Origin of the sequence: Brevibacterium iodinum ATCC 49514 (genome assembly GCF_900169265.1) — a bacterium.
Taxonomy (GTDB): domain Bacteria; phylum Actinomycetota; class Actinomycetes; order Actinomycetales; family Brevibacteriaceae; genus Brevibacterium; species Brevibacterium iodinum.
The window spans coordinates 1-57,671 of sequence record NZ_FXYX01000007.1 but is presented as its reverse complement, the minus strand read 5'-3'; the positions used below and the strand labels follow the sequence as shown (position 1 = coordinate 57,671).

Here is a 57,671-nt window from a genome sequence, read left to right as displayed (position 1 = left end):
ATGGACATCATCGGCACCATCCTCAGCCGGCTGGTCAACGTGGCGCTTTTCCTCGTCATCGGGTTGCTCAGCCTCGTGGCGTTCATGGGACGCACGGATCTGCATGTGGCGGTCTGCGGGCTGTTGGCAGTCGTATGTGGAGTCATCGGTACGATTCTCGTCCGTCTGCTGTTCAGAGGGATCGCGAACCTCGGCGGACTAACCCGCCGCTCAGAGGACTGACTCTTCTCCTCATTCGGTCGAGGCTTCGGGCCGGCTCGTTTTGGACGGTCCGCCAGCGGACGCAGCGCACGTCTCCCGCCGATTCTGTGCGGGCGCGTTCATCGTCCACCTGTTCCGCACGGATAGAGTGATGCCCCGGTCTCTATGACTGGGGCATCACTGTATCCAAAAGATGCGAAAGAAGAGTCGGAACCGGTTCGGCTCAGACCGAACTGAGCTCAGTCTCGGGTGAGACGACGGTGGGTGACTCGGTGCGGGCGGGCCGCATCTTCGCCGAGTCGCTCGACCTTGTTCTTCTCATAGGCTTCGAAGTTGCCTTCGAACCAGTACCAGTTCGCAGGGTTCTCCTCTGTGCCTTCCCACGCGAGGATGTGCGTGGCCACACGGTCGAGGAACCAGCGATCGTGCGAGACGACCACGGCGCAGCCGGGGAACTCGAGCAGGGCGTTCTCCAGCGAGCCGAGGGTTTCGACATCGAGGTCGTTCGTCGGCTCATCAAGCAGGAGCAGGTTTCCGCCCTGTTTGAGGGTGAGTGCGAGGTTGAGGCGGTTGCGCTCACCGCCGGAGAGGACTCCGGCCTTCTTCTGCTGGTCCGGGCCTTTGAATCCGAACGCGGAGACATAGGCACGGGAGGGCATCTCCACCTTGCCCACCTGGATGAAGTCGAGTCCGTCGGAGACGACCTCCCACAGGTTCTTGTCCGGATCGATTCCGCCGCGGGACTGGTCGACATAGGAGATCTTCACGGTCTCTCCGACCTTGAGATCTCCGCCGTCGAGCTCTTCCATACCAACGATCGTCTTGAACAGCGTCGACTTTCCGACGCCGTTGGGTCCGATGACGCCGACGATGCCGTTGCGCGGCAGGGAGAAGCTCAGGCCGTCGATGAGTTTGCGCCCATCGAAGCCCTTTTCGATCTTGTCCGCTTCGATGACGACATCACCGAGGCGGGGGCCGGCTGGAATCTGAATCTCTTCGAAGTCGAGCTTCTGCGTCTTCTCCGCCTCGGCCGCCATCTCCTCGTAACGGGCCAGACGTGCCTTCGACTTCGTCTGCTTCGCCTTCGGGTTCGAACGCACCCATTCGAGTTCGTCTTTCAGCCGCTTGGCGAGTTTCGCGTCCTTCTTGCCCTGGACCTGAAGGCGCTCCTGCTTCTTCTCGAGGTAAGTCGAGTAGTTGCCCTCATAGGGGTAGAGATGCCCACGGTCGACTTCGGCGATCCATTCTGCCACGTGGTCGAGGAAATACCTATCGTGGGTGATCGCGATGACAGCGCCCGGGTAGGTCTTCAGGTGCTGCTCGAGCCACAGCACCGATTCCGCATCGAGGTGGTTCGTCGGCTCGTCGAGGAGCAGCAGATCGGGCTTCTCGAGCAGAAGCTTGCACAGTGCCACACGGCGTCGTTCACCACCGGAGAGCACAGAGACGTCCGCGTCCGGCGGCGGGCACCGCAGAGCGTCCATCGCCTGTTCGAGCTGGGAGTCGAGATCCCAAGCGTCAGCGGCGTCGATGGCCTCCTGCAGCTTGCCCATCTCTTCCATGAGGGAGTCGAAGTCCGCATCGGGATCGGCCATCTCCTCGGAGATGGCATTGAAACGGTCGACCTTTGCTTTGATCTCGCCGACGCCTTCTTCGACGTTGCCGAGGACGGTCTTCTCTTCATTCAGGGGCGGCTCCTGCATGAGGATGCCCACCGAGTACCCGGGGCTGAGTCGAGCTTCACCGTTAGAGGGCTGCTCGATACCCGCCATGATCTTCAGAATGGTTGATTTGCCGGCGCCGTTGGGGCCGACCATACCGATCTTCGCTCCGGGGTAGAACGACATCGATACGTCGTCGAGGATGACTTTGTCACCGTGCGCTTTGCGCGCCTTGTGCATGGTGTAGATGAATTCGGCCATAGTGTACTCAGGCTATCGGTTCGGCGCACCCCAGCGCCACTTGACGCTCGGCATCCGCCGAGGATAACCGAACTTCCGCCGAGGCGGTCCGACCTGCGTTGGGGAGTGCTCAGCCTCCGCCGAGAGACGGGGCTTCACCCGAAGTGCCACCGTCGCTCGAGGTCTCCTCGGATCTGCCCTCACCGGAGGACCCATCGGTGCCCTGAGAACCGTCGGTGCCTTGGGCACTGTCGGTGCCTTCTGAGCCCGCAGTCCCTTCCGCTCCCCCGGTGCTTGCCGACGCGGAGTCGTCTTCACTCGGCGCGGGGCTCTCGGTTTCACCGTCCTTGCCGTTGATGTCCTCACCGGGCAGGTGGCCGGCACCGTTCGAGTCACCGTCTTCGTCGCGCTTCTCGCCCTTCGGTGCTTTGACACCTTTCGGCCGTTCCACTTCGCCGAACAGGCAGGAGCCCGTCGATTCGGTGGGCTGGACGAGGTCGGCCGTGGCTTTGCCTTTCCGGATCTCGCCGACGACGCAGCCCTTGTCGGTCTTGACTCCGAACATCTTCGAAGGGACTTCATTGCCGAGCGGCGATTCGTCGATCGTCGCCTCGAGCTGTTCGGGCTCATAGCCGGCGTCGAGCATCGTGGAGAAGAACTTCTTCGTCGACGGCACCGATTCCTTGTTACCCGTCAGCGGTTTGAGTGCCTTGAGCACCTTGTCGACTTCGGCAACGGGCTTCGCCTCGGTCTGTTTCGGCTGCGGCTGCGAATCATCGGCACCGAAGCCGAGAAGCGAACAGCCCGACAATGCCAGAGTCAGTGCCGCAGCACTCAGCACAGGAACAAGACGCATCTGCAACCTCGGCGGGAGGGGACGATTGACAGTCTCACTCTAGCGGATGACACGAGCCGCGAGGCGCATCGATTCGACAAGGCTGCAAGGAATTCGCGCGATCAGAAGGGCGCCGCGGCTTTTGCGGTCTCCTGGGCGATCGGATCATCTTCGGCACCGGTGTCGATGTCGGCATCGTCGCCGCTCGCGGTATCGACGATGTCGCCATGATCGGTGTCGCCGTCGGATTCGGAGTCCGGCGGCGTTTCGGCGCGGCCCAAGGCGCTCCACCCCGAATCGTTCGATCCGGATGGCTCAGAGTTCGACTCTCCGGCCGTCGACTGTGAGCGGTCGGCTGATTTGGCACGCTTGTAATGAGCGGTTCCGTACCTCAGGTCGGGGCCGATATGCTCGGCGACCACCGTCGGCGAGATTCCGCTGCGCTCCTCGGTGGCCCATTCTCGATTCCTCAGGTTGCCCGATACGATCACCGCGGCGCCGGTGTTGAGCGACATCGCGGAATTGCTCGCCAGGTCGCCGTAGCAGTCGACTCCGAACCACGAGGTGCCGTCTGGGACGAACTCACCGGTGTTCTTGTCGACTCTCCAGTGGTTGACGGCCAACCTGAACGAGGCGCAGGCTCGCCCGGACGGCAGCGTTCGTGCGCTCGGCTCGGTGGCGATGGTGCCGGTGACGGTGATCGGGATTGCGGACATCGGTGTCTCCAAATCGGTGTGATGAAACCATACGGTCGTCTGCGTCCGCATGGAACTCCAGTCAGCCCGGTCCTTCGCTCCAGTGTCCAGAATCATGAAATGCCCTGTGGACAGAGGTTCTCCGTCCACAGGGCTTCACTGTCCGAGTCGCCCACGGGGTGTGTTCGAGTCGGAGATGCGCGTCTGCGTCTCAGCCGAGCATCTCGTATGCCCGTCGGTGCTCTCCGATGACGCTCTTCACCGAGTTGAGATACGAGCTCTGCGCGACGCGGCCGACCGCATCTCGCAGCTTGCCGTCGACCTCGGATGCCGCCTCCTTCGCGCCTCTGGCCCGTGCCGACTTCGCCACCAGAGAAGTCACGAATGAACCGATGCAGCCGATCACGAACAGCCCGATGCTGACGATCCAACACCACGTCGGCAGGGCTCCCGAACCGATTACGGCGACGAGGGCGGAGACGATGATGCCGAGGAGACCGATGATCGAAGCGACGAAGAAGATGATCTGCAGGGTGTGTGCCAGCGACCACCAACCGGGGCTCTGGCGAGTGATATCCACAGCCGTGACGGCCGAGTCGAGATTCTCCGACAGCTCGTCGGTGCTCTTCTTCTCTGCTTCCGCGGCCTCGTTCTGCCATGCCTGCGGCATGGTCGACACGGATTCTGCGATGAGTTCGTGCGCCATGAGCCGGACGTGGGAGCTCTGCGCCTTCGTCGTCGCCGGCACCGAAGCGCGGACGAGCTCGTCTCTGTCCTGACCGTGCTTGGCGCCCAGCGGATCGGGCGCATTGCGCTGGGCCCATGCGAGGATGGGATACCCGGTCTTGCGGTAGGAACGGCGGATGTAATCATCGTGCACGGTCTGTGCCACGGCTTCGACACCGGCGGCTTCCGACATCGTCTCGACCAGTCGGGATGCGCCGGCCAATTCGTCCGGCGAGGAGACCGGTTCTCCGAGTTCCTTCCGGATCCGATTGGCCATCGCCTGCATATCGGCCAACAGCCTCTCGGCCGCGGCGTCGTTCGAGTCGACGGTGTCGGCGAGGATGCTGCGGATCTCCGGGATGCCCTCTCGGGTCACGGCCGAGGAGATGCGCACATTCGTCTCGCTCAGCCCATCCTCGTTGAGCAGCTGGCGCAGATGGTCGGTTGCGGCCCTCCGCTCCTCCGGGCTGAGTTTGTCGATCTGGTTGAGGACGACGACCATGTTCCCGCTGTTCTCGGCGAGTTTGGTCAGGTACTCGGAGTGCAGTGAGAAGTCGGCGTATTTCTGTGGGTCGACGACCCAGAACACGACATCGACGAGTCCCACCAGACGATCCGACTCGACACGGTGTTCGACTGCCGTGGAGTCGTGGTCGGGCAGATCCAGCAGGATCAGACCGTGCAGGCGTCTCTGATCGTCGCCATCGAGCGCGGACTCGCGCCAGGTGCGGCTGCGTTCGGGCACATGCAGCCAGTCGAGGACATCGTTTCCGCCCTCGCCCCAGACGCATGCGGTCGGTCGTGAAGTCGTCGGCCTGCGCACACCGACACGGGCGATTTCGAGGCCGGCCACTGCGTTGAACAGTGATGATTTGCCGGAGCCCGTCGACCCGGCGAATGCCACGACGGTGAAGTCCTCTCCCAGGCCCAGACGGTCTTCCGCCCGATCGAGCAGATTCTGCGCATCGGTGCGAACGTCTCCACCGAGCTTGTCCTCACTCAGCGACAGGGCATGTCGGATACCCTCGGCGAGGCGCCGGATCTCGGTCTGTGCGGAACTGTTCACAATGCCACCTCAAGTCGTTCACCGGAGGCGCGCAGGGCGCCCGCTTGCCGCGCCGGTACCGCGGATAGTCTCAATGCGTTGTCGAAAGGAGTACGGCAGCCCGCCACGATGCCCACAGCCGCGTCGAGGAAGCGCTGTCGGATCGATGCGATGAGCCTGGCCGCCTCGTCGGCTCCGAAGATCGTCTCCGCGAGATTGAGTGCGACTCCTGCACCTTGTCGGGTGTTCTGCCCGCCATCGCGGGAGGTCCGCGGATCCCAGAAGGCCGCGTATTCGACGACAGCGCAGACTCCGGCAACGCCGAAGGAGAGGATTCGGGCCTTGGACTTCTTTCCCTGACCGATATCGCGCACAAGCGCGTTGACTTCGTCCGACCAGGTGCTCACCGCCGACTTCACTGAGTCCTCGAGCCCCGCTCCGACCGTGCGCAGTTCAGGCTGATCTTCGATGAGGGCCGCACCGGCAGCGGTGTTTCGCCACTCGGCATTGACTTCATCGAGCACGTCGATGGCCTGTTCGCGCAGGGACACGGCCGCGCTGCGCAGGATGGCGACATGCAATGGTGTGGCCGCGTCATGTTTGCCGGTCACCGCAGCGGAGATGCGATCTCGCATTCGAGCCATCGTCGGCTCCAGTCCGCGGAAGAGCTGGCCTGTGCCCACGAAGTCCTGCCAGCGAGCATTGACCTCGCCGTGCAGGACTCGTCCGTCGGAGAAGACTTCGCCGAGCCCGGATTGAGCTGATCGGAAGCTCTTATCCACTGAGCCGACCAGGGCGATGTGAGCCTGTTCCTGAGTTTCGGCGAAGTCGGCGAGCTCCCTGACCCGTGCGGGCAGCGCAGCGATCGCACCCGTCAGCGTGCGATTGCGAATGCGCTCGAGTGAGGTGCCCTCCGTGCCGACTTGAGAGATCCAGGAGCGAATAGGGTAGATCGCTGCATGAGGCAGCAGACCGTCTTCCAGCTCGAGCTCTGCGACGGAGAAGATCGGTGAGTTCGCAAGTCCTGCATCGGCGAGCAGACTCGACAGGTGATGCCTGACCTCGCGGTTGGCTTCCGGCGGAACCCGATCGAGGACGATGGCCACCGAAGTGCTTCGCGCAGCGGCCGTCTTCAACAGGGCCCACGGTGCGGCATCGGCGTACCGGTTCGCCGTCGTTACGAAGAGCCACAGGTCGGCGCTGAGCAGCACCCTGCGCGAGAGCGCACGGTTCGTCTCCGAGATGGAGTCGATGTCCGGACAATCGAGAATGGCCGTGCCCGCTTCGATGTTCTCATCGGCGATGAGCACGACTCCGGGCATGGCCGACTGAGGGTCGGAGCTGCGCGGCAGGTCAGGCAGGTAATGCTCTGATTCGAAGAACTTCGCATCGGCGGGGTTGAAGATGACGACCGGGTTGCCCGTCGTCGGTCGACGCACGCCGGCAGGACTGACGCTGCGCCCTACGAGGGAGTTGACCAGTGTCGATTTGCCGGCACCTGTCGACCCGCCCACGGCGATGAGGAACGGAGTCCGCGAACGATTGATCCGCGGCAGCACGTAGTCGTTGAGTTCCGCAGTCAGTGTCGAGTGTGCTGTGCGAGCGTCGGCGAAGTCTTCGCTGCGCAGGGTGAAGCGCGTCTCCGAAACTCGCTTGACGATATCGTTCAACGCTTGGCCGACCGGCGGCGTCACGGCGCTCTTGCTCTCAGTCATCACGCCTCCACTCTCTATGTTTTCCCAGCTCGGCACCAACTGCCACGCCGTATCGGCGCGGAATTGCTCAGCGACAGCAGGGATCAGACGGACCTGCCCGTTCAACGGGTGCGGGTATGAGAGCGCCCCCGGCGGGGCTCGAACCCGCGACCTACCGCTTAGAAGGCGGTTGCTCTATCCGACTGAGCTACGGAGGCTCAAATATCGTAACCGATGCCCGGATGAGAACAGAAAGCGGCCCCGGGTCGGTGCGGACTGTCCCATCCGTCGCCTCGAACCGGGGCCAACGCGCTGCCGTGAAAGCACGGCAGGAACATCTCAGTAGTGACGGGCTGCGTTCTCCATCGACTTCATCACCGTCACGAATGACACGGCCACCACTCCCGTCATCGCAAGAATGACTGCCACGGCTTCGATCCCGAAGGCGAAGTCGACGATGATCGGGAAGAATCCTGCGAGCATGAAGCCCAGCAGCGCGACAAGCGTGAGTGCTGTGGCAACTGAGAAGAGCTTTGCACCACTCATTGTCCATCTCCTTCGATCGATGCATCCGATGGAGAAAGACTAACGCCAGACGAGACTCACGTCACTGAGAATTTCAGTAGAATTCGTCTCAGCCTTCGCCTCGAGCGTCGATCGCTTTCTCCAGACGCTCGAGTTTGCCGTCGATCTCGCCGGAGTAACCAGGGCGGATATCGGCCTTGACCACCAGGGACACTCGAGTGCCGAACTCGCCGACAGCCTCGGTGGCCTCTTTGATCACCGCGAAGACCTCGTCCCATTCCCCTTCGATGGTCGTGAACATCGAGTCCGTCCGGTGCGGCAGGCCGGAATTGCGGACGATCTCGACAGCCGCTGCCACGGCATCGTGGACCGAGGCGTCGGTCCCTTCTCCCCCACTGGGAGCGACTGAGAAAGCTGCGAGCATGATGGTGGTCCCTTCTGTCCGGTCCGGTGGGGAGCCGATCGGCTCCCCACCGGTTGAACTGTCTTTCTTGCGGTCGAACGACTCGGCTCAGGCCTGAGCAGGCACTGTCACGATGAGCGAGTCACCCTGGCCGCCGCCTCCGCAGAGTGCGGCGATACCCGTGCCGCCGCCTCGGCGCTGGAGTTCGAGGGCAAGGGTGAGGACGACCCGGGCTCCCGAGGCACCGATCGGGTGGCCCAGTGCGACGGCGCCGCCGTTGACGTTGACCTTGTCCTCGTCGATGCCGAGGTCTTTGGCGCTGGCCAGGCCGACGGCGGCGAAGGCTTCGTTGATCTCATAGAGATCGAAGGAGTCCGCTGCGACGCCTTCACGCTCGGCAGCGACCTTGATCGCCTGTGACGGCTGGTGCTGGAGAGTCGAATCCGGTCCGGCGGTCCAGGCATGCGAGCGGATCTCGGCGAGGATCGGAGCGCCGAGCTCTTCGGCCTTCTCACGCGACATGACGACGACAGCACAGGCTCCGTCGGAGATCTGCGAAGCGTTGCCGGCGGTGATCGTTCCGTCCTTCCGGAAGGACGGGCGCAGCTTGGACAGGGACCCCGCCGTCGTGTCAGGACGCACACCCTCGTCTGCGGAGATGGTGACATCGCCCTTGCGCGAGCTGATGGTCACTGGCACGATCTCATTGTCGAAGGCACCGGACTTCTGTGCCGCCGCAGCGCGCTGGTGCGAACGAGCGGAGAACTCATCCTGATCGGCGCGGGAGAACTCGCGGTCACCGGCATTGGCTTCTTCGGTCAGTCCGCCCATAGCCTGATCGGTGAATGCGTCCCAGAGACCGTCGTAGTCCATATGGTCCTTGGCGACGACATCGCCGTACTTGTACCCCGAACGTGACTTCATGAGCATGTGCGGCGCCTGGCTCATCGATTCCTGACCGCCAGCCACGACGACGTCGTACTCGCCGGCCCGGATCAGCTGGGCTGCCTGGGTGATCGTGTTGATGCCCGACAGGCACAGCTTGTTGACCGACACGGCCGGAACGGACATTGGGATGCCGGCTTTGACCGCCGCCTGACGACCGGGACCCTGACTGTTGCCGGCCTGCAGAACCTGGCCCATGATCACATAGTCGACGTCGGAGCCCTGAATGCCGGCGCGATCGAGTGCACCGGCGATGGCTTCGGCGCCGAGCTCGACGGCACTGAGTTTCGACAACTCTCCCTGCAGTCGCCCGAACGGTGTGCGCGCTCCGGCGACGATCACTGCATCAGCCATATTTCCTCCTCGGATATCCGCGTTGCGGACTCGGGTCCGCAACACGTATGCATTTCGACATCCACCAGCCTAGTCGAGGCCCATGTGGCCTGCATCACGGGGTCCGCGCAGCCATGGATCAACCCCTCGTCCACACTCCCGCATTCGCACCCAACACTCATGGAGTCTCCGTTAGAGTAGGACGAAGACAGCCTAAGAACACCCCCTTTCCAAGATGACAGGAGTTCGTTTCAGTGACGCCCACCGAAGAATTCCGCACAGCGATGCGCGGCTACGAGAAGAGTGAAGTCGATTCGCGACTGCAGCAGCTGCGCACCGAGGTCGAGTCGGTCCGCAAGGCCCTGGCCGATGCACGCAGTCAAGTCATCAATGCAGATCGGGCGAAGCTGCAGATCGCAGGTGAGCTCTCCGAGGCCAAGGCACAGCTGAAGAAGGCTGCCAACGACAACGCAGAGGCGGCAGGGCCTCCCGGAAGCCGCATCGACCATCTTCTCAAGATCGCCGAGTCGCAGGCTCGCGAGACCCTGGCTCAGGCCAATTCCGATGCCGAGACGATCCGGAACAAGGCCCGCGCCGAGGCGGCATCCGCTCGCGCTCGGATGCACACCGAGAGCAACGACACACTGTCCAATGCGCGCTCGGAAGCCGATGCGATCACCTCCTCGGCCGAGCTGCGCGCCGAAGAGACGATCAAAGCCGCTGAGAAGCGCGCAGCCGAGCTCAGCGCAACCACCGAACGCGAGACCAAGCAGGCCAAGGAAGCGAATGCCGCTTCCGCAAAGGAGGCTCGCGAGAGCCTTGATCTCGAGCTCTCCGAACTGCGGGCGACCGCTGAGAAGGAAGCCGCGGATCTGCGTGCCGAGGCCAAGACCGAGGCAGAGGAGACGGTGGCGGCTGCTCAGGCACAGGCCGACGAGCTGCTCAAGTCCGCGAAGGCTCGCGACGAGGCATCGAAGAAGGCCGGAAACGACTTCGACGTCGAGCTCGCAAACAAGCGCAAGGAAGCCGAGACCGAACGCAAGAAGCGCTACGAAGAGGCGCAGGTCGAGAACAAGAAGCTCGTCGAAGAGGCTCAGGCACGTGCGGCGAAGGCCGACACCGAGGCCAAAGAAGCTGCCGAGCGTGCGGAGCAGACTCGCACCGACGCGGTGAAGAAGGCCGACGAGATCATCGCCGACGGAAAGTCCCGCGCACAGACGCTCATTGCGGAAGCTCGCGCCACCGCCGAGGCGACCATCGAGGAATCCGCGGCAGAGGCCAAGCGCAATGTCGCCTCCGCACAGTCGCAGGTCGATCTGCTCACGAAGCAGCGCAAGACGATCACTGCTCAGCTCGACCAGCTCCGTTCGCTGTTCGCTATGCCCGGGGTCATGGGCGGCGACTCAGTTGATCCGGCGAAGGCCGAATCGGCGTCTCACGCCACCGAGCAGATCGCCGACGGACAGGAGCTCGAAGACCTGCTGGCCGGCGATGACTCGTCGGAGGATTCACCGAAGTCCGAGGACTCCGCGAAGTCGACCGATGATGCTGCGTCGAACGACTCCGATGCCGACTCCTCGAAGTCCGGGTCCGCCTCGGGCGGGGGTTCGAAGTCGACCGGGCCAGCCAAGAGCGATAGTGCCGGAGCCAAGGGCAAAAGCCCGGCGAAGGCATCCGACGAGTCGGCCGAAAGCTCGAAGTCGGCTCCGGCTTCGAAGAACGATGCGCAGTCGACCGCTGACTCTGCCGCTGATGAGAAGGACACGGCAGGCGAAGATCTGCCCAACGGCGCCACCGACGAGGACACGATCTCGATCAACGCTCAGGTCTCCGGCTCGAAGGACAACTCGAAGACCTCGCGCTCGCGCAACTCGCTGCGCTGAGACCGATTGAGTCGAGTCCGGCTGGGTCGAGACCGATTGATCTGAGACCGCCCGAATCGACTATGACGAAGGGACCTGCTGATGCGGGTCCCTTCGTCATTGTGAGGCACGTTGGCTAACTTCAGTCGACTCCAGCCCAGTTGACGACAGCCTGGAGATCATCTGATCTCCCCCGTCCCTCACCGGAAGCGGTCGAAGCAGTGCTGGTGCCAGTGCCGCCTGCTCTCGACCCCGATCTCGATTCCGTGGGGAGCATCCTGACGCCACGCAACGACATGGCTCGTGGCGGCACTGACATCGCGGCCACATCCAGGGCAGACATAGACCTTGCCGGATTCGTTTCCCTTCACGGTCTGCACGGACCAGGTTCCGTCCGGCAATGAACGGCTTGTCCGAATGCCGGCCACAGAGTCGGACAGATCTCGGGGAGCCTGCTGCCATTTGTTCTTTCGACGCGAGGATGAAGATCGTGGCATTGAGTCATTGTCTCACGTAGGCTGAAGCGCGTGCGTCTAGTCATTGCCCAATGCTCCGTTGATTATGCCGGTCGTCTGACCGCCCACCTTCCGATGGCCACCCGCCTCATTATGCTCAAGTCTGACGGCTCGGTGCTCATCCATTCCGACGGCGGTTCCTATAAGCCGCTGAACTGGATGACTCCCCCGTGCACGGTTCGGCATATCGAGCCCGACACCGAGCAGGAAGAGGCCGGTCTGACGGAGCTGTGGGAGGTTTCGCAGACGAAGACCGGAGACCGTCTCGTCATCTCCATCGCCGAGGTTCTCGCTGACGACTCCTATGAGTTCGGTGTCGATCCCGGGCTGGTCAAGGACGGGGTCGAAGCGCATCTGCAGGAACTGCTCGCCGAACATATCGAGACCCTCGGCGAGGGCTACAGTCTGGTGCGCCGCGAGTACATGACCGCGATCGGTCCGGTGGACATCTTGGCTCGTGACGACGGACAGAAGTCTGTGGCAGTGGAGATCAAACGCCGCGGCGATATCGACGGTGTCGAACAGCTGACCCGCTATCTCGAGCTCATGAATCGCGATCCACTGCTGAGCCCAGTCAACGGAGTCTTCGCTGCTCAGGAGATCAAACCGCAGGCACGCACGCTCGCCGAGGACCGCGGCATACGCTGCGTCGTTCTCGACTACGATGCTCTCCGCGGAATGGACGACCCCGAGACGCGCCTCTTCTGATCACCCAGGGTCAATCGGCGGATGGGCCCACGGTCAACCTGCGGGATGGCCGGCTACCCACTCCAGCGTCGCCGATCAAGCCGAGCCGTGTCGCTTCCCTCGTGCAGCGTCCGTAGCTCCTCAGCGTGGGCCCACGCCGTCGATCAAGGCGGATAGCGTTTATCGCCCCGTTTACGAGCCGTCTTACGCTGTCCGCCTTGATCGAGCGTCAGGATCATGCTTCGCGACGGCTGTCGTCCACGACCAGTCGTCGTCGCACTGACTCTCCGATACGCAGGAAGAGATCGGCGGAGAAGAGATCGCTCCACCGGACGCGGAAGACCAACCAGCCCTCGTTGCGCAGCGCATACTCGCGGCGCCGTTCACGTTCGAAAGTCAGTTGCGGATCCGCTCCGTCGAGGTGGTACTTTCCTGCACCATCGAACTCTGCGATGACCTTCGCACGTCTATTGGCGAAATCGGTACGGCCCAAGTGCTTGCCGCCTCCATCGCGAATGTCGACCTGCGGCTCGAACCCCGGAATCGAATGCTCGACGAACCGCACCGCGCAGATCGACTCAGCGACGCTCTCGCGGCGTGCATCGACATTCTCCAATACCTTGACGATCTTCCGTGTGCCTGTGCGAACAGGATGCGCTTCACTGAAGGAACGCATCTGATCGACGGTCACGACCGAGCTGCGCACCGCTGCATCGAGCGCCGCGACAGAGAACGCGAGCGGACAGTCCCGAGCAATGTCGAGCAGCGTCTGCAGGACCGTCGTCACCGGGATCCCATCGACGAACTCTTTCTCTGCACGATCTGAGACGCGTCGCCGCACAAGCATCCTCGCCAGACGAACTCCGCTGCGCGGACTCACCGATTCGGCGAAGACGTCGTCCCGCTCGACGTATGGAATTGGTAGGCCGTGAACGATCAGTGCGCTGCGGTGAGAGAATACTGCGTCCGGAGGTAGGCGATCGACGTACGACCGGACGAGGATTCTCAAATCCTCCACGCGTTTGCGCAGCCCCGTCGACTCTATCGGCAGTGTGGTCGTGGGCGCCGCAGCTATCGCACTGACGAAACTGTGCGCCGGATCAGAACATTCTGCGGTGACAACATATCGCCCTCGTTCCAATCGTCGCAGACAGCATCGTTCGGCGGCTCTGATCCGATGACAGTCCCACCCGGCCGCGAGCAGTGCGGCAGTCGACAGACATCCATACATGCCTTCAAGCATGCGTGACGAGACGCGGGAGAACCAGGATGAGAAGTCGGGCTGTGGACAACCCTCGACTCCTCCACACAGACCGCATCCTCATGAGGATCGGCCGATATGCTGGTCCGCGGAAACACCGCGCAGGCCCTCGAACGGCGTTCGGTCACAGTCGCCGTTCAAGGCGAAGCGCGAGTTCCGCGCCGTCTACCTATCGACAGACGAGGGTGGCTTTGAACGAGAGTAGGAACCTCGGATAGACGAAGGTGGCCTTGAACGAGAGAGCGGACCTCGGACAGACGGGGGCCGGCTTGAACGAGCGCAATGGCTACCGATTTAACGAGCGCGATGTCGACCGAGAACCGAGGGCCGACTTGTACGAACCAGGCAACTCCTGACAGCCGGAGTCCGCGAAGTTCGTCGAGAGAGATCTAGTCGAAGCTGAGGACGTCGCGCTTCTCGACGCGTTCGATGTCGATACCGAGGGCGCGAAGGTTGTCGACGAAGTTCTCGTAGCCGCGTTCGATGTGATCGATTCCCGATACCTCGGTGACTCCCCCGGCCCGGAGGGCGGCCATGACCAAGCCCGCTCCCGCGCGGATGTCGGAGGCTTCGACCTCAGCACCGGAAAGACTCTCGCTGCCGGTGACGAGTGCATGGTTACCGTCGATGCGGACCTTCGCACCGAGGCGGGCGATCTCCTGCACGAAGCGCCAGCGCGCTTCGAACAGATTCTCAGACAGCAGACCGATACCGTCGGACACCGAGTTCAATGCGATGACGAACGGCTGCAGATCCGTCGGGAAGCCCGGGAACGGCATGGTGGCCACCCGGATGGCATGAGGACGCGGCGCGCCGATGACGCGGAATCCCTTGCCCTGCGTTCCGTCACCGAGGATGATCTCACCAAGATCTTCCACCGTGGCGCCCGAATCCCGAAGCTTCATTCCGATATTGGGCATGATGTCGAGTCCGACTCCGCGTATGGTCACATCGCCCGCGCTCAGCGCGGCACCGAAGGCGAAGGTTCCGGCGACGATGCGGTCGCCGACGGTGCGGTGGGTGACCGGCTGCAGCGACTCGACGCCCGTGATGGTGAGGTCGGAGGTGCCGATACCCTCGATCTGCGCACCCATCTCGACGAGCATCGTGCAGATGTCGACGATTTCCGGTTCACGCGCGGCGTTGGCGATGGTGGTGGTGCCATGGGCGAGGGTGGCCGCCATGACGAGGTTCTCGGTGGCACCCACGGATGGGAACTCGAGGACGATCTCGGTGCCGCGAAGTCCGTTCGGGGCCTCTGCGACGAAGTAGCCGTGGTCGAGATGCACGACGGCGCCCAGCGCTTCGAGCCCGGCCTGGTGCATATCGAGCCCGCGGGAGCCGATGGCGTCTCCACCGGGGAGAGCCACATGTGCAGATCGCATCCGTGCGGTCAGGGGCCCGAGGACGGAGATCGATGCCCGCATGGCGCGGACCAGTTCGTAATCGGCTTGGATGCCGACCTCGGCGGGGACGTCGATGCTCACGATGCCGTCGGCGGCATCGTAGTCGACCTCGCATCCGAGCCGGACGAGGAGTGCGACCATGATCCGCACGTCGAGGATGGCCGGCACATTGGTGATGGTGCTACGCCCCACGGCCAGCAGACTTGCGGCCATGAGTTTGAGGACGCTGTTCTTGGCGCCTCTGACATCGATGGTTCCCGCCAACTGTGAGGGGCCGGTCAAGCGGAAGACATCCATTAAGTGAAACGTCCCATCGACGGGTTGAAGCCAGGGGGTGATGATTCGAGCCACGAAGCCATCGTGGACAAGGATTCGGTGTCCATTGCCAGGGACACGGAACGCGGACGACCGTCCGCCTTGCCATAGGAGCAGTCGACGACGACTGCTTCGGGCAGTACCGAATACTGCTCTCCGGATGTGGGCTTGCGCCGGACGAGGATGTCCAGATCCGCACGCGGCAATCGGAACGCCGCACGCCGTGTCAGCGCGAAGACCGGATACCAGTCCAGGGAAGTGACCGAGAACACGGCCACGCCCAAACGCCAACGTGGGCGAGAAGAATACTCCTCGCCCACGTTGATGGAACAGTCAAAGGCACCCGAGAGCTTCGAGATCGACCTGCGTCGGATCGTGACGACCACGATCAGAGCAAGCGCAAGTCCTACCAACGAGAGCAGAACGATCAGCAGGACAGAAGGGTTCACGGTTGCCAGTGTAACCTGCGGATCAGAGAAGTTCGGCCTGATCAGCGGCAATGATCACACGGTTGTTCTCCACCGAGAGGAATCCGCCATCGGCTTTGACCCTGATGGTGTCCTCTCCAGGGGTGAGAATCCGTGCTTCGCCGTCGGCGACGACACCCAGCACGGGCTCGTGGCCCGGCAGGATGCCGATCTCGCCGTCGAGGGTACGGGCGATGACGCGCTTGGCCTCACCGACCCATACCTCGCGATCGGCAGCCACGACATTCACTTCGAGTGTCGCCATGGCTTACTTCTGCATCTCTTCGTAGTTGCGCATGACATCGTCAAGACCGCCGACGTTGAAGAACGCCTGTTCCGGAATGTGATCGACCTCACCGGAGCAGATCTTCGAGAAGCCTTCGATCGTGTCGGCCAGCGGCACGGTCGAACCGGGAACCTGAGTGAACTTCTCAGCGGTGTAGGTGTTCTGCGAGAGGAACTGCTCGATGCGGCGAGCACGGTGAACGACGAGCTTGTCCTCTTCACCGAGTTCGTCGACGCCGAGGATCGCGATGATGTCCTGCAGCTCCTTGTTCTTCTGCAGAATCGCCTTGACCTCGTTGGCGACGCGGTAGTGCTCGTCACCGACGATCAGCGGATCGAGGATGCGCGAGGACGAGGCCAGCGGGTCGATAGCCGGGTAGAGACCGCGCGAGGCGATGTCGCGGCTGAGCTCGGTGGTCGCGTCGAGGTGGGCGAAGGTCGTCGCCGGAGCCGGGTCGGTGTAGTCATCGGCCGGAACGTAGATCGCCTGCATCGACGTGATCGAGTGACCACGAGTCGAGGTGATGCGTTCCTGCAGCAGACCCATCTCGTCAGCCAGGTTGGGCTGGTAGCCCACGGCCGAGGGCATGCGACCCAACAGGGTCGAGACCTCGGAACCCGCCTGGGTGAAGCGGAAGATGTTGTCGATGAACAGCAGCACGTCCTGGTTCTGCACATCGCGGAAGTACTCCGCCATGGTCAGCGCCGACAGCGCCACGCGCAGACGGGTGCCTGGCGGCTCATCCATCTGACCGAACACGAGCGCGGTGTCCTTGAAGACGCCGGCCTCGTCCATCTCCATGATGAGGTCGTTGCCCTCACGGGTCCGCTCGCCCACACCGGCGAACACCGAGGTTCCCGAGTGGTTGTGCGCGATACGGAAGATCATCTCCTGGATGAGGACGGTCTTACCGACACCGGCGCCACCGAACAGACCGATCTTTCCACCCTGAACATAGGGGGTCAAGAGGTCGATGCTCTTGATGCCGACTTCGAGGATCTCGGTCTTGGACTCGAGTTCGTCGAAGGCCGGAGCCTGACGGTGGATGGGCCACCGCTCGGAGATCTCCAGCTCCTCGCCGTCGGCGAGGTTGAGGCAGTCACCGGTGGTGTTCCACACGTGGTGCTTGGTCACGTCTCCGACGGGAACGGAGATCGGTGCGCCGGTGTCGACGACTTCCTGGCCGCGGACGAGTCCGTCGGTGGGCTGCAGCGACACGGCGCGGACGAGTCCGTTGCCCAGGTGCAGTCCGACCTCGAAGGTCAGCTTCCTGGTTCCCTCGGACAGGTCCACTGACGTGGTCAGTGCGTTGTAGATCTGGGGCACGGAGTCGAGCGGGAACTCGATGTCGACAACCGGGCCGATGACTCGGGAAATCCGGCCGAGGGCAGTGCCCTGTGCCGGAGAGGTTTCCGTTGCTGTGGCAGTCATGGTCTCTTTCTCTCTGCTCTCGCCGGTCAGTCGCCGGCTGCCGATGCCGCGAGGGCATCCGCCCCACCGACGATCTCGGTGAGTTCCTGGGTGATTTCCGCCTGGCGAGCCGTGTTGGCCAACCGGGTGTAGGTCTTGATGAGATCATCCGCGTTGTCCGTGGCCGTCTTCATCGCTGCCTGACGTGATGCCTGCTCCGAGGCCGAAGCGCTCAGCAGGGCCGACAGGATGCGCGAATCGATGTACCGCGGCAGCAGTGCGTCGAGGACAGCCTCTGCACTCGGTTCGAACTCATAGAGAGGGAACGCGGACGCATCGGTCGAGCCTGCGGACTGTCCGCCTGTCGTCGCCTCATCGGCGTCGACGACCTCCAGCGGCAGCAGTCTCCGGTATTCCGGATCGTGTGTGACGCTGGAGACGAACTTCGTGAACACGATGTAGATCTCATCGACACCCGAGTCCTCGGACTCCGGATCGAAGTTCTCCAACAGAGCTTCGCCGATCTCGCGGGCGACCTCAGCCGTCGGATTCTCGGAGATTCCTGTCCAAGACTTCTCGATCTTGCGATCGCGGAAGGTGTAGTAGTTCTTGGCCTTGCCTCCGACCGTAAAGAGCTCCACCTGCTTGCCTTCGCCCTTCAGGAGCCGAACGAGCTCCTCGGCCTCACGCAGCAGGTTCGCCGAGTAGGCACCGGCGAAGCCGCGGTCCGGACCGATCACGAGCACTGCGGCTCGCTTGACGTTGTCCGACTCGGTGGTGAGCACGTGGTCGACGTTCGACTCGCTGGCCACCGCCGACACGGCCCGGGTGAGGGCGTTCGCGTACGGGCTGGCGGCCTGCGAGCGGGCAATGGCCTTCTGAATCCGCGAAGCAGCGATGAGTTCCATCGCCTTGAAGATCTTCCTCAAGGACTGAGTCGAGCGGATCTTCTGTTTGAAGACCCTCTGCTGGGCTCCCATCAGTTCTTCCTTTCGCCGTTACGGAACAGGTTCAACGCTTCTGCCGAACGATCTGCTCCTGCTCGACCTCGTCAGAGGAGGCGGTGGCTGTGTCTTCGCTGCCGGCCTTCGATCCGCCGTGGTCAGAGCTGGCGAAGTTGCGCGAGAACTCGTCGAGCACGTTCTTCAGCTCTGCACTGGTGTCGTCGTCGAGCTTGAGCGTCTCACGGATGGTTGTGAAGATGCCCGTCTTGCGTTCGATGTGGTCATGCAGCTCGGACTCGAAGCGCAGCACGTCCTCGACCGGGATCTCGTCGAGGTAGCCGTTGGTGCCGGCGAAGATCGAAACGGTCTGCTTCTCGAACGGCATCGGCGTGTACTGACCCTGCTTGAGCAGCTCGGTCAGGCGTGCGCCACGGGCCAGATCGCGCTTCGTCGCATCGTCGAGGTCGGAGGCGAACATCGCGAACGCCTCGAGTGAACGATACTGAGCCAGCGAGATCTTCAGCGTGCCCGAGACTCCCTTGAGAGCCTTCGTCTGAGCGGCACCACCGACTCGCGACACGGACACACCGACGTCGACAGCGGGGCGCTGACCGGCGTTGAAGAGATCCGACTGCAGGAAGATCTGACCGTCGGTGATCGAGATGACGTTGGTCGGAATGAAGGCACCGACGTCGTTCGCCTTGGTCTCAATGATGGGCAGACCGGTCATCGAACCGCCGCCGAGCTCATCGGAGAGCTTCGCACAGCGCTCGAGGAGACGCGAGTGGAGGTAGAAGACGTCACCCGGGTAGGCTTCACGGCCCGGCGGGCGACGCAGCAGCAGCGAAACCGCACGGTAGGCCTCGGCCTGCTTCGACAGATCGTCGAACACGATGAGGACGTGCTTGCCGTCGTACATCCAGTGCTGACCGATGGCGGAACCCGAGTAGGGGGCCAGGTACTTGTAGCCGGCGGGATCGGAAGCGGGTGAAGACACGATGGTCGTGTATTCGAGAGCACCGGCCTCTTCCAGCGAGCGGCGGACACCCGCGATGGTCGAGCCCTTCTGGCCGACGGCGACGTAGATGCAGCGGACCTGCTTCTTCGGGTCGCCGGTCTCCCAGTTGGCCTTCTGGTTGATGATCGTGTCGATCGCCAGAGCGGTCTTACCGGTCTTGCGGTCGCCGATGACCAGCTGACGCTGTCCACGGCCGACGGGGATCATCGCGTCGATGCTCTTGTAGCCGGTCTGAAGGGGCTCGCGCACCTCCTGGCGGTCCATCACACCTGCGGCCTGGAGCTCGAGCTCACGACGGCCGACGGTCTCGATGTCGCCGAGTCCGTCCACGGGACGACCCAGCGGATCGACGACGCGGCCGAGGTAGCCATCGCCGACGGGGATGGAGAGGACCTCACCGGTGCGGTAGACGTTCTGCTCCTCGGCGATTCCGGAGAACTCACCGAGGATGACGACGCCGATTTCGCGCTCGTCGAGGTTCTGTGCGAGGCCCAGGGTTCCGTCTTCGAACCGCAGGAGCTCATTGGCCATGGTGCCGGGCAGACCCGAGACGTGGGCAATTCCGTCACCAGCGGTGACGACCTTGCCGACCTCGGCCTTTTCCGAGCTCTCGGGGTTGTACGAGTCAACGAACTTCCCGAGAGCGTCCCGGATCTCTTCCGGGCGAATTGTCAGTTCCGCCATCTGGTTTCCCTGCTTCCTTTTCTCAAATCTTGCGTCCGACGACCGGTGGGCCGCCTATGCCGGAGAAGCCGGCCACTAGTGTCAACCTGCGAGCTTGCGCTGCACATCGGCCAGTCGATCGGCCACGGTCGAGTTCATCATCTCGTCGCCGACCTGCACCCGGACTCCCCCGATGACCTCGGGATCGACCTGGACATTGAGGACGAGTTCACGGCCGTAGCTGGCCGACAGTGCTGCCTGCAGCCGTTCGGTCTGGGACTCGCTCAGCGGCTTGGCCACGGTGACGTCTGCAACCGAGCGTTGCTGCCGGGCTGCGAGGATGTCGCTGTACTGGTCGAGAGCCTTCGCCACGCGGAGTCCGCGCGGGTGCAGTGCGGCCTGCTCGACCAGTCGGATGGTGTCAGGCTGAGCCTTGCCCGACAACAGGTCGGAGATGAGAGCGCGTTTGCTCTCGGCGTCAGCCTGAGAATCGAGTGCCCGGGACAGCTCGTGGTTGGATTCCAGCAGACGCGCGAAGCGGAAGATCTCCTCTTCGACCTGGCCGAGCTGGCCGCTGCTCTGAGCGGCCGCGGCGATCGCCGTGACTCCGGCGACCTCCAAGCTGGTGACCAGGTCCTGAGTCCGCGCCCAGCGTCGGCCGATGGCCTCGTCGCTGATCCGGAGGACCGCGTCCGTGATCCGAGTCGAGAACAGAGTCCGCAGCAGCTGCTGCTTCCTCTCGGCCGATTCGGACGAATCCGCCAGGGCCTTGCGCAGTGCGACGTTCTCAGCGAGAACTCCGACCACAGCCAGAGTGCCTTCGCCGATCTCTCGCGGGTCTCCCCCGGAGATCTCGGAGTTCGCGGTCTCCAGGACGGCCTGCAGGGACAATCTGCTCGACTGGAGCATCACGCCCCCTTGACCGGCTGGCCGGACGATTCGGACTCGAGATCGGAGATGAAGCGATCGACCACATTGGCCGAACGCTGATCATCGGTGAGGGACTCGCCGACGATGCGCGAAGCCAGATCCGTGGCCAGCGAACCGACCTCCGAACGCAGCTGCACCATGGCGGCCTGGCGTTCGGCGTCGATCTGGTTCTGAGCCGATGCGATAATGCGGTCAGCCTCGGAGTGAGCCTGCGCCTTCATATCGGCGATGATCTGAGCGCCTTCTTCCTGAGCCTCGGCGCGCAGTCGTGCAGCCTCTGCACGACCGTCGGCGAGCTGCTTCTGATATTCGGCCAGAGCCTGATCGGCTTCGGCTTGCACCTTCTCGGCCTTCTCGATGCCACCCTGGATGCGCTCGGCGCGCTCGTCCAGAGTCTTATTGAAAGCCGGGAGGACGTACTTCCAGACGACCAGGAAGACGATCAGCAGGCAGACGGCACTCCAGACGATGTCGTACAGCGCCGGGAGAAGCGGGTTCTCCGCGGAGGCGACGATGTTTACCGGAGTCATCTTTCAGTCCTCTTCGAGATCAGGGCAGGAAGAACGGGGTGGCGATACCGATGAGGGCCAGGGCCTCGATCAGAGCGATACCGAGGAACATGTTTCCGCGCAGGGCGCCGGCCATTTCGGGCTGACGAGCGGTTCCTTCGATGGTCTTGCCGATGACGATGCCGACACCGACACCGGGGCCGATTGCGGCGAGGCCGTAACCGATCGTCGAAACGCTACCTGAGACTTCGGCGAGCATATCCATAGGATGCTTTTCCTTTCATAATGAAGTCGGGTGGTTGGCCCGACCGTGCAACTCGTGAGTTACGGATCTAGGGGTGCGATCTCAGTGTTCGTCCGAGATCGCGGCATTGATGTACACACAGGACAGAAGAGCGAAGATGTAGGCCTGCAGCACGACGATGAGCATCTCCAGGATGAAGACGAACATGCCGCCGGCGAAGGTGACGATGCCGAAGAACTGGAATCCGTTCGCAGCGTCGAAGAGGAAGAAGCTCGTAGCGGAGAAGCAGAGGACGAGCAGGAGGTGGCCGACCATCATGTTCGCGAAGAGTCGGATCGCCAGAGTGAACGGCTGGGTGACGAACTTCGTGATGAACTCGATCGGGATGAGCAGGATGTGCATCGCCGGCGGGACGCCGGGCAGGATGAGCGAATCCTTGAGGTAGCGGCCGAGGCCCTTCTCTGCGATGCCGGCCCAGTGGTAGGTCACATAGACAACGAGCGTCAGCACGATCGGCATGCCGATGACACCGGTGCCCGGCATGTTGAGGAACGGGATGAGCTTCGTGACGTTCCAGAAGAGGATGCCGAAGAAGATCGCCACAATGAGCGGCATGAACTTCTTGGCCTTCTCCTTGCCCATCGTGTCCTCGGCGATGCCGACGGTCACGAATTCCATGGCGAGCTCCATGCTCGACTGGAAGCGGGACGGAATGAGCTTCATGCGCTTGGCCCAGACAGCCAGCAGCACAACGACGGCGACGGTGGCAATGATGCGGATGAGCATCACGCGGTTCATTTCGAACGGTGTGCCCTCAAACAGGAACGAGGCTGGAAAGAATTCAGCCATCGACGGTGCGTGGAAGCCGCCTTCTGCAGCACTGACTGTTGTGTTCGCGGCGTTGAGTGTTCCCACGTTTTTACTACTCTCCCATGGTCAAGGGCCCTGATGGCCTGGCCTTGGCCCCGCGCTGATGGCGAGGCTTGAGGTTCAGGAGCGACAAAGGGCGAAGATCCGCCCAAGCACCGCGTCTACTCTACCAACTGTAGAGAGCGACCGACAAATTCATCAGGCTTCTCTGTGCAATTTCTGTCAACGATTTTATACGACACGTCATTCCCCTGGTGCGACGCCCCATGACGTGTCTCGGATGGGTGCGCAAAAGAACTTCTGCTCGTCTATCGCGCTTCCGGATCGACGTAGGGCACGCGCCCTTTGACCACGGTGATCGCTTCGACGAGAGACGAGCCGATCACGGCGACGACGATCGTGAAGAATGCGACCGTTCCGTCGAGCCAGGTTGCGTCTTTGATGCGCCAGATGACGATCATGAAGATGAAGGCCTTGAACAGGAAACCGATGCCGAGGAACCCGGCGATCGCGGTCAGCCCCATGTTCCGTCCGACGTACATGACGACTAGGGTGATGATGATGAAGACCGCGGCCAGTCCTCCGCCGACGGCCCCACCGACGAGTCCAGTCATCCCCGAGACCAGACAGCCGATGCCCATGCCGAGGACCGCGACGACGAGGACGAGGATGATGCCCCGGATGAGCAGCGTCCTCCAGACGCGGGCCCAGGCTGCTTCGACTTCGGTCTCTCGGCGCGGTGTCGGGTCGGTCACGAGATTTCCTCTCTGGCTTTCTGACGCATGCGAAGGGGATAGAAGGTGAAGATCAGTGTGATGGCAGCGAGGCCGCCGATGACGCAGGCCGAGAACAGCCAGCCCTTGAACAGGAGCAGCACCGATCCGAATGCGATGAGCGCTGTCCAGGTATAGAGGATGAGCACCGCACGCGCATGGGAATGTCCCAGACGCAGCATCCGGTGGTGGAGGTGTTTGGCATCGGCGGAGAACGGAGACTGTCCGGCACGCAGCCTGCGCACCACGGCCAGTCCGAGGTCGAGCAGCGGCAGGAACATCACGGCCACCGGCAGGATGATTGGCATGAATGTGGCGAACGCTCGCTCCTGGCCGATCAGCGCCGGGTCAACCTGGCCGGTGACCCTGATCGTCGAGGCGGCGAGCAGCAGGCCGATGAGCATCGACCCGGAGTCGCCCATGAAGATCCTCGCCGGATTGAAATTGTGCGGGAGGAAACCGAGGCAGGCGCCGACGAGGATCGCGATGATGAGCGAGGCGAGGTTCGCATACGACTCCGGTGAAGCGTCACGAGCGAGCCAGTAGGAGTAGATGAAGAAGGCGCTCCCGCCGATGGCGACGACGCCCGCGGCGAGACCGTCGAGTCCGTCGACGAAGTTCACCGCGTTGATGGTCACGAGCACGACGAGGACCGTGACGATGATCGACATCCGCGGGGAGCCGATGATGACTCCGCCGAAGGGAATCGACAGCAGCGCCACTCCCTTGATCGCCATGAACCCCGCGGCGAGAGCCTGACCGGCGAGCTTCGCCATCCAATGCAGGTCCCAGATGTCGTCGATGACTCCGAGCAGACACAGCAGGCCGGCGGCTCCGGCGATTCCGATGATCGGGCCCAATTCGACGAAGATCCGATTGAGGAAGGGCATCTGGGAGGCGAAGATGAGGCCGGACAGAAGCCCGCCGAACATCGCGACTCCGCCCAGCCTCGGCGTCGGAACAGAATGGACGTCGCGGTCACGCAGCGGTGAGAAGATCTTTCCTCGTTCGGCCACCCGCTTGACCATGGGGGTCAGCAGGTACGCCACGAGGGCGGAGACGACGAGGATGAAGAGGTAGGCGCGCACTCAGCCGTCCAGGTCGATGAGTTCGGGGACGATTTCGCGCAGGTCCTCGGCGGTGATCGGCCCGCGGCGCAGGATGCGGGGCACGTCGCCGCTGAGGTCGATGATCGTCGAGGACATCCCCGACTCCCGCACCCCCCCATCGACGTAGATGTCGACATCGTCGCCGAGCATCTCCTGCGCCTCGTCCGCGGTCCGGGCGGCGGGCTGTCCGGAGATGTTCGCACTCGACACGGCCAGCGGCCCGGTGCGGCCGAGCAGGGCCAGCGCCGATTCGTCGTCGGGCATGCGCACGGCCACGGTTCCGTGGGTGTCGCCGAGGTCCCAATCGAGGGAGGGCTGAGCGTTCGCGATGATCGTCAGCGGTCCGGGCCAGAATTTCGCGGTCAATGCCAGCACGGTCTCATCGACCCCGTCGACGAGGCCGAAGATGGTCTCCGCGCGTGGGACGAGAACCGGAGGCGGCATGTCCCGACCCCGGCCTTTGGCCGCGAGCAGAGTCGCAACGGCCGAGGCACTGAAGGCATCGGCGGCGATCCCATAGACCGTATCGGTGGGGATGACGAGCAGGTTGCCTGTGTCGACGACTCGCGCGCACTCGTCGAAGACGAGTTCACGGATCTCTTCTTGGCTGACGTCGAATCGTCTCGACACGAGTTCTCCGTTTCGAATGTTCGGTGTGGTCTCGGTACTGGGCCGTACACGGCGGGAATTCGTCTCCGAGATCCCCTACGCCTCACGGCGTGCCGCCGTATAGCGGTCGCGTCCAGTGTAGTCCTGGAATGTGGCGGCGTGTCTCAGACTGGCCGTGGCCGCCAGCAGTTCCCGTGCCCCTTCGCCCTGTTCCTCACTGTGTTCCATGAGGAAAAGTCCGCCTGGCCGCAGCAGCCGCTCGGCTTGACTGATGATGAGCCCCGGAATCTCCAAGCCTGAGTCCCCGCCGTAGAGCGCGGCCGCGGGATCGTGTTCGGCGACCTCCGGGTCCCGCGGCACGGCGGAATCGGGAACATAGGGCGGGTTCGTCACCACGATGTCGGCAAGCCCGCACAGATCGGGCCGAGCCTTCGCGATCGTCGTCGCATCCCCGGAGATGAACTCGACCGTCGACTCGCCGAGGCGGCACTGCTCGAGGTTCTTCAGCGACCATTGCAGGGCCGCGGATTCGCGTTCGACGCCGAGGACGTCGACGCGATCGAATTCGGTGGCAACGGAGAGGGAGATCGCTCCCGAACCGGAACACAGGTCGATGACGAAGGGACGCCGAGCCTTGTCGTTCTTCGTCGTCGAGTCAGTGTCGGCGAGTTCGGACAGTTCGGTCAGAACGGCTCCGGCAAGCAGCTCCGTCTCCGGACGGGGCACGAAGACTCCGCGGCCCACCTGCAGCTGCAGATGCCGGAAGTGGGCGATGCCGGTGAGATGCTGCAGCGGTGTCCGCCGCCGCCGCTGGTCACAGAGTTCGGCGAATCGAGTGCTCACCGACTCCGGCACGGGTTCGTCGAAGAGACGGCGGCGGCTCAGAGCTGCGCTGTCGATCGACCATGCGTGGGCGAGCAGTTCGAGCGCATCGGCTTCGGGACTCGCTATGCCTGCTTCTGTGAAGAGGGTGGTCGCCCCGCGAAGGAGGTCGGAGACGAGAGTCGGCCGGACGGTGTCCAGGTCAGTCCCCCAGTGCGTCGAGGCGTGCGGCCTTGTCGGCGTCCCGGCAGGACCCGATGACCGGATCGAGGTCTCCAGCGAGCACCTGATCGAGATTGTAGGCCTTGTATCCGGTGCGGTGATCGGTGATCCGGTTCTCCGGAAAATTGTAGGTGCGGATGCGTTCCGAGCGATCGACAGTGCGCACCTGCGAACGACGGATGTCGGCGGCTTCCGCTGCGGCCTCTTCGGCCTGCTTGGCCAAGATCCGAGCACGGAGCATGCGCATCGCTGCGTCTTTGTTCTGCAGCTGGGACTTCTCGTTCTGGCAGCTCGCTGTGATTCCGGTCGGCAGGTGCGTGATGCGCACAGCCGAGTCCGTGGTGTTCACTGACTGGCCGCCGGGTCCGGACGAGCGGTAGACGTCGATGCGCAGATCGTGTTCGTCCAGCTGGATCTCTTCGGGTTCATCGACCTCGGGGAAGACGAGCACACCGGCCGCGGAGGTGTGAATGCGTCCCTGCGATTCGGTGACCGGCACCCTTTGGACACGGTGCACTCCACCTTCGAACTTCACCCAGCCGTAGGCACCGTCGTTCTTCGCCTTGACGGCCATGGTGACGTCCTTGTATCCGCCGAGATCCGAATGCGTGGCGTCGAGGATCTGGCTCGACCAGCCGCGCGAGTCGATCCATCGCTGGTACATCCGCAGCAGGTCCCCGGCGAACAGCGCGGATTCGTCTCCGCCTTCGCCGGCTTTGATCTCGATGATGGCGTCTCGGGAGTCATCCGGGTCGCCGGGTACCAGGAGATCCTTGAGCTCACCCTCGGCCGTGTCCATCTCTGCGGACAGACGCTTGGCCTCGGCGGCGAAATCGGCGTCGTCCTCGGCCAGTTCCACGGCGGCTGCGTGGTCGGCTTCGAGTTGGGCGAAGTGACGGGCGGCCGCGGCGACCTTGTCGAGTTCCGCGTACCGCCGGGTCAGCTTCTTGGCCCGGCCGGCGTCAGCGTGGACCGCGGGATCGGAGAGTTCCTCCTGCACCCGGGCGTGCTCATCGAGCAGTGCGCTGACGCTGGCCGTGAGGGTGTCGTCGACCATCTCAGCTGTTGTCGGTCGACGACTTCGGCAGCGGGGTCGTCTTCTGCACCTGCATGAGGAACTCGACGTTCGAGCCGGTCTCCTTGAGCTTCGACATGAGCAGTTCGACTGCCTGCTGCTGCTCGAGTCCCGAGAGCAGTCTGCGCAGCTGCCACATGACCTTCGTCTCTTCCTGGGTCATGAGCATCTCTTCGCGGCGGGTGCTCGAGGAGTTGACGTCGATGGCCGGGAAGATGCGCTTGTCGGCAAGCTGACGGCTCAGACGCAGCTCCATGTTGCCAGTGCCCTTGAACTCTTCGAAGATGACTTCGTCCATCTTGGAGCCGGTCTCGACGAGAGCGGTGGCGATGATGGTCAGCGAGCCGCCGCCTTCGATGTTGCGTGCAGCACCGAAGAACTTCTTCGGCGGGTAGAGCGCATTGGCGTCGACACCGCCGGAGAGGATACGTCCGGATGCCGGCTGGGCTATGTTGTAGGCACGTCCCAGGCGGGTGATGTTGTCAAGCAGCACGACGACATCGGAACCCATCTCGACGAGACGCTTGGCGCGTTCGATGGCGAGTTCGGCGATTGTGGTGTGGTCGTCGGCCGGACGGTCGAAGGTCGAGGCGATGACTTCGCCCTTGACCGCACGCTGCATGTCCGTGACTTCCTCGGGACGTTCGTCGACGAGGACGACCATGAGGTGCGCTTCGGGGTTGTTCTCGGTGATCGCGTTGGCGATCTGCTGCATGATCGTCGTCTTGCCGGCCTTCGGAGGCGCGACGATGAGTCCGCGCTGGCCCTTGCCGATGGGGGTGATGAGATCGATGAGACGGGTCGAGTGCAGCTTCGAGGTGGTCTCGAGGCGCAGACGATCCTGAGGGTAGAGCGGAGTCAGCTTGGAGAACTCGACACGGCTGCGGGCATCGTCGACGGTGAGTCCGTTGACGGAATCGAGGCGGACGAGGGCATCGAACTTCTCGCGCTTGTTGTTCCGCTGTTCGTTCTCACGCGGCTGACGGATCGCGCCGGCGACGGCGTCGCCCTTGCGCAGATCGTTCTTGCGCACCATGGATGCCGAAAGGTAGACGTCGTTCGGCCCTGGCAGGTAGCCGGAGGTGCGGAGGAAGGCGTAGTTGTCGTGGACGTCGAGGATGCCGCCGACTGGGATGAGCACATCGTCGTTGCGGATGTCCGGCTCGTCGTTGCCGCGGCCGCGGCGCTTCCGGTCACGACCCCGTCCGCGGCGGCTGTTGCCGCGATCGTCATCGTCGTTGCTGCGGTTGCGACGATCGTTGCGGTCGTTGTTGCTGCCCCTGTCGTTCCGGTGGCCGCGATCGTTGCCGCCGTCCCGGTCGTTGTTGCCCCGGCCGTTGCCGCCGACCCGGTCATTGCCGCCTCGGTTGTCGCCGGAGCGGTCGTTGTTCCGGCTGCGACGGTCGTTGTCGCGCCCTCCGCGGTGGTCTCGGTCTGAGCGGTCCTGGTCGCCGGAGCTCTCCTGGTCGCCGTGGTCGGCCGATTCCTCACCGCTGCTGTCGCGGCCCTCAGTCTGGGGCTCAGAGCCCCGGGAGCGAGAACGGCTGCGGCGAGAGCGCTGACGATCCTGGTCGCCGCTGTTCTCCTCGGAGGGTGCTCCTCCCGATTGATCCGCACCGGACTCGTTCGCCGTCGAAGACGACGAGGCCTCGGAGTTCGGTTCGATGATGAGCGCCGGAGCGTCCTCGGATGCGGAAGCGGAAGCGGCGGAGCGACGCGAGGAGCGACGGTTCGCCGACTCCTGCTTCTTCTCGTCCTGCTTCTCGGCCTTGGCGGCCGGTTCTGCCGCGGGCTTCTTCTCGGTGGGGGCGGACTTCTGTTCAGCGGATCCGCCCGAGTGGCTGTTGATGGCGTCGATCAGTTCGCTCTTGCGAAGGCGACGGTAACCCTTGATTCCCAGCCCGGCAGCCATTTCCTGGAGCTGAGGCAGCCGCAGCGCTGTGAGGCTGCCAGTGCGCGGGGTGGAATCCTGAGTGGTGGTTTCAGACACGAAGGTCTTTCTCCCTCTTTCGGCCGTGCGGCATGTGCCGTTTGCTCACGGCGACGGAAACACCATTGACGGTGCGTTGTGAAAGAAAACCTGCTAAAGAATGAGCAGGAGATGTTCCAGAATCTATGACATCGGCGACGGATCTGTGAAGAACAGCGGGAAGCCGTGCCCTGTCGGAACACCCACAGTCTACTTGTTCGGAGTCGATCTGGCGAATCGTTTCCTCAATTTTCTCGGCTCACCCGATAACCGCCGAGGTCAATCGCGGTGCGCCGAGCGACGATGCCTGCCGGCACGAGGGTGTCGGGCACCGCCTCGGCGAGAACGAGCACCGTCGGCCCGGCTCCGGAGATGACGGCCGGGAATCCCCCGGCACGCAGGGAGTCGACAAGCGCCATCGACTCCGGATAGGCGCTGCGGCGAAATTCCTGATGGAGCTGGTCACGAGTGGCGTCGAAGAGCACCTGCGCGTCGTTGCTCAGTCCGTGGACGAGCAGTCCGGCCCGAGCCGAGTTGTCCGCCGCGATCGCGTGATCGATGCCTGCGGGAATGAGTCCACGGGCGACCTCGGTGTCGAGGCGGGCGGAGGGAACGAGCACGGTGACGTACTCGAGCGTGCGCACGGGCACCTGCCACGACTTGACCGGCGCAGACAGGGAGACGGTGAGACCGCCGAAGATCGCGGGGGCGGCATTGTCCGGATGGCCTTCGATTGCGGTGGCGATCTCGAGGATCCGGTCGCGACTCATCTCCGCTCCGGTCGACCAGGCTCCGAGTTCCGCCGCGAGGCCGATCCCTGCCACGACTGCGGCCGCCGAGGAGCCCATGCCGCGGGAATGAGGGATCCGGTTGACGCACTCGAGCGACAGCCGCGGACACAGATCGGCCGCGACGTCGGGGAATTCCGCCTCGAGCACCTCACCGATGATCCGCATGATCAGGTGCGAACGGTCCCGCGGCAGCACCTCTGCGCCCTCCCCCGTCACCTCGACGCAGCGGTGAGGGTCGACCGCTGCGGCTTCGACGGTGAGGCTGAGGGTGTCGACGATGTCGAGCGCCAGCCCGTACGAGTCGTAGCCGGGCCCCAGATTCGCCGAGGTGGCCGGGACCTCGAGTCTCACGCGCACGCTCAGCTGTCCTCGAGTCCCAGCGCGCGTGCGGCGCTGACGGCGTCGACGGAGACCCGCTGGGTCTCGATATCGGATCCGTCTGCGGTGTGCAGGGCCCAGCTGGGGTCCTTGAGACCGTGACCGGTCACGGTCACCGCGATCGTCGCATCAGCAGGGACACGACCGGCGTCGGCCATCTTCAGCAGACCCGCCACCGAGGCGGCCGAACCGGGCTCGACGAAGATGCCCTCTTCGCTGGACAGGATCTTGTGGGCGGCGAGGATCTCGTCGTCGGTGACCGAATCGATGAGACCGCCCGAGTCGTCACGCGCCGCTTCGGCCTGCGTCCAGCTGGCGGGGTTGCCGATGCGGATGGCGGTCGCCACCGTGTCAGGTTCGTCGACGGGGTGGCCGAGTACCAGCGGTGCGGCACCGGCTGCTTGGAAGCCCCACATCTGCGGCAGCTGCTTGGAGATCCCGTGTTCGCGGTATTCGTTGTAGCCCTTCCAGTACGCCGTGATGTTGCCGGCGTTGCCGACGGGCAGAACATGGATGTCGGGGGCGTCGCCGAGGACGTCGACGATTTCGAAGGCCGCGGTCTTCTGACCTTCGATGCGATCGGGATTGACCGAGTTGACGAGGTGGACCGGGTAGGACTCCGAGAGCTTGCGGCACAGCGTCAGGCAGTCGTCGAAGTTTCCGTCGACTTCGAGCAGGGTCGCTCCGTGGGCGATGGCCTGGCTCATCTTCCCCGGCGCGATCTTGCCGGTGGGCACGAGCACAGCGCAGGTCAGTCCGGCCTTCGTGGCATAGGCGGCGGCAGAGGCCGAGGTGTTGCCCGTCGAGGCGCAGATGACGGCTTTGGCACCATGGGCCACAGCCTTGGTGATCGCCATCGTCATACCGCGGTCTTTGAACGACGCAGTCGGATTGAGGCCCTCGTACTTCACCCACACCTGGGCACCGGTGCGTGCGCTGAGCTTCTCCGCCCTGATCAGAGGGGTCCCGCCCTCACCGAGTGTGACGGCAGGAGTGTCAGCGGAGATGTCGAGCAGGCTGCGGTATTCCTCGACGACGCCCTGCCACTGGTGTCTGGGGTAGTTCATAGTCACTGTCCTTCTACGCGGATCACGGATTTGACGGTGTGGACGACAGACAGATCGACGAGTCGATCGACCGTCTTCTGCAGAGTCGAGTCGGTGTTCGAGTGGGTGGCCAGCACGAGCTTCGCGTGCTGGACGCCGTTGTCGTCGATGTCCCCGATCGTCTGTCGCATCAGTTCGATGGATGCCCCTTCATCGGCGAAGACCTCGGAGACCGCGGCGAGCACACCGGGACGGTCGACCACGTCGAGGGTGATGTGGTACCTGGTCGTGATCGCCGAGATCGGCAGGATCGGGTAGTCCTCGTGGAAGGGGCGTTCGTACTGTCCGCGTCCGCCGAGCACCTTGCGCCTGGCCACGGACACGAGGTCGCCGAGCACCGCGGATGCGGTCGGTGCTCCCCCGGCTCCCTGTCCGTAGAACATCAGCTCGCCGGCGGCTTCGGCCTCGATGAACACGGCGTTGAAGGCACCGCGCACGGATGCCAGTGCGTGTCCTCGGTCGAGAAGCGCCGGATAGACTCGCGCCGAGAGTCCGGCGCCTGCCGGTGATGAGGCCACACGTTCGCACACGGCGAGGAGTTTGATGACGAAGCCCTGGTCCCGGGCGGTCTCGACCATCTCGGCGGTGACGCCTTCGATGCCTTCGACGTGGACGTCGGCGATCGACACGGGTGCGTGGAATGCCAGAGAGGACAGGATCGCAGCCTTCGCCGCCGCATCATGTCCGCCGATGTCGGCGGTCGGATCGGCCTCTGCGTATCCGAGCTCTTGGGCGGCGGTGAGCGCTTGGCCGAAATCCCAGCCCTCGGAGTCCATCTGGTCGAGGATGTAGTTCGTCGTGCCGTTGACGATGCCCATGATGCGTTCGATCCGGTCGCCGGCCAGCGAATCGCCGACGGGTCGGATGATCGGGATGGCCCCTGCCACCGCCGCTTCGTGCTCGAGACGTACACCAGCGGCGTCGGCAGCGGACATGAGCTCGCCGTAGCTGGCGGCCAGCAGAGCCTTGTTCGCGGTCACGACCGATGAACCCTGGCGCAGCGCTGCGGTGATGAGCGAGCGGGCGGGTTCGATGCCGCCCATCAGCTCGACGACGATATCGGCTCCGGCGATGGCCGCCTCGGCGTCGGTCGTCAACAGCTTCTCGTCGATTCCCGGACGAACCTTCGAGGCATCGCGGACGACGATGGCGCTCAGCTCCAGCGGAGCGCCGATGCGCTCGGCCAGGCCCTCCGCGCGATCCTGGATTCGGGCGGCGACCTCCGTGCCGACGACTCCGCATCCGAGCATGGCAACCTTCAGTGCCTGCATTTCCTCACCTTTTCCGCTCTTGTCTCTCACACTCATCAGTTCGACGTCTCTCCCCCGGCCATTCCCGGGTCCGTGGCGAACATCTGCGTGTGGTCTTCGGGGGTCACGATCCACTCAACTCTATCGGCCTCGACGGCCAGCACGCCCGGCCGGGGCAGATGGTTGTAGTTGTTGGCCAGCGAGCGGCAGTACGCCCCGGTGGTGGGGACCGCGACGAGATCGCCTGCGGTGACGTCTGCACCCATGTATTCGTCGCGGACGATGATGTCACCGGATTCGCAGTGCTTGCCGACGACCCGCACGATCGCAGGCTCGGCGTTCGAGTTCCGGTTGGCCAGGGTGCACGAATAGTCCGCGTCGTAGAGTGCCGTGCGGATGTTGTCGCTCATTCCCCCGTTGACAGCGACATATGTGCGAGTGCCGCTGTCCGTGCTCACCTGTTTGACGGTGCCGACCTCATAGAGAGTGAACACCGCCGGGGAGACGATGGCGCGACCGGGTTCGATGGAGATCCTGGGGACGCTCGTGCCCAGGCCCCGGCATTCCTTGGCCACGACGGCAGCGAGCTCTGCGGCCATCTCCGCGACCGGGATCGGGGTGTCCTGGGAGGTGTAGCGGATGCCGAAGCCGCCGCCGAGGTCGACATCAGGCAGGTCGATGCCGTGTTCGCCCATGATCTCGGCTCGGAAGGCGAGTACGCGGGCGGCGGCGACCTGGAATCCGGAGATGTCGAAGATCTGCGAACCGATGTGGGAGTGGAGACCGTCGAGACGCAGATGTTCGGATTCGGCGACCAGACGAGCGGCCCGGGCGGCGGTGCCGTCGGCGAGAGAGAGCCCGAACTTCTGGTCTTCGTGAGCCGTGGCGATGAAGTCGTGGGTGTGCGCTTCGACGCCGACCGTGACTCGCAGCATGACCGGGGCGACCGTTCCTCTGGCCGCAGCGATGGATTCCAGACGTGCGACCTCATCGAGACTGTCGACGAAGATCCTGGCCACCCCGTAGTCGAGGGCGTATTCGAGCTCCGCCGTCGATTTGCTGTTTCCGTGCAGCCCGACGCGGTCGCCGGGGACACCGGCGGCGCGGGCGATCATCATCTCGCCCAGGGAGCAGGTGTCGAGGCCGAGCCCCGCCTCGTGCACCCAGCGGGCCACAGCTGTGCACAGGAAGGCCTTCCCGGCGTAGAACACATCAGCTCCGGCCAGTCCTTTCTCTACTGAGAAGGCGTTGGAGAACGTGCTCAGGTAGGCTTCGGCACGGCTGCGGAAGTCAGCGACGTCCATGACGAGAGTGGGGGTTCCGTAGCGTTCGGCCAGGTCCGTCACGGAATGACCGGCGATCGTGAGCACACCGTCGTCGGTCTTCGTGACGTTGTCCGACCACAGACTCGGCAGCAGCGCATTGACGTCATCGGGATAGGGCAGCCACACCGGGGCCGGTGTCGCGTGCAGGGTCCCTGCGATATGTGCGGGCATCAGATCCTCTCCGGGGCCGAAGCGCCCAATTGTCGTAGTCCTGCGGCGAGGACGATGATGACGGCTCTCAGAGCGAAGAGCCGGGAGGCATGGGTGACGGTGATGTCCTCATCGACCGTCGGAGTGACCGGACAGCGGCGGATCCAGTCCTCGACGGCATCGCCGAGGTCGATAAGAGCGTTGACGAACAGATCGTTCTCGCCGCGGCGGCGCGAGCGTTCCAGCGCTGACGGCAGTCCCGCCACGGCATTGAGCATTCGCGTCTCGCTCGGATCCTCGAGTCTCGCCGCGTCGACGGCCTCGGACGGGATTCCCGCCCGGTGCGCCCGCCGCTGCTCCCGGCAGGCGGCGGCATGGCCGCGTTGCAGGCTGTTCACCGCGACCGGGTCGACGTCACGGTCGTGGTCGCCGACGACAGGCGCCTGTGCCGATTCCCGGTCCGCAGCGGCGAGCAGCGTGCGCAGCGGCGACCCGTCCTGTTCCACTCTCTTGATCGAATCGGTCTCCCCCGCTGCGGTGATGATCTCGCTGAGCACATGTGCTCTGCCGGCGGGAGTGAGGGTCACGTTGACGAAGCCGGGCCCGGCGACGACGGCATCCGCCACCCCGGTCAGGGCGCGCAGTTCGGTGCACAGATGTGCGGCGAGCTCGGTCCGCTGCTCGGGTGCAGCGGCGGCGCGCAGGGCCACGGGCGTCGTCCAGTCACCGAGCTCGGAACGGTTCGGAGCCAGGACGTCGATCTGCATGGCGAACCCCGGTTCGACGAGGCCTGCCTCGGCCGTCGCCAAGGCGCGCACGAGTGCAGTCTGCAAGTCTTCCGGGGTCACTCGAACAGAGTACTCGGGCCCGGACGGCGAGGACGAATCCGATGTCATCTTCGCTCTCATGACGAGACGGAGGCCCGCCGGGCCTCAGATGGCGCCGGGTCGGCAGGCGGCGTGGCTGACGAAGAATTTGACGGCCACCGAGGCGAGCACCACGACGAATGCCGGCCACATGCTGTCGAAGCTCTGGAGGAGAAAGGCGAAGATCAGCGGGCCGGTGGCCGCGAGGAGATACCCGCCGCCCTGGACGAAGCCGGACAGGGAAGCCGCCGCCTCGGCGTTTCGCGCCCGGAGGGTGATGAGTGTCAGAGCGAGTGGGAACGTGGAGATGCCGATGCCCAGCAGCACTGTCCACAGCACGGGAGCCGCTGTCGGCAGCAGCCACAGACCCAGGTACCCCACGGCCAGGCTGAGGCAGAAGCCGACGACGATGAGATAGGCCGAGGTCATCTTCTGAGCCAGGGTCGGCAGGACGAATCCGAGGACGAGAGGGATGGCGGTGACCAGCGCGAGCATCGCCCCACCGAAGGCAGCATCGAACCCGGAGCGGGTGAGCAGGCCCGGCAGCCAGGTGAAGAGGATGAAGTTGTTGAACGACGTCAGACCCGTCATCGTCATCAGCGCCCAGGCCCGAGGGCTGCGCAGGAGGCGGGAGAGCTCACTGCCGCCGACGACGGCGACGGCCACCTCGGCGGCGGGTGCGGGCCTGACGATGCGGATGACGATCCACACGACCGCGCCCAGAGCCGCGAAACCGGCCCAGACGAGCAGTGAGCCTCTCCAACCGACACCGGAGGCGAGGGGAACCGCCACGAGCGGCGGAATGAACGTCCCGAACTGAAGGAGCCCGACGTGCACGGTCGACATGAGGGCCACCCTGTCGGGGAAATACGATTTCACCAGGGGCGGGAGGATGACGTTGCCGATGCCCATTCCCAGCAGGGCCACCACGCTCAGCGCCAGGAACAGCGACGGCGAATCGATGACCGCGCGGACACCCAGTCCGATCATCACCATCACCATGGCGGCCAAGGTCAGGCCGAGTCCGGAGAAGCGGGCATAGAGCCGCGGGGTGATGAAGCCGCTGATGCCGTAGAGCAGCGGCGGCAGCATGCCGATGACGGCCAGGAACACCGCGCTCAGTTCGATCTCTTCGCCCATGGTGTCGAGCAGAGGCGAGAGCCCGGTGACTCCGGGGCGCAGATTGAAGGCAGCGAAGACGATTCCGAGGACGATCAGAAAGCGGATGCGCGCGGAGTTCATGAGCTCTTTCCTATCAGACACCGACGTCCGGTTCGGTGGCCGGGGCCCATCAGAAGTCGAGTTTGAGACCTTCGACCGGTGAGAGTCGGGACGCTCGCCTGGCCGGTGCCAGAGCGGAGAGGATGCCGGCGACGACCGCCACGCCGAGGATGCCGAGGAAGGACGGGGCAGAGAAGTCGACGATGAGGTCGGTGGAGTAGTCGTGGGTGACCAACCGTGTGCCGACGATGCCCAGGGCACCGCCGAGCACGAGTCCCAGCAGTGCAGCCACCGATGAGATGAGCACCGCCTCGAGCGCCAGAAGAGTCCGCAGCTGCGCGATGCTCAGCCCCAGCGCCCGCATCAGCGCGTTCTCCCGGCGGCGCTCGATGACGGAGAGGCTGACCGTGTTCGAGACGCCGATGAGCGCGATGACCACAGAGACGAAGAGCAGAGCCACGGCCCCGGCGAGCATGACATCGATGAGTTCGGAATAGGCGCCCCGGGCGACGGCCGAGCCGCCGACCTCGTCGCTCGAGACGTCGAGCGTCTCGGCCACGGACTGGCGGATGCGGGTGATCTCGTCGACGTCGACATCCTCGTCGAGGCGGACGAGCACGGCCGTCGTCGTCGCCGAGATGCCGAGATCGTTGCCGACGTCGGGGGCGGTGAAGAAAGCGAGGCTGGAGAGGCCGTCCCTGTGCACGGGCACGCTCATCTCGTTGAGCCCTTTCACCCGCACTGTCGGTGAAGGATAGTCTTCGGGGACCGTGACCCGTCCGGACACGATATTCGCGGCCGCGCCTCCGAGTACGGTCTCGGCGCTGTCCGGGTCGATGACGAAGATCTCGGGACGGGAGCCCTTGAAGTCTTCGACCGCCTCGGCGCGGTGGGCGAGGACCGCGGTGGACACGCCGGGGATCCCGCGCACATCTTCGAGTTGGTCATCATCGACGAGGCCCGACAGCGGCACGGAGATGTCGACGGGATAACGCTGGTCGAGTCCGTGGCTGAGCGTCGCCTTCGTCGACATGCCGCCCACGAGGATCGTCGCCACCAAGGTCACACCGATGATGAGCGCCGTGGCTGTGGCCGCGGTGCGACGCGGATTGCGCAATGTGTTCAGGGTCGCCAGCTGACCGGGAACGCCCCAAGGGCTGAAGAGCACCTCCCCCGTCCACGCGACGACGGGCGGGATGATCTTCGCCGCGCTGATGACCAGCCCCGTGACCACGAGTCCCCCACCCAGCGCTCCGCCGAGGATCCAGAGCTGAGAGGCCGACACCGCATAGACCGAGACGATGACGAGAACCACACCCAGCCCGATGCAGCCGAAACCCACGAGGTGCCGCGGACGTGCGCGGGTGCTCGGCGAGATGGAAGCGTCGAAGGGCTGGAGTGCTTCGAGAGGTGTCACAGCGATGGCACTGCGAGCCGGTCGGATGGTGGCCACAATCGTCAGCAGGGCACCGACGACGACACCGCTGACCAGGGCGGAGACGGGAACGCTGAGAGTGTCGTAGGGGAACTCCTGCGGCCAGTAGCGCACCGCCACAGCCATCAGTCCGCGACTGCCGACGACCCCGGCGAGCACACCGAAGATCGACCCGAGCAGTCCGACGAAGAGCCCTTCGGCCACGACCGAACCGTACATCTGCAGGCGGGTGGCGCCGAGGCAGCGCAGCAGAGCGAATTCCCGACGGCGTCCGGCGACGATGACGGAGAAGGTGTTGGAGACGACGAGGATGGCGACGATGACGGAGATTCCAGCGAAGACGAGCAAAAGACCGGTTACGACGGCGTTGCCGCCGGAGAGGCGGTCGGTCTTCGCTTTTACGGCATCGTCCACGGAGAGCGCTCCGAGGCTGCCGCTCAGTTCCGAACCGTCGATGACCCTCTGCAGCTGAGTACGCACAGCCTCTGGGTCCGCGCCGCTCTCGAGGGCGATCTGAATGGCGATGACATCGCCCTGCTGGGCGAAATACTCCTGATAGCCCGATGCTGTCGTCAGCGCTCGAGTGGCGCCGGGCAGCGCCGGGTCCTGCCCCATTTCGGCGATGCCCACGACGGAGAAGGTGACGCTGCTCTGACTCGGGCCCCGGTAGATCGGCATGTCATCGTTTCCGCTCTCCACCGGGACCGCATCGACGGTGAAGCGAATCTCATCGCCGACTCCGAGGTTGAGATCGCTGGCCGTGCGAGTGTCGAGCACGAGGTCCGTCGTTGCTTCCGGTCGCTGACCGGAGACCATTTCGAACGTGTCGAGCCGTTCGTCGGCAGGCACCGGAGACAGCGCAAAGGAGCTTTCGGAGAATGCGGATCCTCGGCCCGTGGTCACTGTGCGGGCCGACAACGACGCGGTAGCCACCCCGTCGACATCGGCCAAGGGGCGCAGCAGCGGAGACGCCTCGTCTCCCCCGACGAAGACGTCTCTGTCCGGGACGACGGTGAGGTCGGCGTTCTCGAAAGATCGGCCGACCGCGTGTTCGAGGCTGTCCTGCAGCGAGGAGTTGATGATCAGGGTTGTTGCGACGAATCCGGAAGCCAATGCGATGCCGAGGCCGATTGCGAGGAATCGGGCCCAGTGGATCCGAATCTGCGCGAGGGCGACTGCGATCACAGAGAGCTCAGCTCACTCAGCGCCGTGACCACGCTCTCTCGCGTCGGCTGACGAACTTCACCCGTGGCTCGCCCGTCCTTGAGCAGGACGACCCGGCCGGCGTGCGATGCGGCGACGGGGTCGTTGGTGACCATGATGATCGTCTGCCCGTACAGGGTCGTGGCCCGACCGAGCAGGGACAGGACCTCCGCTCCGGCATGGGAGTCGAGGTTTCCCGTGGGCTCATCAGCGAAGATGACATCCGGCCGCGTCAGCAGAGCCCGGGCCACGGCGACCCTCTGCTGCTGACCGCCGGAGAGCTCGTGCGGACGATGCTGCAGACGATCGCCGAGTTCGAGGCGTTCGACCACTTCGGCCTTCCACTCGCGATCGATCTTCTTCCGGGCCAGCGAGACCGGCAGTTCGATGTTCTGTTCAGCGCTCAGCGTCGGGACGAGGTTGAAGGCCTGGAAGATGAAGCCGACGCGGTCACGCCGCAGCTGAGTCAGCTGCCGGTCGTTGAGACGGGTGATGTCCTGGCCGCGCATGATGATCGAACCCGAATCGACACGGTCGAGCCCGGCAAGCACGTGCATGAACGTCGATTTTCCGGATCCGGAGGGCCCCATGATGGCGGTGAAGCGTCCCGATTCGAAGTCGACGCTGATGTCGTCGAGAGCGTCGACTGCCGTATCACCGCGGCCGAAGCTCTTGCGCAGTCCCTGCGCTCGGAGGACGATCTCATCGTCCCCCGCGCTGGTCTGGACGGGCTCTTCAGCAGGTTCCGACATCGTATGCCTCACATCGCGGTCCGGGTCTCGTCTCCGACTACCTTAGATCCTGGCTGCACCACCGACCACTCGGACCGCCTATGCAGAACCGCCCACCTCAGAAGTTGAGATGGGCGGCATCGTGGTGCCCGCGACAGGATTCGAACCTACGACCTTCTGCTCCGGAGGCAGACGCTCTATCCACTGAGCTACGCGGGCAACGCATGCAACTCTATCACCGTTGGGCACCACCTCCCAAAACGACACCGCGGGCAGTCCTCGAGGACTGCCCGCGGTGTCGTGGGGCTGTGATCAGCGATGTTCGGGCAGATCAGGCACCCTTCATAGCCTTGCGGCCGGGCACGTATTCCCAGTGCCAGAGTTCATAGGAATTGCGCTTGGCCCAGTCCGGATTCTCCCACCCGAACTTCTCAGCGTTGGCGACGAGCCATTCGTACTGCTGCCCGGTTCCGTTCTGCGTTCCCGCGCCGAGGTCCAGCGCAAGGCCCCAACCGTGGTTGGAGGTTCCGGGACGAGCTGCGAAGCCGGGCTTGCGCGCGGCGACGGAGACCTGCGATTCCAGCGACCGGTAGGAGTCGGTGACTGCGAGGTCTTTGCCGGTGTCCTTCTTGAAGGCAGCGTTCATCTTCGCGAACGACACGGCCGCATCGGAGCGCAGCTTGTGGTTGCCCACGCCGATCTCACACAGCCATCCGTCGGGCAGCTCGCCGTTGCTCGCCTCGCCCTTCGGCGCTGCTTCGTCACAGCCGGGCAGAACGGTCTTCGTGATCGCGCGAGATGCCGCGTCGACCTTGGTCTGCTTGGCGCTCGGGGCGCCGATGGTCATCGAGGTCTTGTCATCGTCGTCGACCTTGATGTCGGCGGAGACCGATTCGGCGTTGATCGCACGTGGCTGGGACTGTGCGGCCGTGTCGTCGACCTTGACTTCCTGGTTGCCGCTCATGTTGCCGGCAACCATCACGGCAGCGATGGCGGTACCGGTAACCGAGACGGTGGCCAGAGCGGAGAAGGTGGTGACCTGACGGCGGCGGACCGAGCGCAGCAGCGAACCGTCGGAACCGCGGTTGCCGAGCTGAGCTGCGGCCAGCGTCGACGTATGCCCTGCAGGGGTCATCGGTCGAGAAGCCTCTTTGGCCATCGCAGCCCGTCGCGGTGAGCCCGCTGCCGCGCGGGCCTCGGCGGCCATCGCCGCGCGACGAGGTGAGAGGGCTGCGGTTGCGCTGTGCCGCGACTGCGATGTCACGGGATGCGAAGACTTGATCGTCGAAACCTGCGAAGAGGCGTTCTGCTTCCGCAGATCACGTCGGCGGACCGGCGGCGCCTCGACGGTCGAGAGCTCACTCGACATAGTGCTCCATACTGTTGGTGAAGATTGTGCGGTGGAAGCCCTCTGCCGGGCGCCCGAAAGCTGATGTCACAACACTATAACGACATCGTTACAGAATGTCACCTTCAGTTCAAATACAGCGTGTGACCAGGTCATTTCCTGACGATGCATGGTCACAGTTCACTACAGGCGCCCTACTCCAGGTGTCCTGAATCACTGTTTCGTTACGAACCGTTACACAGTCGCTCACGTTTGGGAGTCCGCATCGAACGGCACTTCCCACAAGCGTCGAACGGCACTTCCCACAAGCACAGACACTGTCCGACAGCCGAACACGTGGCCCCGCGCACCGGCACAGCGCCGAGAGCGGACGAAACGCCTCGACGGTGGCCTCCCCGCAATCAGGAGACCGCCGTCGAGGCGAAAGGGTGAGCCGGGCGGATCGGCCGGCGCAGAATGCTCAGCGGCGGAAGTCGAATCGTCCCCGCTGCATCGCGTCCTGGACTTCGCCGACGAGCTCTTCGAGCACGTCTTCGAGGAACAGCAGGCCGAGGACCTGCGCCTGCGAGTCGATGACGCGGGCGACATGGATTCCCGCCTTCTGCATCTGCGCCAGCGCCTCTTCGACCTCGTCATCGGCTGTGACCGTGAACAGGGGGCGGAAGCGCTTGCTCTGCACTGGAGCGTCGAAGGCCTCTTCGGTGTCTGCGTAGAGGACATCCTTGATGTGGAGGTAGTCCTGCGGATACCCGTCGTCACCGACGACGAAGTATCGGGAGAAGCCTGTCTTGCCGACCAAGGTCACAAGCTCGTTCGGGGTCACTTTGTCCGAGATCGTGATGAGTTCGGACATCGGGACCATGATGTCGGACGCAGTCTTGTCGCTGAACTCGATGGCACCCTTGAGCAGCCCAGTGTCATCACTGAGCAGTCCCTCGCGCTTCGACTCGGCCACGATCGATTCGACCTGCTCGATCGTATAAGCCTCGTTGACCTCGTCACGGGCCTCGATCTTGAACAGGTGGAGGACCCCGTTGGCCAGGCCGTTGAGGGGACGGATGACGAAACCGAAGACCCGCGCCAGGAACACCAGCGGTGTCGCGAGCAGCATCACGGCCTGGCCGGAGGCGGCCAGCGCCAGGTTCTTCGGCACCATCTCACCGATGACCACGTGCAGGTAGGTCACGACGCCGAGCGCCAGGACGAAGGAGATCGTCGAGGACAGTCCGGCGGGAATGCCCAGGCCCTCGAGGGGACCGGCGAGCAGGTGGTGGATGGCCGGTTCGGCCACATTGCCCAGAAGCAGGGAGCACACGGTGATGCCGAGCTGGCAGATCGCCAGCATCAGTGACACGTGCTCCATCGCATAGAGAGCGGTCTTGGCCGCCGCCGAGCCTTCGGCCGCTCGCGGTTCGATCTGTGATCGCTTGGCAGCGACAATCGCGAATTCAGCGGCGACGAAGAAGGAGTTGCCCAGCAGGAGAACGACCAGCCAGACCAGTCCGAACCAGTCGGCGCTCATCGAGTCTCACCTCCGGTTTCGAAAGCCCCTGCGTCGGCGGCGCGCAGCACCACACGGAGGCGTTCGATGCGTCGTCCGTGCATCCGTTCGACCACGATGCGGGCATCCTCCATGCAGACCTCGTCACCCGGTTCGGGAATCCGCCCGAGCTCCTTGAGGACGAATCCGGCCAGAGTCTCGTAGTCGGAGTCCTCCGGGATCGTGACCCCTATCGTCGACGAGATCTCATCGGGCCGCAGCTGACCGGGCACGATCCAGGAGCCGTCGCGAGCCGGTCGTGCCGCGACGCGCATTCGATCGTGCTCATCGGCGACCTCGCCCACGAGCTCCTCGACGACATCCTCGAGGGTGACCACTCCAGCTGTGCCGCCGAACTCGTCGACGACCACAGCCATCTGCAGACCGGTGGCGCGCAGCTCCAAGAGCAGCGGGTCGAGGCGCTGCGTCTCCGGGATCTCACGGACCTCGGTCATCAGACCTCCTGCGTAGGCGTCGTCGCGGTTGCTCGGAGGCACGGCGAAGGCCTGTTTGACGTGAACGACTCCGACGATGTGGTCCTTGTCCTCGTCAGCCACGGGGAACCGGGAGAATCCGGTGTCCCGGGCCTGTTCGATGATCTGTCGAGCCGTGGTGTCCTTGTCCACCGTGGACATGCGCGTGCGCGGAGTCATCACGTCTTCCGCGGTGCGCTCGGAGAAGCTCAGAGTCCTCTCCAGCAGACCTGCGGTCTGCTCATCGAGCACGCCCTCTTCGGCGGAGTGCCGCACGAGTGAGGTCAGCTCCTCCGGGGAACGCCCCACCGAACCTTCTTCCTGCGGCTCGATGCCCATCGACATGAGGATCTTGTTCGCCGTGCCGTTGAGGACGGCGATGACGGGCTTGAAGACGATCGAGAAGACGTACTGCATCGGTGCCGCGATGCGACCGGTCGCCAGCGGCACAGCGATAGCGAGGTTCTTCGGCACGAGCTCTCCGAAGATCATCGATCCCACGGTGGACACGATGAGGGCGATGGTCAGCGCCAGCGGGGCCGCGAGGCCGGGGCCGACGCCCCAGGCCTCGAACAGCGGCGCCAGCAGCCTGCCCAAGGACGGTTCCATGAGGTAACCGGTGAGCAGAGTGGTGATCGTGATGCCCACCTGCGCTGCCGAGAGCTGGGTGGACAGGTGGGTCATCGAACGCCGCAGCGTCTTCGCGCCGACGACACCTTCTTCAACCGCCTTATCGGCTGTGTGGCGGTCGAGAGTCAGCAGCGAGAATTCGGCTGCGACGAAGACTCCGGTGCCGAGGATGAGCAGCAGTGCGAGGGCGAGGAGTATCCATTCCATCAGTGACTGCCCCCGCAGTTCGCTATCTGCTCAGCAGAGCAGTTGAGGTGTGAGACCCTCGCGGGGTGAGGGTCGTCATCTGGGGCGCCGGCTTCCCGCCGGCCGGGACTGTCACTGTGCATGAGGAGATCTTACCAACTTCCCGACAGCGGTCGGCCCTCTTCGTAGCCGGCGGCGCTCTGGACACCGACCGCGGCCAGACGCGCGAATTCTCCGAGATCACCGGCCCCGGCGTAGGTGCAGGAGCTGCGGACGCCTGAAGTGATGCCGTCGAGCAGGTCCTCGACCCCAGGAGATTCAGGGTCGATGTACATGGTTGACGAAGAGATGCCCTCTTCGAACAGTCCCTTCCGAGCGCGCGCAAAGGCCGATTCCGCTCTGGTCCGGTTGGCCACGGCCCGAGCCGAAGCCATGCCGAAGCTCTCCTTGTACTTCCGACCCTCTCCGTCGACGAGCAGGTCGCCGGGCGACTCGTGGGTCCCGGCGAACCAGGATCCGACCATCACCTGAGAGGCTCCGGCCGCCAGGGCCAGAGCGACATCGCGGGGGTAGCGGACTCCGCCGTCGGCCCACACATGGGCACCCAGCTCGCGAGCCGCCTCGGCGCATTCGAGCACTGCGGAGAACTGTGGACGACCGACCGCGGTCATCATCCGGGTCGTGCACATGGCGCCCGGGCCGACTCCGACCTTGACGATGTCGGCGCCAGCAGCGACGAGGTCGCGGACCCCTTCGGCGGTGACGACGTTTCCCGCCACGATCGGCACCCCGAGCTCGGCATCGGCGATCGCCGACAGCGTGTCGAGCATCTTCACCTGGTGGCCATGGGCGGTGTCGACGACGAGGACGTCCGCACCGGCTTCGACCAGCGCAGCGGCACGTTCGACCGCGGCACCGTTGACGCCGATGGCCACGGCGATCTTCAGCCGTCCCCGATCGTCGACATTGGGCGTGTAGATGGACGAGCGCAGCAGCGACTTCGGAGTCAGGCTGCCGAGCACCGTGTTCTCATCGTCGACGACGGCGGCGAACTCGGCACGCGACTCCGTCATCGACTCGAAGAGGGACTCCAGCTGCGCAGCGTCCTCCCAGTCGACCTCGGAGGCGCGGATGACATGCGGTGAGGAGTCCAACAGCTCCGACACCGTGGTGAAGCGATCGACTCCGCGCAGATCCGCGGCATTGATGATGCCCTCGAGCTTTCCCGCGTCGTCGACGACGACGCCGAAGCCGTGCGGACGCTTGGCCAGCACGTGCAGGGCATTGAGCACTGTGTCCTCGGGTGAGAAACGCAGCGCGGATTCGAAGATCCTGTCGCGGCTCTTGACCCATGCGATGGTCTCCTGCGCGGCGGTCAGCGGAATGTCCTGGGGCAGCACCGCCAGTCCCCCGCGACGTGCCATCGTCTCCGCCATCCGTCGACCGGACACGGCGGTCATATTCGCTGCCACGAGCGGCGTCGTCGACCCGGTCGGATCGGTCGTCTTGAGGTCGACTTCGAAGCGCGATGTCAGCGCCGACGAGTTCGGCACGAGGAAGACATCGGAGTAGGTGAGATCGGTGTTCGGGTCATTTGAGATGAAACGCATAACACTATTGTCCCTTAACTGCACATTCGATGGCACATCACGTTAGGCTTGGAGATGTCGTTAAGCAGCAAGTCTTGAATCAGGAAGTAGGCGATCAACGCCGTGTCCGTCAATACTCCGAACCGCACCGTTGAAGACTTCGGGTCGAATGAGTGGCTGGTCGAGGAATTGTATGAGCAGTACAAGTCAGATAAGAATTCGGTCGACCAGTCCTGGTGGCCCTTCTTCGACAAGTACGAAAAGAACGGCGGAGGCGCTCAGTCCGCTGCCGAGCCCGCCGCCAAGCAGGAGGCGAAGCCGGCCGCGAATAAGTCGGATGCCAAGGCCCCTGCCTCAGCTGCATCCCCGTCGACCTCCCGCGAGACCTCTCGCGGCGTCTCTCCGTCTTCGGCTGAGTCCGAGACGCTGAAGGCAGAGACCAAGTCCGTGCCGAAGGTCACCGCGAAGGACGCCGCACCGAAGCCCGCACCGGAGGAGACGATCACTCCCCTGCGCGGCCCCGCGAAGCTCATCGCCAAGAACATGGATGAGTCGCTCGAAGTCCCGACCGCCACCTCGGTCCGGGCCCTGCCTGCCAAGGCGCTCATCGACAACCGGATCGTCATCAACTCGCACCTCAAGCGCACCCGAGGCGGGAAGGTCTCCTTCACCCACCTCATCGGCTTCGCCGTGATCCGCGCCCTTCGGAACTTCCCCTCGCAGAACGTCTCCTACGACGTACGCGACGGCAAGCCCGTGATGGTCTCCCCCGCCCACATCAACTTCGGTCTCGCCATCGACGTGCCGAAGAAAGACGGATCACGCACCCTGCTGGTGCCCAACGTCAAGAAGGCCGAGACGCTGACCTTCCGCCAGTTCGTCGACGCCTACGACGGCCTCGTCGACAAGGCACGGCAGGGCAAGCTCACCGCCGACGACTTCGCCGGCACGACCGTCTCGCTGACGAACCCAGGCGGGATCGGCACGGTCCACTCCGTTCCGCGTCTGACCAAGGGCCAGGGCTGCATCATCGGCGTCGGCGCGCTCGACTACCCCGCCGAGTTCCAGGGTGCCAGCCAGCAGACCATCAACTCTCTGGCCGTGTCCAAGGTGCTGACCATGACCTCGACCTACGATCACCGCGTGATCCAGGGAGCCGGTTCGGGCGAGTTCCTCAAGCTCGTCCACAGCTACCTGCTCGGCGAAGACGGCTTCTACGACGATGTCTTCGAATCCCTGCGCCTGCCCTATGAGCCGGTGCGCTGGGTTCCCGACGTCTCGGCCGAAGACCAGGACGACGTCAATAAGACCGCACGCGTCATCGAACTCATCGATGCCTACCGCACGCGCGGTCACCTCATGGCCAATATCGATCCTCTGGTCTATCGTCAGCGGTCCCACCCGGATCTCGATATCAATCAGCACGGTCTGACCCTGTGGGATCTCGAACGCGAGTTCCCCACCGGCGGGTTCGGATCGAAGCCGATGATGCCCTTCCGCAACATCCTCGGACTGCTGCGTGAGAGCTACTGTCGGACCACCGGCTTCGAATACATGCACATCGCCGACCCGGTCCAGCGCCGTTGGTTCCAGTCGAAGATCGAGATCCCGCATCAGGAGCTCACCCGTTCGGAGCAGGGACACATCCTCGGCCGTCTCAACGCCGCCGAGGCCTTCGAGACCTTCCTCCAGACGAAGTACATCGGACAGAAGCGCTTCAGCCTCGAAGGCGGAGAGTCCGCGATCGTCCTGCTCGACGAGATCCTCAACCAGTCCGCCGACACCGGCCTCGATGAGGTCGCCATCGGCATGGCCCACCGTGGTCGCCTCAATGTGCTGACGAACATCGCCGGCAAGTCCTATGCGCAGATCTTCCGTGAGTTCGACGGAACCATGTCCCCGGACAGCGTCCAGGGCTCCGGCGATGTGAAGTACCACCTGGGCACCAAGGGTTCGTTCACCTCTCCGGCAGGCAACACCACCGGCGTCTACGTCGCGGCCAACCCCAGCCACCTCGAGACCGTCGATCCGGTCCTCGAAGGCATCGTGCGCGCCAAGCAGGATCTCGTCGACCAGGGCGAGTCCGGTTTCACCGTGCTGCCGGTCCTCGTCCACGGCGATGCCGCATTCGCCGGACAGGGCGTGGTCACCGAAACGCTCAACCTCTCCGAGCTGCGGGGCTACCGCACCGGCGGAACGGTCCACGTCATCATCAACAACCAGGTCGGGTTCACCACGCCCCCCGCCTCGGCGCGGTCCTCGTTCTACTGCACGGATGTCGCCAAGTCGATCAACGCCCCGATCTTCCACGTCAACGGCGATGACCCCGAAGCCGTCGTCCGGGCGGCCCGCCTAGCCTTCGAATACCGCCAGGAATTCAACCGGGACGTCGTCATCGACCTCGTGTGCTACCGCCGTCGCGGCCACAACGAGGGCGACGATCCGTCGATGACCCAGCCGACGATGTACTCCCTCATCGAGAAGAAGGGCTCGGTGCGCAAGCTCTACACCGAATCCCTCGTCGGCAGGAAGTGCATCACCGACGAAGAGGCCGCCGAGGCGCTCAAGGACTACCAGTCCAAGCTGGAATCGGCCTTCGCCGAGACCAAGGAAGCCGAGACCGGTTCCTACGACGGAGAAGCGTTCAACGCTCCCTACGAGCCGAGTGACATCGAGACCTTCAACGATGCCGAGACGGCCATCAGTCCCGAGACGCTGCAGCGCATCGGCGAGGCCTTCACCGAGATCCCCGAGGGCTTCACGGTTCACAAGAAGCTGCGGGCGCTGCTCGAGAAGCGCAAGGAGATGTCGCTGTCGGGCGGAATCGACTGGGGCTTCGCCGAGCTGCTGGCCTTCGGTTCGCTGCTCATGGACGGCGTGCCGGTGCGGCTGGCGGGCCAGGACTCCCGTCGCGGGACCTTCGTCCAGCGCCACTCGGTGCTCATCGACTCGGTCAACGGCAATGAATGGACGCCGCTGCAGAACCTCACCGAGGAGCAGGCTCGATTCTGGGTCTACGACTCCCTGCTCAGCGAGTACGCCGCCGTCGGCTTCGAATACGGCTACTCCGTCGAACGCAAGGACGCCCTCGTGGCTTGGGAGGCTCAGTTCGGTGACTTCGCACAGGGTGCGCAGACCGTCATCGACGAGTTCATCTCCTCCTCTGAGCAGAAGTGGCAGCAGAACTCCGGTGTCGTCATGCTCCTGCCCCACGGCTACGAGGGTCAGGGACCCGACCATTCCTCGGGCCGCATCGAGCGTTACCTCCAGCTGTGCGCGGAGAACAACATGACGGTGGCCTACCCGTCCTCGGGTGCCTCGTACTTCCACCTGTTGCGTCGCCACGCCTCGACGACGAACAAGCGTCCGCTCATCGTCTTCACCCCGAAGTCGATGCTGCGCCTCAAGGCTGCAGCGAACTCGCCGGAGGACTTCACCTCAGGCAAGTTCCAGGCCGTCATCGACGATACGGGTGTCGATGCCTCGCAGGTCGAGCGCGTCGTCCTCGTCTCCGGCAAGCTCTATTGGGAGCTCAAGGCCAAGCGGGAGAAGGACAACGACACGAAGATGGCGCTCGTCCGCCTCGAGCAGCTCTACCCGCTCGACGAGGCGGCCATCACCGCTGTGCTCGACCGCTTCCCGGCCGATGCCGAGATCGTCTGGGCCCAGGAAGAACCGGAGAACCAGGGTGCATGGCCGTTCATGGCACTGCACCTGCCGGAGCTCCTCGGCGGACGTGAGGTCAAGGTCATCTCTCGTGCCGCTTCTGCAGCCACCTCAACTGGGCTGAAGCACTTCCACGAAGCTCAGCAGAGGGAACTCGTCGACCGGATCTTCAGCCGGTGAGCAGCGACGTCACCACAACCATCGCCGTGGTCGGAGGCCCTTTGGTCGCCGGACACGGCGATGGGCGTGGCCTCGGGTGGGTCGGTCGGGTGACGGCGAGGACTCTGCCGAGTCTGCCTGCACTCAAGGTGTATCCTCTGGCAGTTCCGACCGAGGATTCTGCCGGTCTTCAAGCCCGGACCATCGCCGAGGCGTCCCTGCGGTTCACTCGGGAAGGGGACAACCGTCTGGTGTTGGCTCTGGGTTCCGGGGATCTCGATTCGGGGCGTTCGGTGGCCAGGGCCCGCCTCGATGTCGCCAACATCCTCGACGAGGCGTTGGCTCGGAAGGTCTCGACGTTCGTGCTGGGTCCACCGCCTGAACACGACGGTGACCGCAACCGTCGCATCGCCGAGCTCAATGCCAGCTTCTCCGATGTGGCCAAGCGGCGCGGCATCACCTATGTCGACACCTTCACGCCCCTCCTCGGCCATCCCGTATGGCAGCGCGAGGTCGCATCGTCGCGGGACCATCTGCCGGCGCAGGAAGGATACGGTCTGCTGGCCTGGCTGGTTCTCCATCGCGGCTGGTTCAACTGGCTGGGAGTTCAAGACGTCCTCGGCGACAGCTGAGCCATAGGTGGGGTGCCCGACCGAAGATCTCTGCGGTGCCCGGCCGACGAAGAGCTCAGCGGTGACAGTCGCATCTTCTTGCCAGACCGATTCGGCAAAGAGAGTGACCTGGTCCGACTTTGCTCTGCTCGGGTGATCATGAGACAATTGAGCGTCTATCAAAGGAGGGCACAATGAGCAAGCGTGGCCGTAAGCGTCGCGATCGCCGCCGTAAGAAAGCTAACCACGGCAAGCGTCCAAACGCATGATTCGCTGATACGTTCGGTGAATGACGAAGGCGGGAAGAGATTCGTTTCTCTTCCCGCCTTCGCTGTGTCCGTGGACTCCCCTGTGTCTGGGCGCCGGTCAGGAGTTCTGTTCGAGCGCGATCCGCTGGCGGATCTTCTCTCGCAGTCCCATCGGGGCACGATCGTGGCTGCACGAACGACGCACGAGCTCTTTGAGCAGCGCTTCGATCTCGTACTCGTCATGACACGACGGGCACTGTTCGAGGTGGATCGAGATCTCGCGGATCTCCGTCGTCGTCAGTTCTCCGTCCAGGTAGTGGTAGATGCGCATCAGTGACTCGGTCCTGACGCTTTCGCAGCATCCTTCGTCGCTCATTTCGCACCTCTCTCATGACTCACGAAACCGCGCTCGGCGGCGTAGTCGGCCAGCATCTCCCGCAGCTGTCGGCGACCGCGGTGCAATCGGGACATCACAGTGCCGATCGGCGTCTCCATGATCTCGGCGATCTCCTTGTACGGCAGTCCTTCGACATCGGCATAGTAGACGACCATGCGGAAGTCTTCGGGCAGTGCCGAGAGCGCTTCCTTGACGTCGGAGTCGGGAAGGTGGTCGAGGACTTCGAGTTCGGCGGAACGACCGCCGGAGGACGAGTGGCTGTTCGCCTGTGCGATCTGCCAGTCCTCGATGTCTTCGCTGCCGTGTTCCTGCGGCTGACGCTGCTTCTTGCGGTAGTTGTTGATAAAGGTGTTCGTCAGGATCCGATACAGCCAGGCTTTGAGGTTGGTTCCGGGCTTGTACTGGTGGAAGGCGGCATACGCCTTCGCATAGGCTTCCTGGACGAGGTCTTCGGCGTCGGCCGGATTTCGGGTCATACGCAGAGCAGCTGCGTAGAGCTGGTTGACATATTCCAGAGCATCCCGTTCGAAACGCGCCGACCTCTCGGCGTCGGTTTCGGGGGCTTCTTTGACTGATTCGGTCATCGCAGTCAATGGTACGCCCGTTCTCTCCAGGACGGCAGTGGCGCTCATAGACTTCTCCTTCTGCCTGTCGACTTCCCGACGGGTGCACCCGTCGAATGGCTTCACCCCGTACAACATCGGACCGACGTCCCACTATTCCCACCTCAGCAGTTATGCTTGCCAGTGAGATGACCGCCACGTAGGAAGGACCACTGTGTCTCCCATTCGTCTTATCGCACGGCCCATGCTGGCCGCCGGCTACATACTCAACGGCGTCGAACGACTGCGCAAGCCGGAGGCAGCGGCCGCATCGGTCGGCCCGCTTCTCAATCAGGCTCGCAAGCAGGTCGACGTCCCCGTCGACGCAGTGACTCTCGCCCGAGCCACCGGTGTTGCACAGGTCGCTGCCGGTTCGATGCTCGCCATCGGACGCTTCCCCCGCCTCAGCGCATCGATCCTCGTCGGCACCTACCTGCTCGACACCGTCGGTGAGCGTCTGTCTGCTGACAAGACGACGTCGAAGGAGGAGAAGAAGGCTCGCAACGAACGCAGTCTGCTGCGCACCTCGATGCTCGGCGGTGCCCTGCTCGCCGCCGTCGACACTGCTGGACGCCCCGGCCTGTGGTGGCGGACCCAGCACGCGGCCGAAGACCTGTGGTCGAGCGTGGAAGACACCTCGAAGCAGGCTCTGAGCGCACTCGGAGTTGACTGACATCTCCATGCACACTCCCCCGGCGACCGGCGACTGGCAGCCGCCGGTCGCCGGTTCCGCCGTCTCTGCCACTGTGACCGTCCCCGGTTCCAAGTCCCTGACGAACCGCTATCTCATCCTTGCAGCTCTCGCCCGTTCCGGATCCGATCTCAAAGGATGGCTGCGCAGCCGCGACACCCTTCTCATGGTCGACGCCCTGCGTCGCCTCGGCGCCGTGATCGACGAAGACGGCGATGAGCTCCGCATCGAACCGATCCCTTTCCCAGGCGGACACGCGCCTACAGACGCAGCTGCGCAGGATTCCGCACCGATCACCATCGACTGTGGTCTCGCAGGAACCGTGATGCGCTTCATCCCCCCACTTGCCGCGCTCACAGGCCGGGAGGTCGTCCTCGACGGCGACGAACAGGCCCGGGTGCGGCCGATGTCGGTGACGATCGAGTCGCTGCGGGAGCTCGGTGCGTCGATCACCTCCGCCGCGAGCACATTGCCGATGACGATCCACGCCGACTCTCAGCTGCGCGGCGGCCACCTCGGCATCGACGCCAGCGCCTCCAGCCAATTCGTCTCTGGTCTGCTCCTCGCCGCTCCCGTCATGCCGTTGGGACTCGAACTCACCAACACTGCGGACTCGGTGCCCAGCCGAACGCATGTGGATATGACGATCGAAGTCCTCCGCGACGCGGGCGTCGACATCAGCGAGCCCGAACCCGAGCGCTGGATCGTCGAACCAGGACTTCCGCGCGGTCTCGACGTGCAGGTCGAACCCGATCTGTCCAATGCCGCAGCCTTCGCAGCGGCGGCCGTGGCGACCGCCGGATCCGTGACCATCGCCGACTGGCCCGTGCACACGACGCAGGCAGGTGACGGTTTCCGGGAGATCGCCGAGGCTTTCGGAGCCACGGTGCGCCTCGATAGGGAAGGACTGCATGTGCAGGGCCCGGACAGGCTCACCCCGGTCGATCTCGACCTGTCGGCCGTCGGCGAACTCACCCCAGTGGTCTCGGCTCTCGCAGCTTTGGCCGAGGGAACGTCGCAGCTGCGCGGTATCGGGCATCTGCGTGGGCACGAGACCGACCGTCTGGCGTCTCTGACCAGAGAGTACGGTGCCATCGGCGTCGATGTCGTCGAACATGCCGAGGCGCTGACGATCACCGGCACCACGCACCTGCGCCCGGCGCTGTGGCATACCTACCACGACCACCGCATGGTCATGGCCGGTGCCGTCCTCGCCCTGCGCAATGACGGTATGGTCATCGAGAACGCCGGCACTGTGGCCAAGACCCTGCCTGCCTTCACTCAGATGTGGGAAGCCATGCTCACCCCCGGAGCCTGATATGGCGAAGATCTTTCGCGATGAGGACTACCGCCCCCGGCCGAACCGACGCGGTTCACGACCGCGGACGAAGAACCGCCCCGACCACAAGGATGCTGTTTCGGGTCTGGTCACCGCGGTCGATCGGGGCCGGTACCGAGTCATCCTCGCTGACGACGACGGGAACTTCCCGTCGAGCCCCTCGATTCGGAAGAAGGGCAAACGGTCACGGGGGGCCACCTCGGTGACGGCGGTGCGCGCTTCGCACCTGCGCAAGCAGGCGATCGTTCCCGGAGACGTCGTCCGCCTCGTCGGCGACATCTCGGGGGCCGAGGGCACCTTGGCCAGGCTCGTGGAGATCACCGAGCGGCAGACCCTGCTGCGCCGCAGCGCCGATGACACCGACCCAACCGAGCGCGTCCTCGTCGCCAACGTCGACGTCATGGGCATCGTCACGGCCACCGTGGACCCGGAACCCTCGTTGGGCCTCATCGATCGCGCGCTCGTCGCGGCCTTCGACTCAGGGATCACTCCCCTGCTCATCGTCACGAAGACCGATCTGCGCCCGGCGACGGAGCTGAAGGAACGCTTCTCCGCGTCCGGGATCGACATCGTCGAATCCTCCATCGATCCCGCTGCTGAGCCGACCGATACGACAATCGTCGCGAACGCTGCGGCCCGCGACGAGACAGAACCCCACGCCGAGGTGGCCGAGCGTCTCCGTGGACGCATCAGCGTCCTCGTCGGCCATTCCGGGGTGGGCAAATCCACGCTCACCAACGTTCTCGTTCCCGCCGCCGATCGCGCGACGGGCCATGTCAACGACGTGACCGGACGCGGACGTCACACTTCGTCCTCGGCCGTGTGCCTGCCGTTGGAACGCGGCGGATGGCTCATCGACACCCCGGGAGTGCGCAGCTTCGGCCTGGCCCATGTGGACCGGGAGACCCTGCTCTCCGCCTTCCCCGAACTCGTCGAGGCCACGGCCGATTGCCCCCGCGGATGCACTCACCTCGCGGACTCTCCCGGCTGCCGACTCGATGAATGGGTGGCCGACGGCAAGGCCGGACCGGGAGGAGTCTCACGGCTGGAGTCTCTGCGCCGGCTGCTGCCCTCGACTGGATAGGCTGGAGGCATGAACGACCTCGACCTGGCGATCGAACTCGCCGATCTCGCCGATGCCATCAGCCACCCGCACTTCCGGGCACAGGACTTCGCCGTCGAAACCAAACCCGATCTCACTCCGGTCACCGAATGCGACCGTGCGGTGGAGAAGGCGATCATGGATCGCCTCACAGAGGTTCGACCCGATGACAGCGTGCTCGGTGAGGAATTCGGTGCACACGGGCAGTCATCGCGACGGTGGATCATCGATCCCATCGACGGAACGAAGAACTTCGTGCGCGGGGTCCCGGTGTGGGCGACGCTGATCTCCCTCTACGACGGTGATCAGCCGCTGCTGGGAGTCGTCTCCGCTCCCGCGCTCGGTCGCCGATGGTGGGCGGAGACGGGCCAGGGCGCCTACGCGACCGAGCTCGGGTCCCCGGCCGAACGCATCGCTGTGTCATCCGTCGATTCTCTCGCCGACGCGTCCCTGTCGTATTCGTCGCTGTCGGGCTGGAAGGAACTCGGCATCCTCGGTGAGTTCCTCGATCTCTGCGATTCGCTGTGGCGCACTCGCGGATACGGCGACTTCTACTCCTATATGCTGCTCGCCGAGGGGGCTGTCGACCTCGCCTGCGAGCCCGAGCTCGCGCTCTACGATATGGGAGCGCTCGTACCCATCGTCCTCGAAGCCGGAGGCACCTTCACGAACACGGGCGGTGTTCCGGGGCCGTTCGGCGGCAATGCGCTGGCCAGCAATTCTCGCCTCCATGAAGCCGCACTCGATCGACTCGGTCGGGTCGCTCCCGCGGAGGTCTCCTGATGCCGGACATCATGGGAGCCTCGCTGTGGCATGAGATGGCCGGGGCCGCAGGGCTCACGAATCCGGATGGGTCGATCGGTGAGACGATCTACGGGCAGATGACGAAGTTCGCCGCCGAGGTCGGAGCCGTCAACCTGGGGCAGGGCGCTCCGGGCACGGAGCCCCCGGACGAGCTCATCGCCGCTACGGAAGAGGCGATGCGGGCCGGTTTCAATCAGTACGCCCCCGGTCAGGGATACCCGCAGCTGCTCGATGCCGTGGCCGCTCAACGCGAACGCGATTTCGGACAGCACGTCGATCCGGACGAGGTGCTCTACACTGCGGGCGCCACGGAGGGCCTGACCGCCGCGATCCTCGCACTGCTGCCGCGCGGCGGCTCCCTCGTCGCCTTCGAACCGTTCTACGACTCCTATCCGGCGGCGATCGCTGCCGCCGGCGGAACTCTGCACACGGTGCCGATCCTCCCCGATGGCCGTGGTGACTTCGCCCCGGACTGGGAGGCTTTCGACCGAGTGATCGCCGAAGTCGATCCGGCAATCATCCTCGTCAACACTCCGCACAATCCCACCGGGTTCATCTTCTCTGCCGCTGATCTCGCCCGGATCGGACGAGCCGCCGAGGCGGTCGACGCCTGGGTGCTCTCCGATGAGGTCTACGAGCAGCTAGTCCTCACTGATCTGGGGCATGTCCCTCCCGCCGTTGCCATCGAGGATTCTGCACGCGTCGTCACGGTCTCCTCGGCGGGCAAATCGTGGAACACGACAGGGTGGAAGATCGGCTGGGTCATCGCCTCTCCCGAGGTTCGCCAGGCCATTCAGACCGTCAAGCAGTTCCTGTCGTTCACGGCCGGCGGTCCGATGCAGATCGGAATGGCCGATATGTTGGTCGGCGATTCGCAGTTTGTCGCCGAGAACCGAGCTTCGCTGCGGGCACGCGCCGAGGTCCTCGTGCCCGCCTGTAGCTCAGTGCCGGGCGCTGAAGTGTCCACTCCGCGCGCCGGCTATTTCACAGTGGTTGACTTCTCTGCGCTGACGGATCGCGACGCCTTCGAGCTCAATGAGCTGCTGGCCAGAGAATTCTCCTTGGTCGGAATTCCCGTACCGGCTCTGTGCAGGCCGGGCAGCCCGGCGTACGAGGCCTATAGGTCCTCGATCCGATATTCGTTCTGCAAGTCCGTTGCCGATGTCGACAAGGGCGCACAACTGTTCATCGCACTCGGAGGCCATCTGCGGGAGCACCCGGACGCGCTGCGTCGGAACAACTGAATATCACTAGCTTCCGTGGCCGAGGCAGAATGAGTTCCTGATACGAGGGACGGCACGGGAATCGCCGCGCCGAGGGACATAAGTCGCCGCGCCCAAAGACGCCAGAAGGGGCGAACCGCAAAGGCGGTTCGCCCCTTCTGCATCGGGCAGCGACGCTACCCGCTGAGTCTGGCTCCGTGTCGGCGCACGCGCCGATCAGCAGCCCAGCTCAGGGCACATCAGGCCTTGACGAGCTCGAGTTCGAGTTCGATCTTGATCTTGTCGGAGACGAGAAGCTCTCCTCCGCCGAGGACGGCTTCGAAGGACATTCCGAAGTCCTTGCGGTTGACCGTGGTGGTGGCCGAGAGGCCGGCGACCTGGTTGCCGTTCGGGTCGGTGGCAACTCCTGCGAATTCGGTGGCGAAGGCGACTTCCTTGGTCACGCCGCGCATCGTCAGCTCACCGACGGTCTCGAACTCATCGGCGCTGTCGGCCTTGATCGCGGTCGACTTGAAGCTCAGCTTCGGGTGTTCCTCGGCCAGGAAGAAGTCACCGCTCTTCAGGTGACCGTCGCGCTGTTCGTTGCGGGTGTTGATCGAGTTCGCTGAGGCCTCAGCGGACACGGCGCTGTCTTCGAGGGTCTCACCGACGTTCACGCTGCCGGCGATCTCTTCGAAGTGACCGCGGACCTTCGAGACGCCGGCGTGCCGAGCGGTGAAGGTGAACTCCGAGTGGATGGGGTCGATGTTCCAGCTTCCGGCGGTGAGTCCCTGAGGCAGAGCAGTCATGATTTCTCCTTTTGCTTGAAATTTGAAGTACAAGAATGACTCTAGTTCAACTTTCAATCATATGCAAGCCCCTCGCGCTTCCCGTCAGGAAGCACTGCCATGCGGCATCAGGCCCTGCAGGCGAAGCGCTGGCATGCGGCCTCAGACTCCGCAGGTGAACGGCAAGTGACCATGTGGCGGAGGTCACCTGTATTCGGTTTGGCCGTCAGGTGACCCCTCGTGTAGAGTTAAGAACACGCCGCGGGGTGGAGCAGTTCGGTAGCTCGCCGGGCTCATAACCCGGAGGTCGGGGGTTCAAATCCCTCCCCCGCCACGATAGCGGCAGAGCCCTCAGTCAGTTCAACTGGCTGGGGGTTCTTCTCATTCAATCCCTTTTCCAACCGACCTTTTTGAGCCGATTCCTGCCGACCGCTCGGCTCAGCGTCCCAGAACTACTGTGAGTATTGATGGTGGCTGGTCTGGGACTGGCTGGCAGAGTAGGAACTGACCGTCCCATCGATCATCATGACCCTCAGAACTACTGACTCGAACGATGTCCTCGTCGGGATCT

Annotated in this window: 51 protein-coding genes and 3 tRNA genes (1 of these 54 running past the window's edge); 12 read left to right on the top strand and 42 right to left on the bottom strand. The window is 64.2% G+C overall.

Annotated features, from left to right (window positions below; genetic code table 11):
* Nucleotides 1-222: the 3' portion of a hypothetical protein gene (locus tag BI49514_RS07190; RefSeq protein ID WP_229663906.1), read on the top strand. It extends 24 nt beyond the left edge of the window; the window shows 222 of its 246 coding nt (coding positions 25-246); its start codon lies beyond the left edge, outside the window; its stop codon occupies nucleotides 220-222.
* Between the two features lie 218 nt (nucleotides 223-440).
* Here the strand turns inward: BI49514_RS07190 and ettA are convergent, their stop codons facing one another.
* The 9 genes from ettA to BI49514_RS07145 form a co-directional block, all read right to left on the bottom strand.
* On the bottom strand, nucleotides 441-2,123 hold the full coding sequence (ettA, locus tag BI49514_RS07185; protein ID WP_101545545.1) for an energy-dependent translational throttle protein EttA: 1,683 nt from the start codon (nucleotides 2,121-2,123) through the stop codon (nucleotides 441-443).
* Nucleotides 2,124-2,232: 109 nt separating this feature from the next.
* Nucleotides 2,233-2,958 (bottom strand): DUF6993 domain-containing protein, encoded by a 726-nt coding sequence (locus BI49514_RS07180; protein ID WP_101545543.1) that lies wholly within the window; start codon nucleotides 2,956-2,958, stop codon nucleotides 2,233-2,235.
* Between the two features lie 101 nt (nucleotides 2,959-3,059).
* On the bottom strand, nucleotides 3,060-3,653 hold the full coding sequence (locus BI49514_RS07175; RefSeq protein WP_167443941.1) for a single-stranded DNA-binding protein: 594 nt from the start codon (nucleotides 3,651-3,653) through the stop codon (nucleotides 3,060-3,062).
* A 190-nt stretch (nucleotides 3,654-3,843) separates the two neighbouring features.
* A complete protein-coding gene (locus tag BI49514_RS07170) occupies nucleotides 3,844-5,424 on the bottom strand; it encodes a GTPase (RefSeq protein ID WP_101545537.1) in 1,581 nt (526 codons plus the stop codon).
* Nucleotides 5,421-7,118: a dynamin family protein gene (locus tag BI49514_RS07165; protein ID WP_101545536.1), complete on the bottom strand. Its 1,698-nt coding sequence runs from the start codon at nucleotides 7,116-7,118 to the stop codon at nucleotides 5,421-5,423. The genes BI49514_RS07170 and BI49514_RS07165 overlap by 4 nt, the downstream gene beginning before the upstream one ends.
* 123 nt (nucleotides 7,119-7,241) lie before the next feature.
* A tRNA-Arg gene (locus tag BI49514_RS07160) sits at nucleotides 7,242-7,315 on the bottom strand.
* A 121-nt stretch (nucleotides 7,316-7,436) separates the two neighbouring features.
* On the bottom strand, nucleotides 7,437-7,643 hold the full coding sequence (locus BI49514_RS07155) for a hypothetical protein (protein ID WP_101545533.1): 207 nt from the start codon (nucleotides 7,641-7,643) through the stop codon (nucleotides 7,437-7,439).
* 88 nt (nucleotides 7,644-7,731) lie between these two features.
* Nucleotides 7,732-8,046, bottom strand: a complete 315-nt coding sequence (locus BI49514_RS07150; RefSeq protein ID WP_101545532.1) for a thiamine-binding protein — start codon at nucleotides 8,044-8,046, stop codon at nucleotides 7,732-7,734.
* An 87-nt stretch (nucleotides 8,047-8,133) separates the two neighbouring features.
* Nucleotides 8,134-9,324, bottom strand: a complete 1,191-nt coding sequence (locus tag BI49514_RS07145) for an acetyl-CoA C-acetyltransferase (protein WP_101545529.1) — start codon at nucleotides 9,322-9,324, stop codon at nucleotides 8,134-8,136.
* A gap of 233 nt (nucleotides 9,325-9,557) precedes the next feature.
* On the opposite strand from BI49514_RS07145, the gene BI49514_RS07140 reads away from it, so the two are divergent.
* Together BI49514_RS07140 and nucS are read left to right on the top strand one after the other, a co-directional pair.
* Complete coding sequence (locus tag BI49514_RS07140) at nucleotides 9,558-11,186, top strand: coiled-coil domain-containing protein (RefSeq protein WP_101545526.1); 1,629 nt, start codon at nucleotides 9,558-9,560, stop codon at nucleotides 11,184-11,186.
* Nucleotides 11,187-11,692: 506 nt separating this feature from the next.
* On the top strand, nucleotides 11,693-12,388 hold the full coding sequence (gene nucS / locus BI49514_RS07130; RefSeq protein WP_101545523.1) for an endonuclease NucS: 696 nt from the start codon (nucleotides 11,693-11,695) through the stop codon (nucleotides 12,386-12,388).
* 214 nt (nucleotides 12,389-12,602) lie between these two features.
* Here the strand turns inward: nucS and BI49514_RS07125 are convergent, their stop codons facing one another.
* The 30 genes from BI49514_RS07125 to guaB1 all read right to left on the bottom strand — a co-directional run bounded on the left by BI49514_RS07125 (nucleotide 12,603) and on the right by guaB1 (nucleotide 45,512).
* The gene (locus BI49514_RS07125; protein WP_145996189.1) at nucleotides 12,603-13,376 is read right to left on the bottom strand and encodes a nitrogen regulation protein NR(II); all 774 of its coding nucleotides are present in this window, start codon (nucleotides 13,374-13,376) and stop codon (nucleotides 12,603-12,605) included.
* A 641-nt stretch (nucleotides 13,377-14,017) separates the two neighbouring features.
* Nucleotides 14,018-15,331, bottom strand: coding sequence for a UDP-N-acetylglucosamine 1-carboxyvinyltransferase (gene murA, locus BI49514_RS07120; RefSeq protein WP_101545519.1), 1,314 nt, complete (start codon nucleotides 15,329-15,331; stop codon nucleotides 14,018-14,020).
* Complete coding sequence (locus tag BI49514_RS07115; RefSeq protein WP_244195080.1) at nucleotides 15,331-15,849, bottom strand: DUF2550 domain-containing protein; 519 nt, start codon at nucleotides 15,847-15,849, stop codon at nucleotides 15,331-15,333. The genes murA and BI49514_RS07115 overlap by 1 nt, the downstream gene beginning before the upstream one ends.
* Complete coding sequence (locus BI49514_RS07110; protein WP_101545515.1) at nucleotides 15,821-16,081, bottom strand: F0F1 ATP synthase subunit epsilon; 261 nt, start codon at nucleotides 16,079-16,081, stop codon at nucleotides 15,821-15,823. The genes BI49514_RS07115 and BI49514_RS07110 overlap by 29 nt, the downstream gene beginning before the upstream one ends.
* Nucleotides 16,082-16,084: 3 nt before the next feature.
* Nucleotides 16,085-17,533 carry a F0F1 ATP synthase subunit beta gene (atpD, locus tag BI49514_RS07105; RefSeq protein WP_101545512.1) on the bottom strand — a complete coding sequence of 483 codons (1,449 nt, stop codon included), beginning with the start codon at nucleotides 17,531-17,533 and terminating at the stop codon, nucleotides 16,085-16,087.
* A gap of 26 nt (nucleotides 17,534-17,559) precedes the next feature.
* The gene (locus BI49514_RS07100) at nucleotides 17,560-18,492 is read right to left on the bottom strand and encodes a F0F1 ATP synthase subunit gamma (RefSeq protein ID WP_101545510.1); all 933 of its coding nucleotides are present in this window, start codon (nucleotides 18,490-18,492) and stop codon (nucleotides 17,560-17,562) included.
* A gap of 31 nt (nucleotides 18,493-18,523) precedes the next feature.
* The gene (gene atpA, locus BI49514_RS07095) at nucleotides 18,524-20,158 is read right to left on the bottom strand and encodes a F0F1 ATP synthase subunit alpha (RefSeq protein ID WP_101545508.1); all 1,635 of its coding nucleotides are present in this window, start codon (nucleotides 20,156-20,158) and stop codon (nucleotides 18,524-18,526) included.
* A gap of 81 nt (nucleotides 20,159-20,239) precedes the next feature.
* Nucleotides 20,240-21,046: a F0F1 ATP synthase subunit delta gene (locus tag BI49514_RS07090; RefSeq protein WP_101545670.1), complete on the bottom strand. Its 807-nt coding sequence runs from the start codon at nucleotides 21,044-21,046 to the stop codon at nucleotides 20,240-20,242.
* A complete protein-coding gene (locus BI49514_RS07085) occupies nucleotides 21,046-21,597 on the bottom strand; it encodes a F0F1 ATP synthase subunit B (protein WP_101545507.1) in 552 nt (183 codons plus the stop codon). The genes BI49514_RS07090 and BI49514_RS07085 overlap by 1 nt, the downstream gene beginning before the upstream one ends.
* A gap of 19 nt (nucleotides 21,598-21,616) precedes the next feature.
* Nucleotides 21,617-21,841: a F0F1 ATP synthase subunit C gene (atpE, locus tag BI49514_RS07080; RefSeq protein ID WP_025776917.1), complete on the bottom strand. Its 225-nt coding sequence runs from the start codon at nucleotides 21,839-21,841 to the stop codon at nucleotides 21,617-21,619.
* A gap of 81 nt (nucleotides 21,842-21,922) precedes the next feature.
* On the bottom strand, nucleotides 21,923-22,669 hold the full coding sequence (gene atpB / locus BI49514_RS07075; RefSeq protein ID WP_039211199.1) for a F0F1 ATP synthase subunit A: 747 nt from the start codon (nucleotides 22,667-22,669) through the stop codon (nucleotides 21,923-21,925).
* Nucleotides 22,670-22,998: 329 nt separating this feature from the next.
* Entirely contained in the window at nucleotides 22,999-23,445 is a 447-nt protein-coding gene (locus BI49514_RS07070) for a Cg1360 family ATP-synthase-associated protein (RefSeq protein WP_101545505.1), read from the bottom strand.
* Nucleotides 23,442-24,551 (bottom strand): MraY family glycosyltransferase, encoded by a 1,110-nt coding sequence (locus BI49514_RS07065; RefSeq protein ID WP_101545504.1) that lies wholly within the window; start codon nucleotides 24,549-24,551, stop codon nucleotides 23,442-23,444. Before BI49514_RS07065 ends, BI49514_RS07070 begins: the two co-directional genes overlap by 4 nt.
* Nucleotides 24,552-25,202, bottom strand: a complete 651-nt coding sequence (locus BI49514_RS07060; protein WP_101545502.1) for an L-threonylcarbamoyladenylate synthase — start codon at nucleotides 25,200-25,202, stop codon at nucleotides 24,552-24,554.
* Between the two features lie 75 nt (nucleotides 25,203-25,277).
* Nucleotides 25,278-26,204: a peptide chain release factor N(5)-glutamine methyltransferase gene (gene prmC / locus BI49514_RS07055; protein ID WP_101545667.1), complete on the bottom strand. Its 927-nt coding sequence runs from the start codon at nucleotides 26,202-26,204 to the stop codon at nucleotides 25,278-25,280.
* A 1-nt stretch (nucleotide 26,205) separates the two neighbouring features.
* On the bottom strand, nucleotides 26,206-27,282 hold the full coding sequence (gene prfA / locus BI49514_RS07050) for a peptide chain release factor 1 (protein WP_101545501.1): 1,077 nt from the start codon (nucleotides 27,280-27,282) through the stop codon (nucleotides 26,206-26,208).
* A 1-nt stretch (nucleotide 27,283) separates the two neighbouring features.
* Complete coding sequence (gene rho / locus BI49514_RS07045; protein WP_101545499.1) at nucleotides 27,284-29,290, bottom strand: transcription termination factor Rho; 2,007 nt, start codon at nucleotides 29,288-29,290, stop codon at nucleotides 27,284-27,286.
* 224 nt (nucleotides 29,291-29,514) lie between these two features.
* Entirely contained in the window at nucleotides 29,515-30,417 is a 903-nt protein-coding gene (thrB, locus tag BI49514_RS07040) for a homoserine kinase (protein WP_244195079.1), read from the bottom strand.
* Nucleotides 30,418-30,419: 2 nt separating this feature from the next.
* Nucleotides 30,420-31,505 carry a threonine synthase gene (thrC, locus tag BI49514_RS07035; RefSeq protein WP_101545496.1) on the bottom strand — a complete coding sequence of 362 codons (1,086 nt, stop codon included), beginning with the start codon at nucleotides 31,503-31,505 and terminating at the stop codon, nucleotides 30,420-30,422.
* A gap of 2 nt (nucleotides 31,506-31,507) precedes the next feature.
* Nucleotides 31,508-32,815 carry a homoserine dehydrogenase gene (locus tag BI49514_RS07030; protein WP_101545494.1) on the bottom strand — a complete coding sequence of 436 codons (1,308 nt, stop codon included), beginning with the start codon at nucleotides 32,813-32,815 and terminating at the stop codon, nucleotides 31,508-31,510.
* A 35-nt stretch (nucleotides 32,816-32,850) separates the two neighbouring features.
* On the bottom strand, nucleotides 32,851-34,290 hold the full coding sequence (gene lysA / locus BI49514_RS07025) for a diaminopimelate decarboxylase (RefSeq protein ID WP_101545492.1): 1,440 nt from the start codon (nucleotides 34,288-34,290) through the stop codon (nucleotides 32,851-32,853).
* Nucleotides 34,290-35,117 carry a DALR anticodon-binding domain-containing protein gene (locus tag BI49514_RS07020; protein ID WP_167443940.1) on the bottom strand — a complete coding sequence of 276 codons (828 nt, stop codon included), beginning with the start codon at nucleotides 35,115-35,117 and terminating at the stop codon, nucleotides 34,290-34,292. Before BI49514_RS07020 ends, lysA begins: the two co-directional genes overlap by 1 nt.
* 84 nt (nucleotides 35,118-35,201) lie before the next feature.
* Nucleotides 35,202-36,377: an MFS transporter gene (locus tag BI49514_RS07015; protein WP_101545489.1), complete on the bottom strand. Its 1,176-nt coding sequence runs from the start codon at nucleotides 36,375-36,377 to the stop codon at nucleotides 35,202-35,204.
* Between the two features lie 49 nt (nucleotides 36,378-36,426).
* Nucleotides 36,427-38,976, bottom strand: a complete 2,550-nt coding sequence (locus tag BI49514_RS07010) for an ABC transporter permease (protein WP_101545487.1) — start codon at nucleotides 38,974-38,976, stop codon at nucleotides 36,427-36,429.
* Nucleotides 38,973-39,746: an ABC transporter ATP-binding protein gene (locus BI49514_RS07005; protein ID WP_101545486.1), complete on the bottom strand. Its 774-nt coding sequence runs from the start codon at nucleotides 39,744-39,746 to the stop codon at nucleotides 38,973-38,975. The genes BI49514_RS07010 and BI49514_RS07005 overlap by 4 nt, the downstream gene beginning before the upstream one ends.
* A gap of 122 nt (nucleotides 39,747-39,868) precedes the next feature.
* A tRNA-Arg gene (locus tag BI49514_RS07000) sits at nucleotides 39,869-39,944 on the bottom strand.
* 112 nt (nucleotides 39,945-40,056) lie between these two features.
* Entirely contained in the window at nucleotides 40,057-41,094 is a 1,038-nt protein-coding gene (locus BI49514_RS06995; RefSeq protein ID WP_101545484.1) for a M15 family metallopeptidase, read from the bottom strand.
* A 439-nt stretch (nucleotides 41,095-41,533) separates the two neighbouring features.
* Nucleotides 41,534-42,595 carry a hemolysin family protein gene (locus BI49514_RS06990; RefSeq protein WP_101545483.1) on the bottom strand — a complete coding sequence of 354 codons (1,062 nt, stop codon included), beginning with the start codon at nucleotides 42,593-42,595 and terminating at the stop codon, nucleotides 41,534-41,536.
* Nucleotides 42,592-43,923, bottom strand: coding sequence for a hemolysin family protein (locus tag BI49514_RS06985; RefSeq protein ID WP_101545481.1), 1,332 nt, complete (start codon nucleotides 43,921-43,923; stop codon nucleotides 42,592-42,594). Before BI49514_RS06985 ends, BI49514_RS06990 begins: the two co-directional genes overlap by 4 nt.
* Nucleotides 43,924-44,054: 131 nt before the next feature.
* Nucleotides 44,055-45,512 (bottom strand): GMP reductase, encoded by a 1,458-nt coding sequence (gene guaB1 / locus BI49514_RS06980; protein ID WP_101545480.1) that lies wholly within the window; start codon nucleotides 45,510-45,512, stop codon nucleotides 44,055-44,057.
* Between the two features lie 102 nt (nucleotides 45,513-45,614).
* On the opposite strand from guaB1, the gene BI49514_RS06975 reads away from it, so the two are divergent.
* The 3 genes from BI49514_RS06975 to BI49514_RS17270 all read left to right on the top strand — a co-directional run bounded on the left by BI49514_RS06975 (nucleotide 45,615) and on the right by BI49514_RS17270 (nucleotide 50,196).
* Nucleotides 45,615-49,337, top strand: a complete 3,723-nt coding sequence (locus BI49514_RS06975) for a multifunctional oxoglutarate decarboxylase/oxoglutarate dehydrogenase thiamine pyrophosphate-binding subunit/dihydrolipoyllysine-residue succinyltransferase subunit (protein WP_101545478.1) — start codon at nucleotides 45,615-45,617, stop codon at nucleotides 49,335-49,337.
* Entirely contained in the window at nucleotides 49,334-49,948 is a 615-nt protein-coding gene (locus BI49514_RS06970) for a GDSL-type esterase/lipase family protein (RefSeq protein WP_101545477.1), read from the top strand. The genes BI49514_RS06975 and BI49514_RS06970 overlap by 4 nt, the downstream gene beginning before the upstream one ends.
* A gap of 173 nt (nucleotides 49,949-50,121) precedes the next feature.
* On the top strand, nucleotides 50,122-50,196 hold the full coding sequence (locus BI49514_RS17270; RefSeq protein ID WP_098731028.1) for a 50S ribosomal protein bL37: 75 nt from the start codon (nucleotides 50,122-50,124) through the stop codon (nucleotides 50,194-50,196).
* Nucleotides 50,197-50,293: 97 nt separating this feature from the next.
* Here the strand turns inward: BI49514_RS17270 and rsrA are convergent, their stop codons facing one another.
* A complete protein-coding gene (gene rsrA, locus BI49514_RS06960) occupies nucleotides 50,294-50,551 on the bottom strand; it encodes a mycothiol system anti-sigma-R factor (RefSeq protein ID WP_039210641.1) in 258 nt (85 codons plus the stop codon).
* Complete coding sequence (locus BI49514_RS06955; protein ID WP_420808557.1) at nucleotides 50,548-51,204, bottom strand: sigma-70 family RNA polymerase sigma factor; 657 nt, start codon at nucleotides 51,202-51,204, stop codon at nucleotides 50,548-50,550. Before BI49514_RS06955 ends, rsrA begins: the two co-directional genes overlap by 4 nt.
* 145 nt (nucleotides 51,205-51,349) lie before the next feature.
* On the opposite strand from BI49514_RS06955, the gene BI49514_RS06950 reads away from it, so the two are divergent.
* From BI49514_RS06950 to BI49514_RS06930, 5 genes are read left to right on the top strand one after another with little or no spacing between them, the layout of a single operon-like run.
* The gene (locus tag BI49514_RS06950; RefSeq protein WP_101545473.1) at nucleotides 51,350-51,847 is read left to right on the top strand and encodes a DoxX family protein; all 498 of its coding nucleotides are present in this window, start codon (nucleotides 51,350-51,352) and stop codon (nucleotides 51,845-51,847) included.
* Between the two features lie 7 nt (nucleotides 51,848-51,854).
* Nucleotides 51,855-53,183: a 3-phosphoshikimate 1-carboxyvinyltransferase gene (gene aroA, locus BI49514_RS06945; RefSeq protein ID WP_101545664.1), complete on the top strand. Its 1,329-nt coding sequence runs from the start codon at nucleotides 51,855-51,857 to the stop codon at nucleotides 53,181-53,183.
* Between the two features lies 1 nt (nucleotide 53,184).
* Nucleotides 53,185-54,288, top strand: coding sequence for a ribosome small subunit-dependent GTPase A (gene rsgA / locus BI49514_RS06940; protein ID WP_101545471.1), 1,104 nt, complete (start codon nucleotides 53,185-53,187; stop codon nucleotides 54,286-54,288).
* A 9-nt stretch (nucleotides 54,289-54,297) separates the two neighbouring features.
* Entirely contained in the window at nucleotides 54,298-55,089 is a 792-nt protein-coding gene (gene hisN / locus BI49514_RS06935) for a histidinol-phosphatase (protein ID WP_101545469.1), read from the top strand.
* A complete protein-coding gene (locus tag BI49514_RS06930; RefSeq protein WP_101545468.1) occupies nucleotides 55,089-56,354 on the top strand; it encodes an aminotransferase class I/II-fold pyridoxal phosphate-dependent enzyme in 1,266 nt (421 codons plus the stop codon). The genes hisN and BI49514_RS06930 overlap by 1 nt, the downstream gene beginning before the upstream one ends.
* Before the next feature lie 218 nt (nucleotides 56,355-56,572).
* On the opposite strand, the gene BI49514_RS06925 is transcribed toward BI49514_RS06930, so the two are convergent.
* Nucleotides 56,573-57,121, bottom strand: a complete 549-nt coding sequence (locus BI49514_RS06925; RefSeq protein ID WP_101545466.1) for a YceI family protein — start codon at nucleotides 57,119-57,121, stop codon at nucleotides 56,573-56,575.
* 239 nt (nucleotides 57,122-57,360) lie between these two features.
* On the opposite strand from BI49514_RS06925, the gene BI49514_RS06920 reads away from it, so the two are divergent.
* Nucleotides 57,361-57,434: transfer RNA gene (locus BI49514_RS06920), tRNA-Met, on the top strand.
* The last annotated feature ends 237 nt before the right edge of the window (nucleotides 57,435-57,671 follow it).

What these genes read in the sequence shown, in the direction of transcription:
- thrC (WP_101545496.1), bottom strand. Translation starts at nt 31,505, where the DNA reads ATGAACTACCCCAGACACCAGTGGCAGGGCGTCGTCGAGGAATACCGC.
- BI49514_RS07005 (WP_101545486.1), bottom strand. Translation starts at nt 39,746, where the DNA reads ATGTCGGAACCTGCTGAAGAGCCCGTCCAGACCAGCGCGGGGGACGAT.
- BI49514_RS07090 (WP_101545670.1), bottom strand. Translation starts at nt 21,046, where the DNA reads ATGCTCCAGTCGAGCAGATTGTCCCTGCAGGCCGTCCTGGAGACCGCG.
- BI49514_RS07180 (WP_101545543.1), bottom strand. Translation starts at nt 2,958, where the DNA reads ATGCGTCTTGTTCCTGTGCTGAGTGCTGCGGCACTGACTCTGGCATTG.
- BI49514_RS06990 (WP_101545483.1), bottom strand. Translation starts at nt 42,595, where the DNA reads ATGAGCGCCGACTGGTTCGGACTGGTCTGGCTGGTCGTTCTCCTGCTG.
- BI49514_RS07110 (WP_101545515.1), bottom strand. Translation starts at nt 16,081, where the DNA reads ATGGCGACACTCGAAGTGAATGTCGTGGCTGCCGATCGCGAGGTATGG.
- BI49514_RS07030 (WP_101545494.1), bottom strand. Translation starts at nt 32,815, where the DNA reads ATGCAGGCACTGAAGGTTGCCATGCTCGGATGCGGAGTCGTCGGCACG.
- BI49514_RS06995 (WP_101545484.1), bottom strand. Translation starts at nt 41,094, where the DNA reads ATGTCGAGTGAGCTCTCGACCGTCGAGGCGCCGCCGGTCCGCCGACGT.
- BI49514_RS06955 (WP_420808557.1), bottom strand. Translation starts at nt 51,204, where the DNA reads ATGAGCGCCACTGCCGTCCTGGAGAGAACGGGCGTACCATTGACTGCG.
- lysA (WP_101545492.1), bottom strand. Translation starts at nt 34,290, where the DNA reads ATGCCCGCACATATCGCAGGGACCCTGCACGCGACACCGGCCCCGGTG.
- guaB1 (WP_101545480.1), bottom strand. Translation starts at nt 45,512, where the DNA reads ATGCGTTTCATCTCAAATGACCCGAACACCGATCTCACCTACTCCGAT.
- atpE (WP_025776917.1), bottom strand. Translation starts at nt 21,841, where the DNA reads ATGGATATGCTCGCCGAAGTCTCAGGTAGCGTTTCGACGATCGGTTAC.
- BI49514_RS07100 (WP_101545510.1), bottom strand. Translation starts at nt 18,492, where the DNA reads ATGGGAGCCCAGCAGAGGGTCTTCAAACAGAAGATCCGCTCGACTCAG.
- BI49514_RS07175 (WP_167443941.1), bottom strand. Translation starts at nt 3,653, where the DNA reads ATGTCCGCAATCCCGATCACCGTCACCGGCACCATCGCCACCGAGCCG.
- BI49514_RS07165 (WP_101545536.1), bottom strand. Translation starts at nt 7,118, where the DNA reads ATGACTGAGAGCAAGAGCGCCGTGACGCCGCCGGTCGGCCAAGCGTTG.
- atpB (WP_039211199.1), bottom strand. Translation starts at nt 22,669, where the DNA reads ATGGCTGAATTCTTTCCAGCCTCGTTCCTGTTTGAGGGCACACCGTTC.
- BI49514_RS07015 (WP_101545489.1), bottom strand. Translation starts at nt 36,377, where the DNA reads ATGAACTCCGCGCGCATCCGCTTTCTGATCGTCCTCGGAATCGTCTTC.
- BI49514_RS07085 (WP_101545507.1), bottom strand. Translation starts at nt 21,597, where the DNA reads ATGACTCCGGTAAACATCGTCGCCTCCGCGGAGAACCCGCTTCTCCCG.
- atpD (WP_101545512.1), bottom strand. Translation starts at nt 17,533, where the DNA reads ATGACTGCCACAGCAACGGAAACCTCTCCGGCACAGGGCACTGCCCTC.
- BI49514_RS06930 (WP_101545468.1), top strand. Translation starts at nt 55,089, where the DNA reads ATGCCGGACATCATGGGAGCCTCGCTGTGGCATGAGATGGCCGGGGCC.
- ettA (WP_101545545.1), bottom strand. Translation starts at nt 2,123, where the DNA reads ATGGCCGAATTCATCTACACCATGCACAAGGCGCGCAAAGCGCACGGT.
- aroA (WP_101545664.1), top strand. Translation starts at nt 51,855, where the DNA reads ATGCACACTCCCCCGGCGACCGGCGACTGGCAGCCGCCGGTCGCCGGT.
- BI49514_RS07145 (WP_101545529.1), bottom strand. Translation starts at nt 9,324, where the DNA reads ATGGCTGATGCAGTGATCGTCGCCGGAGCGCGCACACCGTTCGGGCGA.
- rsgA (WP_101545471.1), top strand. Translation starts at nt 53,185, where the DNA reads ATGGCGAAGATCTTTCGCGATGAGGACTACCGCCCCCGGCCGAACCGA.
- murA (WP_101545519.1), bottom strand. Translation starts at nt 15,331, where the DNA reads ATGGATGTCTTCCGCTTGACCGGCCCCTCACAGTTGGCGGGAACCATC.
- BI49514_RS07155 (WP_101545533.1), bottom strand. Translation starts at nt 7,643, where the DNA reads ATGAGTGGTGCAAAGCTCTTCTCAGTTGCCACAGCACTCACGCTTGTC.
- rsrA (WP_039210641.1), bottom strand. Translation starts at nt 50,551, where the DNA reads ATGAGCGACGAAGGATGCTGCGAAAGCGTCAGGACCGAGTCACTGATG.
- prfA (WP_101545501.1), bottom strand. Translation starts at nt 27,282, where the DNA reads ATGGTCGACGACACCCTCACGGCCAGCGTCAGCGCACTGCTCGATGAG.
- BI49514_RS07150 (WP_101545532.1), bottom strand. Translation starts at nt 8,046, where the DNA reads ATGCTCGCAGCTTTCTCAGTCGCTCCCAGTGGGGGAGAAGGGACCGAC.
- BI49514_RS06925 (WP_101545466.1), bottom strand. Translation starts at nt 57,121, where the DNA reads ATGACTGCTCTGCCTCAGGGACTCACCGCCGGAAGCTGGAACATCGAC.
- atpA (WP_101545508.1), bottom strand. Translation starts at nt 20,158, where the DNA reads ATGGCGGAACTGACAATTCGCCCGGAAGAGATCCGGGACGCTCTCGGG.
- hisN (WP_101545469.1), top strand. Translation starts at nt 54,298, where the DNA reads ATGAACGACCTCGACCTGGCGATCGAACTCGCCGATCTCGCCGATGCC.
- BI49514_RS06985 (WP_101545481.1), bottom strand. Translation starts at nt 43,923, where the DNA reads ATGGAATGGATACTCCTCGCCCTCGCACTGCTGCTCATCCTCGGCACC.